Annotated in this window: 63 protein-coding genes (1 of these 63 cut by a window edge); 51 read left to right on the top strand and 12 right to left on the bottom strand. The window is 43.3% G+C overall.

Annotated elements, in window-relative coordinates:
• On the bottom strand, positions 1 to 248 hold the 5' portion of the coding sequence (locus tag ACPD8L_RS08380; protein ID WP_293302256.1) for a cupin domain-containing protein. Its footprint begins 64 nt before the window's first position; only the first 248 of its 312 coding nucleotides appear in the window; its start codon is at positions 246 to 248; its stop codon lies off the left edge, out of view.
• A 96-nt stretch (positions 249 to 344) separates the two neighbouring features.
• On the opposite strand from ACPD8L_RS08380, the gene ACPD8L_RS08375 reads away from it, so the two are divergent.
• Positions 345 to 1,256: a Mur ligase domain-containing protein gene (locus ACPD8L_RS08375; protein WP_423942894.1), complete on the top strand. Its 912-nt coding sequence runs from the start codon at positions 345 to 347 to the stop codon at positions 1,254 to 1,256.
• Between the two features lie 4 nt (positions 1,257 to 1,260).
• Here ACPD8L_RS08375 and ACPD8L_RS08370 read toward each other — a convergent pair whose 3' ends face one another.
• Positions 1,261 to 1,710: a DUF1569 domain-containing protein gene (locus ACPD8L_RS08370; RefSeq protein ID WP_421810029.1), complete on the bottom strand. Its 450-nt coding sequence runs from the start codon at positions 1,708 to 1,710 to the stop codon at positions 1,261 to 1,263.
• Positions 1,711 to 1,763: 53 nt separating this feature from the next.
• On the opposite strand from ACPD8L_RS08370, the gene radC reads away from it, so the two are divergent.
• From radC to ACPD8L_RS08340, 6 genes are read left to right on the top strand one after another with little or no spacing between them, the layout of a single operon-like run.
• On the top strand, positions 1,764 to 2,462 hold the full coding sequence (radC, locus tag ACPD8L_RS08365) for a RadC family protein (protein ID WP_116218610.1): 699 nt from the start codon (positions 1,764 to 1,766) through the stop codon (positions 2,460 to 2,462).
• 12 nt (positions 2,463 to 2,474) lie between these two features.
• A complete protein-coding gene (locus tag ACPD8L_RS08360) occupies positions 2,475 to 3,770 on the top strand; it encodes a polysaccharide deacetylase family protein (RefSeq protein WP_116218609.1) in 1,296 nt (431 codons plus the stop codon).
• On the top strand, positions 3,763 to 4,452 hold the full coding sequence (locus ACPD8L_RS08355; RefSeq protein ID WP_421810027.1) for a YjjG family noncanonical pyrimidine nucleotidase: 690 nt from the start codon (positions 3,763 to 3,765) through the stop codon (positions 4,450 to 4,452). Before ACPD8L_RS08360 ends, ACPD8L_RS08355 begins: the two co-directional genes overlap by 8 nt.
• A 56-nt stretch (positions 4,453 to 4,508) precedes the next feature.
• Entirely contained in the window at positions 4,509 to 5,063 is a 555-nt protein-coding gene (locus ACPD8L_RS08350; protein WP_116218607.1) for a hypothetical protein, read from the top strand.
• A complete protein-coding gene (locus ACPD8L_RS08345) occupies positions 5,060 to 6,520 on the top strand; it encodes a DUF5723 family protein (protein ID WP_423942891.1) in 1,461 nt (486 codons plus the stop codon). The genes ACPD8L_RS08350 and ACPD8L_RS08345 overlap by 4 nt, the downstream gene beginning before the upstream one ends.
• A 13-nt stretch (positions 6,521 to 6,533) precedes the next feature.
• Entirely contained in the window at positions 6,534 to 7,382 is an 849-nt protein-coding gene (locus ACPD8L_RS08340) for a hypothetical protein (protein WP_423942890.1), read from the top strand.
• Here ACPD8L_RS08340 and ACPD8L_RS08335 read toward each other — a convergent pair.
• On the bottom strand, positions 7,379 to 8,656 hold the full coding sequence (locus ACPD8L_RS08335) for a replication-associated recombination protein A (RefSeq protein ID WP_423942889.1): 1,278 nt from the start codon (positions 8,654 to 8,656) through the stop codon (positions 7,379 to 7,381). The genes ACPD8L_RS08340 and ACPD8L_RS08335 overlap by 4 nt on opposite strands.
• 122 nt (positions 8,657 to 8,778) lie before the next feature.
• Here ACPD8L_RS08335 and ACPD8L_RS08330 point away from each other — a divergent pair, with 122 nt between their 5' ends.
• Complete coding sequence (locus tag ACPD8L_RS08330) at positions 8,779 to 9,501, top strand: rhomboid family intramembrane serine protease (RefSeq protein ID WP_421810024.1); 723 nt, start codon at positions 8,779 to 8,781, stop codon at positions 9,499 to 9,501.
• 2 nt (positions 9,502 to 9,503) lie between these two features.
• Here the strand turns inward: ACPD8L_RS08330 and rlmB are convergent, their stop codons facing one another.
• The 5 genes from rlmB to ACPD8L_RS08305 form a co-directional block, all read right to left on the bottom strand.
• A complete protein-coding gene (rlmB, locus tag ACPD8L_RS08325; RefSeq protein WP_421810023.1) occupies positions 9,504 to 10,235 on the bottom strand; it encodes a 23S rRNA (guanosine(2251)-2'-O)-methyltransferase RlmB in 732 nt (243 codons plus the stop codon).
• 25 nt (positions 10,236 to 10,260) lie between these two features.
• A complete protein-coding gene (locus ACPD8L_RS08320; protein ID WP_423942887.1) occupies positions 10,261 to 13,590 on the bottom strand; it encodes a VCBS repeat-containing protein in 3,330 nt (1,109 codons plus the stop codon).
• Positions 13,591 to 13,874: 284 nt separating this feature from the next.
• Complete coding sequence (locus ACPD8L_RS08315; RefSeq protein WP_116218600.1) at positions 13,875 to 15,194, bottom strand: hypothetical protein; 1,320 nt, start codon at positions 15,192 to 15,194, stop codon at positions 13,875 to 13,877.
• A gap of 28 nt (positions 15,195 to 15,222) precedes the next feature.
• Positions 15,223 to 16,953 (bottom strand): SusD/RagB family nutrient-binding outer membrane lipoprotein, encoded by a 1,731-nt coding sequence (locus ACPD8L_RS08310; protein ID WP_116218745.1) that lies wholly within the window; start codon positions 16,951 to 16,953, stop codon positions 15,223 to 15,225.
• Between the two features lie 22 nt (positions 16,954 to 16,975).
• A complete protein-coding gene (locus ACPD8L_RS08305; RefSeq protein WP_116218599.1) occupies positions 16,976 to 20,227 on the bottom strand; it encodes a SusC/RagA family TonB-linked outer membrane protein in 3,252 nt (1,083 codons plus the stop codon).
• Positions 20,228 to 20,705: 478 nt separating this feature from the next.
• Here ACPD8L_RS08305 and ACPD8L_RS08300 point away from each other — a divergent pair, with 478 nt between their 5' ends.
• The 39 genes from ACPD8L_RS08300 to ACPD8L_RS08110 all read left to right on the top strand — a co-directional run bounded on the left by ACPD8L_RS08300 (position 20,706) and on the right by ACPD8L_RS08110 (position 46,640).
• Positions 20,706 to 21,521 carry a hypothetical protein gene (locus tag ACPD8L_RS08300; protein WP_116218598.1) on the top strand — a complete coding sequence of 272 codons (816 nt, stop codon included), beginning with the start codon at positions 20,706 to 20,708 and terminating at the stop codon, positions 21,519 to 21,521.
• Positions 21,522 to 21,539: 18 nt separating this feature from the next.
• The gene (locus tag ACPD8L_RS08295) at positions 21,540 to 22,307 is read left to right on the top strand and encodes a hypothetical protein (protein WP_147300866.1); all 768 of its coding nucleotides are present in this window, start codon (positions 21,540 to 21,542) and stop codon (positions 22,305 to 22,307) included.
• 389 nt (positions 22,308 to 22,696) lie between these two features.
• Entirely contained in the window at positions 22,697 to 23,518 is an 822-nt protein-coding gene (locus tag ACPD8L_RS08290) for a hypothetical protein (RefSeq protein ID WP_423942885.1), read from the top strand.
• Positions 23,519 to 23,744: 226 nt separating this feature from the next.
• Positions 23,745 to 24,119, top strand: a complete 375-nt coding sequence (gene rpsL, locus ACPD8L_RS08285) for a 30S ribosomal protein S12 (protein ID WP_013305196.1) — start codon at positions 23,745 to 23,747, stop codon at positions 24,117 to 24,119.
• A gap of 19 nt (positions 24,120 to 24,138) precedes the next feature.
• On the top strand, positions 24,139 to 24,615 hold the full coding sequence (rpsG, locus tag ACPD8L_RS08280; protein WP_116218595.1) for a 30S ribosomal protein S7: 477 nt from the start codon (positions 24,139 to 24,141) through the stop codon (positions 24,613 to 24,615).
• A gap of 8 nt (positions 24,616 to 24,623) precedes the next feature.
• Positions 24,624 to 26,753: an elongation factor G gene (gene fusA, locus ACPD8L_RS08275; protein WP_116218594.1), complete on the top strand. Its 2,130-nt coding sequence runs from the start codon at positions 24,624 to 24,626 to the stop codon at positions 26,751 to 26,753.
• Positions 26,754 to 26,763: 10 nt separating this feature from the next.
• Positions 26,764 to 27,069 carry a 30S ribosomal protein S10 gene (gene rpsJ, locus ACPD8L_RS08270; protein WP_007094989.1) on the top strand — a complete coding sequence of 102 codons (306 nt, stop codon included), beginning with the start codon at positions 26,764 to 26,766 and terminating at the stop codon, positions 27,067 to 27,069.
• A 225-nt stretch (positions 27,070 to 27,294) separates the two neighbouring features.
• Positions 27,295 to 27,912 (top strand): 50S ribosomal protein L3, encoded by a 618-nt coding sequence (gene rplC / locus ACPD8L_RS08265; protein ID WP_116218593.1) that lies wholly within the window; start codon positions 27,295 to 27,297, stop codon positions 27,910 to 27,912.
• On the top strand, positions 27,912 to 28,541 hold the full coding sequence (rplD, locus tag ACPD8L_RS08260) for a 50S ribosomal protein L4 (protein ID WP_116218592.1): 630 nt from the start codon (positions 27,912 to 27,914) through the stop codon (positions 28,539 to 28,541). The genes rplC and rplD overlap by 1 nt, the downstream gene beginning before the upstream one ends.
• Before the next feature lie 7 nt (positions 28,542 to 28,548).
• Entirely contained in the window at positions 28,549 to 28,839 is a 291-nt protein-coding gene (gene rplW, locus ACPD8L_RS08255) for a 50S ribosomal protein L23 (RefSeq protein ID WP_116218591.1), read from the top strand.
• Between the two features lie 9 nt (positions 28,840 to 28,848).
• The gene (gene rplB, locus ACPD8L_RS08250) at positions 28,849 to 29,673 is read left to right on the top strand and encodes a 50S ribosomal protein L2 (RefSeq protein ID WP_293302204.1); all 825 of its coding nucleotides are present in this window, start codon (positions 28,849 to 28,851) and stop codon (positions 29,671 to 29,673) included.
• Positions 29,674 to 29,685: 12 nt separating this feature from the next.
• Complete coding sequence (gene rpsS / locus ACPD8L_RS08245; RefSeq protein WP_116218589.1) at positions 29,686 to 29,964, top strand: 30S ribosomal protein S19; 279 nt, start codon at positions 29,686 to 29,688, stop codon at positions 29,962 to 29,964.
• Between the two features lie 7 nt (positions 29,965 to 29,971).
• A complete protein-coding gene (gene rplV / locus ACPD8L_RS08240; protein WP_129653241.1) occupies positions 29,972 to 30,379 on the top strand; it encodes a 50S ribosomal protein L22 in 408 nt (135 codons plus the stop codon).
• 10 nt (positions 30,380 to 30,389) lie between these two features.
• Positions 30,390 to 31,109 (top strand): 30S ribosomal protein S3, encoded by a 720-nt coding sequence (rpsC, locus tag ACPD8L_RS08235; RefSeq protein ID WP_116218587.1) that lies wholly within the window; start codon positions 30,390 to 30,392, stop codon positions 31,107 to 31,109.
• 19 nt (positions 31,110 to 31,128) lie between these two features.
• Positions 31,129 to 31,548: a 50S ribosomal protein L16 gene (gene rplP / locus ACPD8L_RS08230; protein WP_116218586.1), complete on the top strand. Its 420-nt coding sequence runs from the start codon at positions 31,129 to 31,131 to the stop codon at positions 31,546 to 31,548.
• Positions 31,549 to 31,567: 19 nt separating this feature from the next.
• On the top strand, positions 31,568 to 31,759 hold the full coding sequence (gene rpmC, locus ACPD8L_RS08225; protein ID WP_116218585.1) for a 50S ribosomal protein L29: 192 nt from the start codon (positions 31,568 to 31,570) through the stop codon (positions 31,757 to 31,759).
• A gap of 13 nt (positions 31,760 to 31,772) precedes the next feature.
• The gene (gene rpsQ / locus ACPD8L_RS08220; protein WP_014032003.1) at positions 31,773 to 32,030 is read left to right on the top strand and encodes a 30S ribosomal protein S17; all 258 of its coding nucleotides are present in this window, start codon (positions 31,773 to 31,775) and stop codon (positions 32,028 to 32,030) included.
• Between the two features lie 2 nt (positions 32,031 to 32,032).
• Positions 32,033 to 32,401, top strand: a complete 369-nt coding sequence (gene rplN, locus ACPD8L_RS08215) for a 50S ribosomal protein L14 (protein ID WP_106145060.1) — start codon at positions 32,033 to 32,035, stop codon at positions 32,399 to 32,401.
• Between the two features lie 14 nt (positions 32,402 to 32,415).
• On the top strand, positions 32,416 to 32,727 hold the full coding sequence (gene rplX, locus ACPD8L_RS08210) for a 50S ribosomal protein L24 (protein ID WP_116218584.1): 312 nt from the start codon (positions 32,416 to 32,418) through the stop codon (positions 32,725 to 32,727).
• Positions 32,728 to 32,729: 2 nt separating this feature from the next.
• Positions 32,730 to 33,281, top strand: coding sequence for a 50S ribosomal protein L5 (gene rplE / locus ACPD8L_RS08205; protein ID WP_116218583.1), 552 nt, complete (start codon positions 32,730 to 32,732; stop codon positions 33,279 to 33,281).
• A 1-nt stretch (position 33,282) separates the two neighbouring features.
• Positions 33,283 to 33,552 (top strand): 30S ribosomal protein S14, encoded by a 270-nt coding sequence (gene rpsN, locus ACPD8L_RS08200; RefSeq protein WP_116218582.1) that lies wholly within the window; start codon positions 33,283 to 33,285, stop codon positions 33,550 to 33,552.
• Positions 33,553 to 33,570: 18 nt separating this feature from the next.
• Positions 33,571 to 33,969: a 30S ribosomal protein S8 gene (rpsH, locus tag ACPD8L_RS08195; protein ID WP_116218581.1), complete on the top strand. Its 399-nt coding sequence runs from the start codon at positions 33,571 to 33,573 to the stop codon at positions 33,967 to 33,969.
• Between the two features lie 18 nt (positions 33,970 to 33,987).
• Entirely contained in the window at positions 33,988 to 34,530 is a 543-nt protein-coding gene (gene rplF / locus ACPD8L_RS08190; RefSeq protein ID WP_116218580.1) for a 50S ribosomal protein L6, read from the top strand.
• 11 nt (positions 34,531 to 34,541) lie between these two features.
• On the top strand, positions 34,542 to 34,895 hold the full coding sequence (gene rplR, locus ACPD8L_RS08185; RefSeq protein ID WP_129653237.1) for a 50S ribosomal protein L18: 354 nt from the start codon (positions 34,542 to 34,544) through the stop codon (positions 34,893 to 34,895).
• Positions 34,896 to 34,902: 7 nt separating this feature from the next.
• Positions 34,903 to 35,427, top strand: a complete 525-nt coding sequence (rpsE, locus tag ACPD8L_RS08180) for a 30S ribosomal protein S5 (RefSeq protein WP_116218578.1) — start codon at positions 34,903 to 34,905, stop codon at positions 35,425 to 35,427.
• A gap of 13 nt (positions 35,428 to 35,440) precedes the next feature.
• Entirely contained in the window at positions 35,441 to 35,620 is a 180-nt protein-coding gene (gene rpmD, locus ACPD8L_RS08175; RefSeq protein ID WP_116218577.1) for a 50S ribosomal protein L30, read from the top strand.
• Positions 35,621 to 35,633: 13 nt separating this feature from the next.
• Positions 35,634 to 36,086, top strand: coding sequence for a 50S ribosomal protein L15 (rplO, locus tag ACPD8L_RS08170; protein ID WP_116218576.1), 453 nt, complete (start codon positions 35,634 to 35,636; stop codon positions 36,084 to 36,086).
• Positions 36,087 to 36,100: 14 nt separating this feature from the next.
• On the top strand, positions 36,101 to 37,444 hold the full coding sequence (secY, locus tag ACPD8L_RS08165; protein WP_116218575.1) for a preprotein translocase subunit SecY: 1,344 nt from the start codon (positions 36,101 to 36,103) through the stop codon (positions 37,442 to 37,444).
• A 3-nt stretch (positions 37,445 to 37,447) separates the two neighbouring features.
• Positions 37,448 to 37,663, top strand: a complete 216-nt coding sequence (infA, locus tag ACPD8L_RS08160) for a translation initiation factor IF-1 (protein WP_008613577.1) — start codon at positions 37,448 to 37,450, stop codon at positions 37,661 to 37,663.
• 5 nt (positions 37,664 to 37,668) lie between these two features.
• Entirely contained in the window at positions 37,669 to 37,785 is a 117-nt protein-coding gene (gene ykgO / locus ACPD8L_RS08155) for a type B 50S ribosomal protein L36 (RefSeq protein WP_013621733.1), read from the top strand.
• Positions 37,786 to 37,787: 2 nt separating this feature from the next.
• The gene (gene rpsM / locus ACPD8L_RS08150; protein ID WP_116218574.1) at positions 37,788 to 38,162 is read left to right on the top strand and encodes a 30S ribosomal protein S13; all 375 of its coding nucleotides are present in this window, start codon (positions 37,788 to 37,790) and stop codon (positions 38,160 to 38,162) included.
• Positions 38,163 to 38,269: 107 nt separating this feature from the next.
• Positions 38,270 to 38,662 (top strand): 30S ribosomal protein S11, encoded by a 393-nt coding sequence (gene rpsK / locus ACPD8L_RS08145; RefSeq protein ID WP_116218573.1) that lies wholly within the window; start codon positions 38,270 to 38,272, stop codon positions 38,660 to 38,662.
• A gap of 108 nt (positions 38,663 to 38,770) precedes the next feature.
• Positions 38,771 to 39,376, top strand: a complete 606-nt coding sequence (gene rpsD, locus ACPD8L_RS08140; RefSeq protein ID WP_116218572.1) for a 30S ribosomal protein S4 — start codon at positions 38,771 to 38,773, stop codon at positions 39,374 to 39,376.
• Between the two features lie 21 nt (positions 39,377 to 39,397).
• Complete coding sequence (locus ACPD8L_RS08135) at positions 39,398 to 40,390, top strand: DNA-directed RNA polymerase subunit alpha (RefSeq protein WP_116218571.1); 993 nt, start codon at positions 39,398 to 39,400, stop codon at positions 40,388 to 40,390.
• A 61-nt stretch (positions 40,391 to 40,451) separates the two neighbouring features.
• Positions 40,452 to 40,952, top strand: coding sequence for a 50S ribosomal protein L17 (gene rplQ, locus ACPD8L_RS08130; protein ID WP_116218570.1), 501 nt, complete (start codon positions 40,452 to 40,454; stop codon positions 40,950 to 40,952).
• 98 nt (positions 40,953 to 41,050) lie between these two features.
• Positions 41,051 to 42,163 carry a glutamine-hydrolyzing carbamoyl-phosphate synthase small subunit gene (gene carA, locus ACPD8L_RS08125; RefSeq protein ID WP_423942874.1) on the top strand — a complete coding sequence of 371 codons (1,113 nt, stop codon included), beginning with the start codon at positions 41,051 to 41,053 and terminating at the stop codon, positions 42,161 to 42,163.
• A gap of 118 nt (positions 42,164 to 42,281) precedes the next feature.
• A complete protein-coding gene (eno, locus tag ACPD8L_RS08120) occupies positions 42,282 to 43,574 on the top strand; it encodes a phosphopyruvate hydratase (protein ID WP_116218568.1) in 1,293 nt (430 codons plus the stop codon).
• Between the two features lie 118 nt (positions 43,575 to 43,692).
• Complete coding sequence (locus ACPD8L_RS08115; RefSeq protein ID WP_116218567.1) at positions 43,693 to 45,234, top strand: glycogen synthase; 1,542 nt, start codon at positions 43,693 to 43,695, stop codon at positions 45,232 to 45,234.
• 122 nt (positions 45,235 to 45,356) lie between these two features.
• The gene (locus ACPD8L_RS08110) at positions 45,357 to 46,640 is read left to right on the top strand and encodes a citrate synthase (protein ID WP_116218566.1); all 1,284 of its coding nucleotides are present in this window, start codon (positions 45,357 to 45,359) and stop codon (positions 46,638 to 46,640) included.
• A 52-nt stretch (positions 46,641 to 46,692) separates the two neighbouring features.
• Here ACPD8L_RS08110 and ACPD8L_RS08105 read toward each other — a convergent pair whose 3' ends face one another.
• Positions 46,693 to 47,154 (bottom strand): hypothetical protein, encoded by a 462-nt coding sequence (locus tag ACPD8L_RS08105; RefSeq protein ID WP_116218565.1) that lies wholly within the window; start codon positions 47,152 to 47,154, stop codon positions 46,693 to 46,695.
• 282 nt (positions 47,155 to 47,436) lie between these two features.
• Here ACPD8L_RS08105 and ACPD8L_RS08100 point away from each other — a divergent pair, with 282 nt between their 5' ends.
• Complete coding sequence (locus tag ACPD8L_RS08100; protein ID WP_293302152.1) at positions 47,437 to 48,351, top strand: dimethylarginine dimethylaminohydrolase family protein; 915 nt, start codon at positions 47,437 to 47,439, stop codon at positions 48,349 to 48,351.
• Positions 48,352 to 48,418: 67 nt separating this feature from the next.
• Positions 48,419 to 49,324 carry a citrulline utilization hydrolase CtlX gene (ctlX, locus tag ACPD8L_RS08095; protein WP_423942982.1) on the top strand — a complete coding sequence of 302 codons (906 nt, stop codon included), beginning with the start codon at positions 48,419 to 48,421 and terminating at the stop codon, positions 49,322 to 49,324.
• 485 nt (positions 49,325 to 49,809) lie between these two features.
• On the opposite strand, the gene ACPD8L_RS08090 is transcribed toward ctlX, so the two are convergent.
• Positions 49,810 to 51,267, bottom strand: a complete 1,458-nt coding sequence (locus ACPD8L_RS08090) for a BCCT family transporter (protein WP_421810016.1) — start codon at positions 51,265 to 51,267, stop codon at positions 49,810 to 49,812.
• An 842-nt stretch (positions 51,268 to 52,109) separates the two neighbouring features.
• On the opposite strand from ACPD8L_RS08090, the gene ACPD8L_RS08085 reads away from it, so the two are divergent.
• Both ACPD8L_RS08085 and ACPD8L_RS08080 read left to right on the top strand, forming a co-directional pair.
• Complete coding sequence (locus tag ACPD8L_RS08085; RefSeq protein ID WP_423942870.1) at positions 52,110 to 52,703, top strand: hypothetical protein; 594 nt, start codon at positions 52,110 to 52,112, stop codon at positions 52,701 to 52,703.
• 223 nt (positions 52,704 to 52,926) lie between these two features.
• Positions 52,927 to 53,916 carry a hypothetical protein gene (locus ACPD8L_RS08080; RefSeq protein ID WP_423942869.1) on the top strand — a complete coding sequence of 330 codons (990 nt, stop codon included), beginning with the start codon at positions 52,927 to 52,929 and terminating at the stop codon, positions 53,914 to 53,916.
• A 56-nt stretch (positions 53,917 to 53,972) separates the two neighbouring features.
• Here the strand turns inward: ACPD8L_RS08080 and ACPD8L_RS08075 are convergent, their stop codons facing one another.
• Together ACPD8L_RS08075 and ACPD8L_RS08070 are read right to left on the bottom strand one after the other, a co-directional pair.
• On the bottom strand, positions 53,973 to 54,155 hold the full coding sequence (locus ACPD8L_RS08075; RefSeq protein WP_423942868.1) for a hypothetical protein: 183 nt from the start codon (positions 54,153 to 54,155) through the stop codon (positions 53,973 to 53,975).
• 135 nt (positions 54,156 to 54,290) lie between these two features.
• On the bottom strand, positions 54,291 to 55,847 hold the full coding sequence (locus ACPD8L_RS08070; protein ID WP_423942866.1) for a peptidase associated/transthyretin-like domain-containing protein: 1,557 nt from the start codon (positions 55,845 to 55,847) through the stop codon (positions 54,291 to 54,293).
• Between the last annotated feature and the right edge of the window lie 43 nt (positions 55,848 to 55,890).

The raw sequence follows: 55,890 nt of genomic DNA, 5'->3' as shown, positions 1-55,890 counted from the left end.
CCACTATGAGGGGTGTTGGAGGGAATTACGACCACATCTCCGGGATGGTAGATGGCCGTATTCCCATCAAGGGTAAATTCAAAATCCCCTTCCACCACGTGCATGATCTGTTCATGGTGATGGGAATGTTCCGGTACCTCGGCATCTTGTTTCACACTCCAAAAGGCCCAGGAGATGGTATCTCCATGCACCAATTTCCCATGATAACCCGGCATAATTTCCTTGGATTGAATTTGTGATAGATTCATCGTGTTCAATTTTTTCTCAAGATAGAAATTAATAAGATTGGGTGTTTGTTTGGATTGGTTTTGTCAATACCTATTTTTGAAAGATAAATCAATTTGATGCAAGTACACTTTATAGGTATAGGGGAAGCTATCCTGAGTGATTTGGCCCTGACGCTTCGCAACAAAGGGCACATCGTTACTGGCAGCGATAGCGGTGCGGAAGAATCCTTGAAAAATAGATTGGAGCCTCTTGGACTTCTTCCTGAAACCATGGGATGGAATCCTGAAACAGTCCACGATCAATTGGATGCTGTAATTTTAGGAGCCAATATACCATTGGATAACCCGGAACTGTGTAAAGCGCAGGAATTGGGATTGCAGATTTTTTCGTATCCGGCATTCGTGTTTGAGCAATCCAAATACAAGACCCGGGTGGTGGTGGCAGGGCATGGAAAAGCCGATATAATCCCCATGATCTTACACGTATTGCACTATCATAATGTTGAGGTGGATTATATGATGGAAACCCCTCTGGAAGGATTTGAACGTCGCGTGCACCTGACCGAGGAGAATGACTTTGTAATATTGGAGGGGGACGAGCACTTTTCTTCTGTAATGGACCCAAGGCCTAAATTTCATGTGTATCAGCCTAACATTGCCTTATTGGGTGGGATAGCAGATGAAACTCCAACTTTGGAAAACCAGGTGGGGCAGTTCCGGATTTTTGTGGATGGTATTATCAAGGGAGGTAGCATTACCTATAATGAAGAAGACCCTGAAGTGAAGAAAGTGGTTGAGGCCACAGAAAACCCTATCCGAAAATTTGCATACCAATCGCCGGATTACCAAATTGAAAACGGTATGGTTCTTTTGGATACCCCTGAAGGTGAAATGCCCTTGGAAATTTCAGAAAACAGGGCCTTGGACAATTTGATCGGGGCCAAATGGATTTGCCAACAAATGGGGGTGGATGAAGATGATTTCTATGAGGCCGTAGCCTCTTTCACAATGCCAGCCCAGCTACCATAATGGGTTAAACCCCAAATTGCCGTAAATGATGGTCCAAATGCTTGTACTGTATTTGTCCCCACTGATCATAAGTGAGGTCCCCAAAAGCAGGGTGGGGTCCCCGGTCTTTAATATGCCTCTCCCCATGAAAATCATTGATAAGGGTAACCAAGGCTTGTTTTTCCTTTGGAAAATCTTTCCTGTCCTTGACCCGAAACCCCGGTGCAGTGGGTAAATTGTGTTTCCAAGGGTTGTCATTATACATGCTCTTTTTAAAAACTTTGAACATGAGCTTCATAAAAGGATTGGGTTTTTTTATTGTAAGTTTGCCCAAAGCCACCTTTAGGGGAAACTGACAATGGTACAGCATTTGTCCAACCTCCATTTTGCCCCATTGCCTCTGGGTGGATTCCGAAAGTTTATCGATTCGGGAAAGGATTTCAGCATGGGCCTCAGTGTTGAACAATGATTTCATAGGATAAGATTTACATTGAAAATTACATAAATTTAATCTCCTATCTTTAGAGGATGCAAGAAAAATTGGTTTCCTTTTCGATCAAAAATTGGGCGGATGACGACAAGCCTAGGGAAAAACTGCGCCATAAAGGTAGTTTTGTCCTGTCCGATGCGGAATTGATCGCCATTCTCATTGGTTCAGGGAACCGGGACGAGAGTGCCGTGGAACTGTCCAAGCGGATTTTGGCCTCGGTGGGCCACAATTTAAGTGAGATGGGGAAACTTTCGGTAAACCAATTGATGAAGTTCAAGGGAATTGGGGAGGCCAAGGCCGTTACCATTGCTGCCGCGTTGGAGGTGGGAAGGCGAAGACGAATGCAAGATACCGGAAAGATTACCAAGATATCCGGCAGCAGGGATGCTTTTGAACTTTTGTACCCGATTATGGGAGAGTTGCAACATGAGGAATTCTGGATTGTATATCTCAACAATTCCAATAAAGTCATCCATAAGTCCCAATTGAGCAAAGGAGGTATTACGGGAACCCTGGTAGATGTAAGACTGGTTTTAAAAGAGGCCCTTGAGCTTGGTGCCGTGGGGATTATCCTGGCCCATAACCACCCTTCCGGAACATTGAAACCCAGTGCCTCGGACAAGCATATTACCGAGAAGCTGAAAAATGCTTCAGAGGCGTTGGACATAAAAGTATTGGACCATTTGATTTTGACACGACACCATTATTTGAGTTTTGCCGATCAAGGCATGTTATGATTATCGCCATTTATGCTATTGATATTTACCCATAAGATCACCAATCGACTCACGTACACCGCCCGTCAGCTTTTCGAGAAGATATTGGGTGTGGAAATTTCGTTCACCACAAGGGTAGAGGACTTTATCAAACATTCAGGTCCCAAAATGACCTATTCCAAGCAGCCCTTACAGAACGAATTTTTTATTAGGAGCAACGACCTTTTGTTTGAACAGGGTATCAACGACCTGGAAATTAAAGTGGGTGATTGGGACGGTATCCCCTGTTTTTTTATGAGCGGAGAGAAAAGCTCCATCCCTTATGATATTTTTTCGGCAAGCTTTTTCCTTTTGAGTAGGTATGAAGAATATCTCCCCCATGTGAAGGATAGCGTAGGAAGGTTTCCGGTAAAGGAAAGCTTGGCATACCAGAACAATTTTCTGCAACTCCCCGTAGTGGATATATGGGCTTATAAACTTCTGGATGCCCTTAAGGAACGATTTCCGGATATGGAAGTTGGGCAGAGGGAGTACAGTTTTACATCGATTATAAACGTGACCGCCTCGCACTGTTATGCCATGCGGGGCTTTATGAGAAGTCTGGGAGGTTTTTTGATTGACTTGGGCAATTTTAAGTTAAGGGATATCGCAAAGCGGTTTTCGGTTTTGTTGGGCTTCAGCAAAGATCCCTATGACAATTTTTACGAGTTGGTGGAAATCCATAAAAAAATGCCCATTAAGACCATGTTCTTTTTTCAGTTTGCCAAGCATTCGGCCCATGATAAGAACATATCCCCCAACAACAATAAGTTTCGATATCTTATAAAATCGGTGGCGGATTATAGTACGGTCTCTTTGAGTACTTCGTTTTTATCCTCCACGGACAAGTCGGTCTTGAAAGAGGAGAAAAAACAATTGGGCAATCTCATTAATAGGCCCATCAATTATGCAAGACTTCGGTATAACAGGGTAAGTGTGCCCACTACGTATCGGAATTTGGTGGAGACGGAATTTACGGATGATTTCTCCATGGGATATACCCATCAAATAGGGTTCAGGGCTGGTACATGCACCCCTTTCCATTTTTATGATATCAACATGGAGGTGCGACAACCCTTAAAGGTGCACCCTTTTACGGTGCATGATTATGCGTTGACAAATTACAGGAATAAAGAGGAGATATTCGAAAAAATGGACAGCGTATATAGATGGATAAAGCAAGTAAATGGGAATATGACCATTGTTTTCTCCAATGAACTTTTGGGGAGTGGTCATATGGTTGATTGGATGGAGCTATATCAATCGTTTCTGAAGAGATATTATGTTTGAGCACAGGATCACCGATATTTTTTTTGACTTGGACCACACGCTGTGGGATTTTGAAAGGAATTCTGCCCTTACTTTTGAGAAGATTTTCAAAGCGAACGGGGTTTCTGTTGTGTTGGAAGACTTTTTGAGGATATATGCCCCCATCAATCTTGAATATTGGAAACTCTACAGGGAAAATAGGATTGATAAGTCAGAACTGCGTTTTCAAAGATTAAGGCGTACGTTTGACGCTATGGAGGCTGCGGTGCCAGATAAACTAATCCATGAACTGGCCCATGAATACATAGCGTATCTGTCTTCTTTTACCCATCTGATGCCCAATGCCCTGAAGGTGTTGGAGTATCTTGAGCCCAAGTATAGGTTGCATATCATTACCAATGGTTTTCACGAGGTGCAGGAAAAAAAGCTCAAAGGAAGTAACATCCATCATTTTTTTGATCATGTGGTCAATTCTGAAATGGCTGGGGTAAAAAAACCAGACCCCTACATTTTTAAGTTGGCATTGACCAAGGCCAAAGTAGAAGCTAAAAACACCCTGATGATCGGCGATAGCCTTGAAGCGGACATCATTGGCGCCAAAACGGTTAAGATGCAGGCACTTCACTTTAATTCCAACAAAGAACCTGGGCACGATCATTGCAAAACAATTAACGATCTCATTGAAATAAAAAACATTTTATAGAGTTAACATAGGGTACGGCATGCCCCATTGTTTCACTTGAAAATGAATTTTAATCTATGAAAGGATCACGTTGCCGTTTGCTAGTGGTACTCATATTTTTCCCGTTCCTGTTCAATTCATGTTCCGAAAAGCAGGATTTTGATCAGTTTGAAGACCTTTCCATAACTCCTACCTTGGCTTCGGGTATTTTTTATCTGGAATCGGACGAAGCAACTATTAACGCTGCGGGTGATGTTGGAGTTTTTTATGTACAGACGATAAATTTTGATGCCTTCAATGAAGAGTTTGTTGCCGAACGACTTTTGGAAGGGACCATCCAGTATGAGCTTGAGAATACCACCACTAAACGAATAGGGATTGCCATTGAGTTTTTGGATGAAAATGGAGATGTATTGGATGTTGAGTCCTTTATCGTGGAACCCAATATGCCTGAAGTTTTTACCCGGGATGTATTTTATGGGCCAGGTGGGAGAAGCATAGATATATTGACAACAACTTCAAGTCTTCGGATAGCTGTGGGGAATTTAAGCGACAGTACCAGTGTTTCTACAACATCAGACCCTAAGATAAAGCTAAGCTCTGGAGCTGAATTTTTATTCCGATTGAAATGAGGAAAGGGATTAAGCTCATTTTTGTCATTTGGTTTGGAATGCATGCGCTCTACGCGCAAAACAAACAGTTGCTGTACGATTTTAATGAGATTCCACAGTCACTTATGCTAAACCCAGGGGTAAAGACTTCAGAAAAGTGGCATGTGGGAATACCTGTATTGTCGGGCCTCTCTTTTCAGGCAGGTACAAGCGGTGTTACCGTGAACGATTTGTTTGCAGATGACGGAATTGACTTCACCACGAAGGTTCGGGAACGCGTATTGGATGCAATGACACGTAAAGACGATTTTAGCACCACCAACCAGATAGAAGGATTTTATGTTGGATTTAGGGGGAGAAACAGACCTGACGACTATTATTCCTTTGGAATGTACGGAGAGATGGACATCATTGTCTATTGGCCTAAAGATTTGGCGTTACTTGCTTTTGAAGGGAACGGAGGCGCCAATATCGGGAGGAGCTTTGACCTTGGTGATCTTAATCTAAGAGGGGAAATGTTGAACGTCTTCCATTTCGGTGTCAACAGGAAACTAAGCAACGACCTTACCGTAGGGGCACGGGCCAAACTGTATTCCAGTATTTTTCAATTTCAATCCATACACAACTCGGGTTCTTTTAGGACCAGCCCGGGGCAGAACAATGTCTATGTGAGTAGTATTGTTGCCGATATGCAATTGCAAACTGCCGGGGTCAAGGGCTTTTATGATATTTTGGACGAAGATACGTCCACCACTACCAAAGACTTGACCAGTCTTTTTACCAAAAGGGTTTTATTGGGAGGCAATCTGGGTTTAGGCTTCGATGCCGGTATCAGCTATAACCTAAATCCCCAAACCACCATTACTGCGAGTATCCTTGATGTTGGGTTCATCTACAATTCGAAAGACATCCAGAACTATACGCTTCGCGGAAACGCCAGCACAGAAGGAATTACAGTATTCTTGCCCGAGGATATCAATGATGTCAACAATGATCTTTGGCAGGAATTGGTGGACGATATAGAAGAAACCTTGCCTTATGAAGAAAACAATTCCGGGTATATATCCCTGAGACCCGTAAAGGTTTATGGGTCCATTCGTTATGACTTTGGTGAAGCTAATGGACGTTCCATGGAAAACTGTGGTTGCGGGGTCAATATGGAAAGGGGAGGAGGAAAGTCCGGTATCTATAGAAACAGTGTAGGAGGGCAGCTGTTCTTAATGAAAAGGCCGAGGGGTATTCAACCTGCCTTGACCGGGTTTTATCAAAAAAGATTGGGAAGAACCTTGTCTTTGAAGACCACCTATACCGTTGACAAATATTCATGGACCAATGTAGGGTTGGGGCTCAACCTTCAGGCTGGCCCGGTAAACTTTTATATATTGGGAGACAATCTCTTGAGCTATAGGAATGTTGCCGATAGCCACTATGCTTCTTTACAGTTCGGATTTAATATCATATCTTGGAACGATAATTGAGCATACACACTATATGAAATCTAAACTATTGTACATATTGGTGTTTGTCCTTGGGGCAAGCAACTTGGTGAACGGACAATTGAACGACTATAAATACATTATAGTTCCAAAGAGATTTGAAGGATTTAAGTCCGAGAATCAGTACCAGACCAGTACCATTGTAAAATATCTTTTCACGAAAAAAGGATTTACTGCGGTATATGATGATGCACTGCCGGAAGATTTGGCCAACAATAGATGTCTGGGACTAACGGCCAGCTTGGTGGATGAATCTCCCATGTTTTCCACCAAAGTAAGTATAGCTTTGATAGATTGCCAGTCCAAGGAAGTCTACAGGACCATGCAAGGCGTAAGCAGGATCAAGGAATACCAGCCAGCTTATAGGGAGGCATTGGAAAAGGCCTTTGTTTCATTTGATGGGATGGACTATAAGTATGTTCCCAAAAAAGAAGCCCCAAAGGAGCAGGTGCAAGAAAAGCCTATTACGGTAAGTTATAGGAACGATGTTCAAACTTTGGATGAACCCGCTCAATCCAAAGTAGTTCAGCAAGAAGCCACGCCAGACAACCAGAGCTATAAAAGTTTGGAGCCTAAACCCTCGGGTATGGTAAAGGCAGAGGAAAAAGTAAAGGGGCAACCACTCACCTTTGAGATGTTGTATGCCCAACCCACTGGTAATGGGTATCAACTGGTGGACAGCACCCCAAAAGTGGTATTAAAACTTGAAGAAACATCTATTGAGAATGTCTTTTTAACCGATTATGCCGGGAATGCCGTGGTCTTTCAAAAGGACGGAAAATGGTTTTTGGAATACTCGGAAAATGGGGAAAAGAAACTAAAAGAACTCAATATCAAGTTTTAAAACCCGTATTTGTCCTTCCAGCGTTTTTTTAAAAACTCCCTCATGGCATTTTCCCTTGGATTGTTGCCGGGTTGGTAGAAGGGAGTTCCCTTGATTTCGTCGGGTAGAAACTCATGGTCCACAAAGTTGTTTTCATGATTGTGGGCATAATCGTATCCCTTTCCGTATCCTAGATCCTTCATCAGTTTGGTAGGGGCGTTCCGTATGGCCATGGGAACAGACAGGTCGCCGGTCTCCCGCACTTTTTGTTGTGCAAGGTTGATGGCCATATAGCTGGAGTTGCTCTTTGGGGAACTGGCCAGATAAGTGGCACACTGGCTCAAGATGATTCGAGCTTCTGGATGCCCAATGGTGTTTACCGCCTGAAAAGTGGTATTGGCCATAACAAGGGCGGTAGGATTGGCATTTCCGATATCTTCCGAAGCTAAAATGACCATCCTTCGGGCAATGAACTTTACATCCTCGCCCCCCTCGATCATACGGGCCAACCAATAAACTGCAGCATTGGGGTCGCTCCCCCGGATAGACTTGATGAATGCGGAAATGATATCGTAATGCTGTTCCCCGGTTTTATCGTAAAGAACCGTGTTCTTTTGGACCTTGTTCAATACAGATTCGTTGGTAATGGTCACTTCCTTTCCCATTTCCGAATTGACGATCAGCTCAAAAATGTTCAAAAGTTTTCTGCCATCACCTCCTGAAAGCCGTAATAGGGCCTCCGTCTCTTTCAGTTGTATTTTTTTGTTTTTTAGAGAGGTGTCGGTTTTTATGGCACGCTCCAAAAGAGCTTCCAAATCTTCTTTGCCAAAAGGGTTCAATACATAGACCTGACACCGGGACAAAAGGGCGGGGATTACTTCAAAACTTGGGTTTTCCGTTGTGGCGCCAATCAGGGTGACCCAACCCTTTTCAACGGCACCCAACAAGGAATCCTGTTGCGATTTGCTAAAGCGATGGATTTCATCAATGAACAAAATGGGGTTTTTGGAAGTGAACAATCCACCACTTTGTTTGGCTTTTTCAATGACTTCCCGTACATCCTTGACACCACTGCTTATCGCACTCAGGGTGTAAAAAGGTCTTTGGCTTTCATGGGCAATGATATTGGCTAGCGTGGTCTTTCCCGTTCCCGGAGGACCCCAAAAAATCAATGAGGGGATAACACCGTTCTTGATTTGGTTGGTCAATGAGCCATGGGGACCTATCAAATGCTGTTGACTGATATAGTCCTCTAGGGTTTTTGGACGTATGCGTTCTGCCAAGGGTTCGTTCATAAGGGTAAAAATAAAACAAATTTGGAGGGAAGCGAAGCTTCTTTGAGGTAGTACTTTTTTTGGAAACATGACAATTTGTGTAATTTCAATGATATGGTCAGAAATTTGATTTTAGCATTTGCATGAAAACAAGCGAACATTTCAGGTTTTCGGATGGGGTCCTGTTGGCTCCATTGGTGGCAGTGCTCTCCATTTGGATCGTTTTTTGGGTTGAAGTCCAATACGGGGTCAATTTTAATGGCTATGGCATATACCCTAGAAAACTGGAAGGGTTAAGGGGAGTTTTGTTCAGTCCCTTTATCCATGGTTCGGTGGAACATCTCTATAACAACACCTTGCCTTTGGCCATCTTAACGGCATTTCTCTTTTATTTTTACAATAGGGCCGCTTTGAAGGTACTGGTATTGGGAACCCTTACCTCAGGATTGCTGACGTGGGTCATGGCAAGGCCGTCGTACCATATTGGGGCAAGTGGGGTCATCTATGTTTTGGCAAGTTTTATCTTCTTCAAGGGGATTTTTGCCAAACATTTTAGACTGGTGGCACTTTCCTTGGTGGTGGTTTTTATTTATGGGAGTATGATCTGGTATATTTTTCCGGTCAAGGACAACATTTCTTGGGAAGGGCACTTGGCAGGATTTCTAACAGGACTTTTGTTGGCATTGACCATACGGGTAAAGGTTCCCCTTGAAAAAAAATACGATTGGGAAAGGGAAGATTATCGTGAAGAGAACGACCCGTTCCTACAGCATTTTGATGAAGACGGGAATTTCATCGAACAGAAGGAGGAAACCGATGAGCCCATCAAAATAAAATATCACTACAAAAAAGATGGGGAGGCATAAGGTTATGACCTTCTTTGCCTGACCACTTCGTACAAAAACACCCCGCAGGCCACGGAAACATTCAAGGAACCAATGTTCCCCAAAAGAGGCAGTTTTGCCTTATGGTCCACCATGCTAAGGATGGAGGAGGAAATACCCTTGTCCTCGGAGCCCATAATGATGGCGGTGGGTTGGTCAAAATCCACAGCGTAGATTTCGTCCTCGGTCTTCTCTGTAGCGGCCACTACCTGTATGTTGGAAGATTGCAGATAGAACAAAGCATCCTTTAAATGGTCCACTTTGGCAATGGGTACCGTAAAAGCAGCTCCGGCCGAAGTTTTTACCGTATCGTCCGTAATGGGTGCCGCTCCATTTTTGGGTACAATAATACCATGTACCCCACAGCATTCCGCGGTCCGGATGATGGCCCCAAAATTTCGCACATCGGAGACTTGGTCCAAAAGGAGGAAAAAAGGTTTTTCTTCTTGGGCAAGGATATTTTCGACCAAGGTTTCAAATACATGGAACTTGACCGGGGAAATCTGGGCGACCACTCCCTGGTGATTGTTCCGGGTAAGGCGGTTGAGTTTCTCAATAGGAACATAGGAGGTGCTGATGCCATTTTTTCGAATGGTTGTCTCCAATTCCTTGAAAAGTTCACCCTTAAGTCCTTTCTGGAGAAATATCTTGTTTATGGGCTGTTCGGCGCCTATGGCTTCCAGAACTGCCCTTATGCCGTAAATTTGGTCACTCATGTTATTGTCTCAAAGTGCAAATATATCAAGAAGAGACCTTGTGAATGCCCATGGGACCATTATTTGTTGTGTTCAATAGGAAAGTTCCCTGGTTTGTGCCGATCCATTCAATACTTTTTACATTACCGTTCATGAAAAGTCCGGAATTTTGATAGGGAACACTGATGTATCCATCTTTGCCATTTGAAAGGAGGATTACCCCGGAGAGGGCATCCAGTCTAGGGGTTTCAACCTCGGTCTCATAAATGTTGCCTGCGGCAATGATGTCCTCAAAACCGTCATGGTTTACATCGGCCACCACGGCATCCAATATGGGAAAGGTCTGTGAGGCCACAGGTAAGGCATGTTTTTCAAATACGAGGTCACCTTTATTGATCAGCACCATGGACCTAAGTTCGGTGACGCTGTTTTCATAGGAAGTTTTTAGCTTATCACCGTAAATGTCGACTAAGCTGGCGTTGGCAAACTCGGAATAGGTTTCAAACTTTTCCTTGATAAAGGGCATTTGCTGCGAAGAACATTCCCTTCCCCGCACAGGGACGTATGTGCCGTGGTATTTTTTGCTGAGAACAATATCGTTGGTACCGTTCTCATCAAAATCCGTGGCATACACTTTAAAGGGCTTCTCTTCCGATGCCTTGAACTTGATGTTCAACCCTACATTTCCCAAAATATAGTCCTTGAGTCCATCATGGTTTACATCGGTTTCGGTCACTGAGAACCACCATCCTTTTTCGCCCAAGATGGCATCTTCTTTTCCAATGTTCTTGAAAGTTCCTTTTTGATTCACGAATACCCCGATTCCAGTCCATTCACCCACGGCGATGAAATCTGGCCAGCCATCATTGTTGATGTCCGTAGTCTGTAAATCGTTGACAATGCCAAAATCCAAAAACTCGGGAGCCACTTTTTCGGTAACGTCAACAAGTTCACCACCTATATTTTCATAAAGTACAGAGGTTTGGGGTTTGGGGTATTGTTTGGGAACCACACGGTTCCCTACCAAAATATCATTGTCCCCATCCTTGTCAAAATCTATGATGGCAACCGATTTGCCATTTTTGGGAAGCTTGGACAGTACATCGCTTTGCGACCGGGAAAATTGACCCTGACCATTGTTAAGGTAGATACGGTCTGTATGGTACGAAGAGTTTTCAGCAAATTCGTTGCCTCCGCTCACCACATAAAGGTCCAAGTCCCCATCGCCATCAAAATCAAAGAAAACGGACTCCATATCCTCAAATTGGGCATCGTTGGCGAGGGCAGGGGAGCTGATTTTGGAAAATCCACCGTTGGATTGCACATACAACTGCCCAGATTGCCCAGAAGCGCCCCCTATGTGGATATCCATCAGTCCATCACCATTGATATCACCTTTTGCGATAAAGGGGCCCATATTGGATTGTTTGTAAGGCAATAGGATTTCTTCCTCAAAATCGTCGTAAACATTTTCTTGGTGCACGAAATCCAGTCCCCTGATTTGACTTGGGGCAAAATATTTTATTTTTCCTTTCGCCGGTTGGATGCGTTGCGTGGCATCTGCTTTGGTGAAGGTTAGTGTGGTATTGGCCGGGACATTGAGTTTTTGTTCCATCATGCCCGATTTCCAGTATATGGTAACGGTGTCCACCGTTTGATTCTGGCCCAGACCAAAGAGTGCACTGTTCTCTTGGGCCGAACGGTACCCACGCACCCTCTTTATTTCTATTATTTGGGACTGGTTGCCCACGTTGATTTTTACCTTGGCAAATTCCTCGGAAGTATCCCCTTTGGTGATTACCTTTAAAAAATTGCCCAATTCTTTTTCCACGGAGAGATTTTGATATACAAAGGCTTCTTGATCCATATTGTTGATGATGATATCCAGGTCACCATCATTGTCCAAGTCTCCGGAGGCTGCCCCGTTACTGAAAGAGAAATCGGCCAAGCCCCAATCTTTGGCCACATCGTCATAAATGAGTTCCGAGGTTTTTTTGTACATGATATTGGGCAGTTTTTCGGAAGGCATGGACTCATAGAGTTGCTGTTTGACTTCCAAGGGCACATTTTGCCCGTATTTTTGTCGAGCTTCAAAGACTTTCATTTGTAGGTCATTGTCCAATGCATAACGCCGATAGCCATTGGTAACGTGGATTTCCTTGTTTCCGTCAAGGTCAAAATCGTTCATGAGCACGGACCAGCTCCAATCCGTGTTGGCCACTCCGGATAGTTGCGAAATATTGCTGAACTTGTTTTGGCCCATGTTCTTTTGTAAAGAGTTGTACATGTATTGATAGTGGTACCCCGCCTTGTTGACCAAATAATCAAACCGTTTGGTGTTCATGGATGCCATCAATGTTTTGGAACGGACATGGTCGTTGGCGGCCATATCCAACACAAAAATGTCTTGCAGGTCGTCATTGTCCAGGTCGGCAATATCTATTCCCATACCGTAAAAGGAAATCTGGTCGGTTGCTTCCTTTATTTGATCGGAAAAGGTGCCGTCATGATTGTTAATGTATAGTGCGTCAGGTAAATAATAGTCGCTTGCCATATAGATGTCCATCCACCCATCTTCATTGATATCGGTAACGGCAAGGCCCAATCCAAAGATGGGTTTGTCCAGTCCTGCGGCTTTGGTGATGTCGGAAAAAATTCCGTCATCGTTTCTATACAGGTGTGAGGAGTTAAAATAGGCGGTCTCCTCATTTGAATTGACATATTGGTTAAAAGAAATGGGGTCCATGCCATAAAGCTCGTTCTCGTTCATGACAAGGCAATCAAGGTCACCATCTTTATCCAGGTCAAAAAAAACAGATTGGGTACTGATACCCATATCTGCGAGGCCATATTCTTCCGCTTTTTCTTGGAAGGTCCCGTTTTGTTGGTTGATGAACAGCAGATTTTTGCGTTTGTCCCTTGTGTTTGGTCCACCTTGGGACACATAAATATCCATCCATCCATCAGTATTTATATCAACGAAGGTTACTCCGTTTGACCATACTTTCCCTGCATTGATGTTTGCGGGTTCCGAGACATCTTTGAACGTTAGGTCGCCTTGATTTAGGTACAGCGTATTGTTGACTTGGTTTCCGGAAAAGAATATGTCCAGAAGACCATCATTATTTAAATCTTCCACACCAACACCGGCACCATTGTAGAAGTAATCGTAGTCAAAAAGATTGCTTAGACTGCCCACATCATGGGTAATGTTGTTGGCAAATGAAATGTGACTGGTATTGGGGTCGACTTTTTGAAATATGGCAATACTTTCTTCTGAGGTATCCTTGGTCGATGATGTGGAATCATCTTTTTTTTGATTGTTGCAAGCAATCATTAGAATACTCAGAAGGGCAGGTATTAAGGCTCTATTCATTTTAAGAAAATTTTAAGGTAATATATCATAAAATTCTCTTAAAAGCCAATGTTGTTCCTTTGGATTGCTCACTAATATGATATGAGTGAAAATTATGGAAGTTGTTTTTGTACCTCCTAAAAGAACAACTATCATTTTACGCTTTTAAAAATGGGTAATCTGCCAAGTGGAATAGAATAACAGCTACGAAGAACCATTGTGGTATAACAGAGTAGTATCTCAATTAAAATAAAAAAGGGCATCGTTAGATGCCCTTTTACATATGATAATGAATGTGCTATAAATTATTCACAAACCAATAGTTCAATTGGTGTGTCTGCCACTGCACTTTCAACAGCGACACTAGCAGCTGGTTTATCATTTGGATCATAGATAGTGAAACCACATTCTATGTCATAATCACCACCTCTAAAGAATAGTTCCAAAGTAGTAGTTCCTTCAGGAACAGTGAAATTGGCTAGTCCTTCTTCACCATTTTCAAGGGTGTAGTTTTGAGGCTCACCACCATCAATGATCACTTCAATTGACGCTCCATTCCATCCATCTCCCCAATCATCGATAAAGGCAATGGTGTACTCGCCTGGATAAGGCTCATCGGCATTCAATTGGATACATTCAAATACATCGTAAGTGAAATAGTATTCAGTATCTGCTTCTGTAGTTGTAATGATACGTCCATCCGTGGTCATGATTTCATAACGCAGACGGAACTGGTCATTGGGCAACAAATCTTCGAATGCAAGATCTGGACCATACAGTTCAGATTGTGTAAAACCATACTCCATGGTCAAAACACCTTCTGTATCGGTGAAATCGGTTAAAACAAATTCATCAAAAACAGTTTCTTCTTCTGACATATCTTCTTCACCTTCCAAAATGTTTCTGTCCGAAAATGAACGATATACGGTAACAGACTCTAGATAATCAGCTTCAGCAAAGGCTGGGTCGCTCATATCTATACTAATAGTGAACAAGAAGTCATCGTTAGTGGCGCCTTCGGTAACATCAACTATGTTTCTGTTTTCGTCGGCTACTTCAAATTCAATACCGTCATCCAAAGACTCTGAATACTGGAACGGCGAAGTAAAGAATGAACCACCGGATACGGTACCATTGGCATCGTTGGTGAATACTCTACCGTCGGTCAATTCAGCTTCCACTCTGTAAAAGAAGGTATCCCCGGGTAGCACATCGGCAACAGTGATCCCTGCAGTGGACAATGCCTCTGCATACGACAAGGAAAGTACTCCGGTTGGCAATCCAAACTCACCTGGTGTTGAAAAGTGTGAAGCAGGGTAGGTTGCCACCAAAGCCTCTGTTGAAGTATCATCAGAAGGTTCATCATTGTTGTCAATGAAGGTAAAATACAATCTAACTTCAGATAGTGTGGATCCATTTTCCTTATCCTGTATTTCAACTTCCATGTCCCAAGTGGGTGAAGTATCAAAAATGTCAAATGAAATGGTATCTGGATCGGTCAACGTTCTGACCACAATACCAGATGTGGTATCGTTGTAGATCTTGTCTATAAGTTTTTCTTCGCTACACGAAAAGGCAATGCAAACGAAAAAAAGCAATGTGATATGTTTTTTTAATTTTTTCATGATTTAATTTTTTTACGTTCTGTGCCTATTAGTTAGAGAAAGGGAATCCACTTGCTGGATTGGTATCCCAGAACACAGGTACTGTCTGATCGGACTTCTGTGTAATGTTCGGATTACTGGTAACAGCTTGGTTAGGGTAGTACATGGAACGGATGTATGCTCCGGGTTCTGGTTCCCTATTAGGCTGCATGGTACTTGGATACCCTGTTCTTCTATAGAAATTGTATGTCTCAATACCATTGCCATAGTGGCTCACCATATACTGTTCTCCAAATACATCCCATTTCTCACTTCCGGTTGCATCGTTGAATGCGGTAATGGTAGCAAGAACGAAATCATTGATCTGTCCTGTTGTTGGTTCAAAAGATAGGTCTGCATTTCCATCGTTGGCCACATAGGATTGAACCTTGGCGATTTGCTTTACAAGGGCATTCTCAAAATGAGTGGCCGCTACTCCTGGGTTATTGGCTGCCAAAGCCATTTCGGCTCTCCAGAAATCAACCATGTAGGCATCCAAAATAGGAGTGATTCCTTTTCCTCCAGCTCCAAATGAAGCAGGATTGATTGCTTGTGCAATGGCTTGGAAGCTATCATCATCGAAACGTCCACCGGCAGGATATACACCAAAAGTGGTTTTCAACAAACCGTCTGGTGGGCCACCTTCGTCATCACCATGGTCTCTACCCCAGTATCCGTTAGGCAAGGCGCAGAAAGTAAATCCTCCTGTAACATAGTGTGCTGGTGCGGTTTGCAATGAACAGGTCAAAAGTTCCTCGTTTGCAGGGAACCCTGACTGTCCTGGTACATTGATGGTCTGACGATAGAAGTAGTACCGTAACCTTGGATCATCTGAGGTGTCCATTATATTGGCCAACCAGTTGGATATGTAATGCGCGGCACCGGCCGAAGCGTAGTTGATACCATAGTTAGGGTGTCTTGTGTCTGGTTGGGAAGCACTAGTTCCAGGCCAATTCCAATCGAAATCCTCAGAAGTGTCCGTAATGTAGTTTCCTGAAGCAATGATAGCATTGAAGCTAGCTGCTGCAGAAGCATCCACTAAACGGGTCTGAACATAAATCTTCAATTTCAAAGTATTGGCTGCCTTTACCCACATTTCGAAGTCACCTCCATAAAAGTAATCGGTTGTTGGGGGAGAAGCCGTTTCATTGGTGAAATTTACAATGGCTTGATCTAATAGGGACAATGCCGCTGCGTAAACAGATTCACCGCTATCCAAATTAGGATTCACGATTTCTGGAGCTTGCAAAGCCTCGGAGTAAGGTACATCCCCGAAGAAATCCACCAAGGTTACCAAAGTATAAGCTTCAAAGAATTGGGCCATTCCCAAATGTCTGGATAAACCAGCTTCTTCGGCAAGGGGGGTCATGGAGCGAATGTCGAACAATATTCCTCGATAGGCATTGTCCCACTCATCGTCTGTATCAATATCTTGATAACCACCTCTATAATCCCGTGAACCGAAAGGCATCAAACGGGTCAATTCGCTTCCCAAGATGGAGAATCCATCACCGGTTACGTTACCACCTGTGGTAAAGTTGTCGTTGGGATCACCAGTGGCCTCCCCATCAATCTGTCTTGCGAAATCCTCCTGAATGGAATTCAGAAAGAAATCGGGGCTTGCCTGTTCAGGAGTCAGAAAGTTAGGGTCCTGAGTAAGATCCAGCTCGGTGGATTCACAGGATACCATCAATGACCCAACAAACAAGACCGATGCTATATATGTGCTTATGTTTTTCATTTTTATAACTATTTTTTTCATCTTAGAATGTTGCTTTAACACTAAATCCATATCTCCTGGAGCTAGGTCCGTTCAAGAAATCAAATCCGAATCCGTTACCAACACCAGTACCAGATGTGTTAGGATCAAAGTTGGCACCGTCTGGAGTGTTTATGGCATCATACCATAGGTTGAATCCAGAAACTGTGAAAGAAAGACTTCCAAATGGAGTTTTGTCCAAGAACTTCTTAGGTACTGAGTAACCCAAGGAAACTTCCTGAAGTCTTAGCAAGGTTGCATCGTAAACTTGCAGTTCACTAGGACCGAAAAGAACGTTTGTGAAGTAGTAGTCAGAGTTGTTTATCTGCACATCGTTCACCCGTCCATCGCTCTGTTGAACACCAGGAAGAATGAATGTATTTTCCCTATCAACAGTTTCTTCGATCAAACCTCTACCCAACAAAGTTGCGATTGTACCGGAGTAGATGTCACCACCTTGCGTCCAGTTGAACTGGAACCCAAAGTTGAAATTCTTGTATGAGAACTGGTTGTTAAAGTTCATCACGAAATCCGGGTTGGGATCACCAATGATACCATCTTGGGAATCGAACACGTAGTCACCAGCAGAGTTAACCACAAGGTTTCCTGCGTCATCCCTTAATACCCGGCTACTGTAGATTACCCCAAGAGGCTCACCTTCGATAGCTGCGTTACCCAAGTTTGAATAACCGGAGTATACGATCAAATCGGTATCGGCACCTAAATCTTCAACTGTAGTTTCGGTGGCACTGAAGTTTATGTTGGAGTTCCAGTTAAACCCATCGCTATCGCTACGTATTAGATTCAGACCCAAGTCAACCTCTACTCCTTCACCTTTAATTTCACCCACGTTGGTGGTGGTTCTATAATATCCGGATGATGGATCCAATGGTTGTGTTACAATAAGGTCTGTAGTGGTCCTTTGATAGATGGAAGCATCCAAAGTAACTCTTCCGTCCCACCATCTGGATTCGACCCCTAGTTCAATTTCTGAAACCTGCTCAGGTTTAAGTTCAGGGTTACCCAAGTTTAGAGGGGTTGTATTGGTCACGATGTTTCTTCCGGTATTATCTTGGAAATCCTGTGTATCCAAAACCAATCTACTGGCTACAGGGTAAGAATCAGAGTTTTGATCAGGGAAACCGGCGGAGGTTCCGTAACCAGCTCTAATTTTCAAATAGTTCAACACATCGCCTTTCAATCCGTCAAAAGCGGTTGTTGGAACGAATGACAAACTCGCACTGGGATAGAACAAAGAGCGGTTGGCTTTATCCAAGTTGGATACCCAGTCGTTTCTTCCTGCCAAAGTGACGAAGACGAAATTATCATAATCAAATTCCACCTGTCCATACAGACCGATTACATTACGTTCTGAGGTTTGTTGGATTTCATTATTGTTCAAGAAGTTGAAGTGGCGAAGTACACCAAACACTTGCTGACCATCACTGGAAACACCGGTTTGGTTAAATACTTCCCTTCTACCATTGAAACCTAGGTTGAAAGTACTTCCAACGGTTTCGGTCAAATCAAAATCACCGTTGAACGCCAAGTTGTGGTCCCAAATGGTATTGGTGTTGTTCCAAGTTTCGTAGACACCGCTCTGAAGTCTAATGTCATTACTGTTACTGTTTACACCACCTTTGTTCTGGTAGTTAACGTTGTTCTCGCTATAGTTGTCAATACCAACACGGTAAGAAAGGTTTAGGTTCTCACTTAGGTCATATTGTATGGCCATATTACCGAACACCCTGTTGGTCTGTTGTTGTGTACCAGAGTTGTTTACGGTCCACAATGGGTGCTGGATGGAGTTGTTTTGACGATAGTAAACACTTCCTCCGGTAATGGGGTCTTGGTAAGGTAATCCAAGAACGTCAACCGAACGAGGTGTAAAGTAAAGGTCTCCAAATACTGAGGAACCGCTACCCGTGGCACCGTTACCCAAACTCAAGGCAACTGGTGGGGAGATAAACTTGGTCCTTGCGTAGTTTAAAGTACCTGAAACCGTGAACTTGTTGCTCAATACGGCTCTACCACCTACACCAAAGTTGTTCCTGTTAAGGCTGTTCCCGGGGGTGAACCCTTGGTCTTTCAAATAACCGTAGTTAACATTATAGGAAATCTTTCCATCTGAAGAGGCTCCCGCAACATTGATGGAAGTATTGGTAACCGTACCGGTCTTAAAGAAGTTTTCAAAACTTTTATATGGTCTCCACACATATCTGGCACCTTGATACTCCGGAAAGGCTGCCTGAATGGCATCAGTGGAAGTTGAATAAGGGTGAGGTAGTGTTCCGTTGGCATCAAAAGCGGAGCTGTTACCCCAGCCAGAAAGACCTTCCCTTCTAAAGCTTGGCCCCCAGTTACTGAAGAACCAACCAAAGGCTTGGTCAAAACCGTTACCGTATTCGTTTTGGTATTTTGGTGTAGAGGCTATTTCATTGAAGAACATGGAGGATGTGACCGTAATCTCGGTCTTTTTGGCTCCTTCCCCTCCAGATCCAGCTTTGGTGGTGATCAAGATCACACCGTTTCTACCTAGGGACCCGTATAGGGTGGAGGCAGCAAGACCTTTCAATACGTTCACGCTTTCAATACTGTTTGGATCCAAATCCAAGAACCTACTGGAACCGTTGTTACCGTTGATGAAATCGTTACGGCTACCTTGTCTACCAGATGGGTTGGTGTCACCGTTGAACGGCACACCATCCACAATGAACAAGGGTTGGTTACTTTGGCTAAAGGAGTTGAAACCCCGTATAATGATGTTGGTACCAGATCCGGAAAGACCACTCTGTTGGGTAATGTTAACCCCGGAGGCCTTACCCATAAGTACACGTCCCAAATCACCTTCGGCTTTTTCCTCCAGTTGTTCGGAACTTACTTCGGCAACCGCATATCCCAAGGCTTGTTTCTCCCTCTTGATACCAAGGGCTGTAACAATTACCTCTTCAAGGGCTTGGGTGTCCTCTTCCATCTGAACGTTGACCACGCTTCCTGCACCAACAACCCTACTTGTGGCTCTTTGCCCTATATAAGTGAAAAGTAGTGTTTGACCTTGACTTGCACTGATTGAATAGTTTCCATCAAAATCCGTTTGGGTACCGGTGGTGGTCCCTTCGACGACAATGTTGACCCCAGGTAGCGGAAGCCCATCGGCATCCGTGACAGTACCTGTAATCGTCTTGTCTTGTGCAAAGGATAGATGCACAACAAACGCCAATAACAGCGTTAACAATCCATTAAGTTTTGTTCTCATTTTTAAATTATTTGAATTAGCTAGGCGCTAAAATCATAATTTCATGTTAATAATCCAAACTAATTTTATTAAATTTTTAAGATGATGTTAGCAAATGCGTTAACAATAAAATGAGTGTGTGTATTTAAAAAACTTGTTAATTTTAACCTATAAAAATTAGATGTTGTTAAAAAAACATCCATTTAGTGTATTGAATAGGGTGTTTTGCAACAACATCCTTAATTCTGTTCCTGAAAATGGAGTTTAACATTTTATTAGTATACCTTAATATATATGTACTGCCAATAGTTTCTTTGGAACGGGCTGAGCTAATCCAAGGTTTGGCTTAAAATGGCGTTAGGGAAGGATGATGGCTTTTGGTTTTTTGGTACGTAAATAGATTGGGTTTGGGGTTGCCTTTTAAATAGATCTAAGGATTCCTATGTTTAACTCCTTAATTTTTATATATTTAACTTGAATCAAAAACCATAGAAGTAAGATGAAAACTTGTTATGCCAAGAAAGTCCGCACCTTTTTCTTTGCGCTATTTGCATTGATGGCTTCATTTGCAAGTGCCCAAGGAAACATCCATGCTCCTGGTGAGGGTGGTGTATTTACCCAAAATAGGTTGGCCTTGATGAAAACTTATGCCGAAGAAGCGGATATTGGCAACAATCCTTGGATGATGGACCTCTATAATGATATGCGGACCAAAATGGGCCGTTTGGGAGAGGATGTCAACCTTACCTTGGAAGATATAGACGGAACCATATATCTTGATGAATCCTTTCAGCTTGGAGGGCTTTATCAAAATGGGGTTGCCTTTAAGAGAATGTATATGCGTTTTGATGCGTATAATGATGAGGTGGAATTAAGGGAAAGTCCTGATTCCGAGGTCACCAGGTCCATGGTCAAGAACGAGGAATATTCCTGTTCCATCAATGGGGATGAATTTTTATATATGCAATATACGGATGATAAAGGCGCTACTGCCAAGGGGTATCTTTCTCCCTTGGTAAAAGGAGGTGGGGAGTATGTGCTCTATGAGAAACGTATAAAAGTCTTCAAGGAAGGTAAGCCAGCGAAAACCTCCTTGGATAAAGGATTTCCCCATAGGTTCTTGGATAAAGTGGAGTACTATGTATCTGTAAACGGAGGTGTGCCAGTATACATGAGGGCCAAAAAGTCTGAAGTGCTTGAAGTGTTTTCCGACGAGGATCAAAAAAAGGTCAAACAGTTCATAAAGGATAGGCATATCAATTTGGGGGATAACATGGGTCTTATGAACTTGTTTGCTTACGCGAATACGCTCTAAACAACTAAAGAAGCGATTATGGGAAAGATATTTGTCACTGCAGGATGTATTTTGTTTGTAGCAATGGCTGCTGTGGGTCAGGTCAAGGTCCAGTCCTATAGTGTCATATCCGGAGTTACCTGGAATAAGGAACAGTCGTTCGGGAACAATCCTTCCATGGAAAACCTGTACAATGATATGCGGGTTAAATTTGGGAGAATGGGGGAAGAGGTCAACCTTACTCTTGAGGATATCGATGGGACCATCTATCTCAATGAAAACTTCACCTTGGGTACGCTTTATGATGAAGGTGTGGCCTTCAAAAAACTCTACATGCGCTATGATGCCTACAATGATGAAGTGGAGTTGAAGGAAAGCTTGGGTGCTGATGTGGTTAGGTCCATGTTAAAGCATCCGGTATATTCCTGTTCCATGAATGGCAATGACTATTATTATACCATATACACTGATGAGGATGGGAACTCCCAAAAAGGATATCTGACGCCCGTGGTGACCGGAGAGGGGTACAATCTTTTTGTGAAGCATAAAAAAGTGTTCAAAGAAGGTAAGGAGGCCAGAAACTCCTTGGAGAAATCATTTCCACATCGATTTTTGGACCGGACGGAGTACTATGTTTCCCGTACAGGTGAGGTGCCAGTTTTTATGAAGACCAAAAAATCCGATGTACTTTCCATATTCTCAGAAGGGGATCAAAAGGCTATCAAGGGCTATATGAAAGAAAAGCGTCCCAATGTGAACGATAGTGCTGATCTGCAGAATCTGTTCACGTATGCCAATACCTTATAGTGGAAAATCAATAAACATCATTCAAGATCGGTGTCCATCGGTTTTGGACAAAGCTGAATATTACGTAAAACCGAATCCTCCCCTTTTTTCTTGAAGACCAAAAAATCCGTGGTCATTTCCATATTCCCCGAACCACACTGAAGTACGGTTAAAGATGTATCAATGAAAAGTTTATGAGTGTAGGGCCCCCATGACAGGTTGCTTGATCTATTCCGCAAATGGGAATCTATTACAATGGGGATTGTATTTACATATAAATCAGTATGTTATATTGAAATTTTATGTAAATTGGAAGGGAATAAGAATTGTGATATTTGGCAATGGCCGGATGCGAACGTTTCATGGAAATTGAAACGTGGATTTTTTTAGTGAACATAAAATAAAGAAGAATGAAAAAGCAACTGATTTCTTGTGTTCTTTTCATGTTTGGGATGTCGGTTTTTGGTCAATACCAATTGATGAACCCTGCCTTTGCTCCAGGAGGCGATAAGGCAGGCAGGGCCGGACTGGGTCTCTGTTGTACATCCCAGGCCTCAATGGGAAACAACCCTACGGTGATGAACTTCTTCTCTGACTTGAAGAACAAGTTTGGTGATGTTAGTTTTACTAAGGCGGATGGTTATGCCAAGGTGCAGGGAAGTGCATATTATGTAAAGGAGTTTAAAAAGGCCGCCATTTATGACAATGGGGAGGAAGTGGCAGAATTTTATGTGCGATATGATGCTTTTAATGATGACTTGGAGGTAAAGCGCAACAAGTACAGTATTACTACGGAATCACTTATTCGGGATGAGGATGTCTCTTGTGTGGTGGATGGACGGGAATATAAATATATCTCCTTTAAGGACGATAAAAACAATATAAGGAGGGGTTATGTGGTCTCTATCTATACCGGAAATACATATACCGTCTATGAGAGATTGCGCAAAACCTATCGCGATGGGAAATATGCAAAGACATCCCACGGGACTGATTTTCCGCCACGCTTTTCGGACAAGACGGAGTACTATGTTGCAGTTTCCAATGATACGCCCATGTTTGTTAAGCTAAACAAGAAAAAAGTATTGGATTTTTTTAATGACCCTTCTAAAAAGGAGTTGGCCAGGTATATCAAGAAAAAAGGCATAGACTTTAAAAGTGGGGGAGACTTAGTTTCTGTTTTTAGAAAAGCGGACTTGATGGGAAGTCTTGTTGCTGTGGCCAGTAATTAAAAGGATTAAGTTATTGGGAAAAGCACCTTAAAGGGTGCTTTTTTTATGCCTAAAATGTCTGCTTACGCCATTTTTTGAGCATCGGTAAATGTTTTAAATGGTGTAAAATCCAATGAACAATAAAAAATATTTGAAATTAATCTATAAGGGATTTGATTACTAATGAAATATCACTACATTTGCAGCCCTCAAAATGGGGGTTATTTAGTTTTTAATAGGAATTTTAATGCCAACAATTTCACAATTAGTACGAAAAGGAAGGGCCACAATTACCAAGAAGAGTAAATCGGCTGCTTTGGATTCGTGTCCTCAAAGAAGAGGGGTTTGTACGCGGGTTTACACCACTACGCCAAAGAAACCAAACTCTGCAATGCGTAAAGTTGCAAGGGTAAGGTTGACCAACGGTAAAGAGGTGAACGCATACATCCCTGGAGAAGGTCACAACCTCCAAGAGCACTCGATAGTATTGGTTAGAGGCGGAAGAGTAAAGGATTTGCCTGGTGTGCGATACCACATCGTTCGCGGGGCGTTGGATACTGCCGGTGTGGCGGGAAGAACGCAGCGAAGATCAAAGTATGGTGCTAAGCGTCCCAAAAAGTAATCAACTTTAAGAAGAAGCAATGAGAAAAAAGCAGGCAAAGAAAAGACCACTTTTACCAGACCCAAGATTTAACGATCAGCTTGTTACGCGTTTCGTGAACATGATGATGTGGGATGGTAAAAAGTCAATTGCATTCAAGATTTTCTACGATGCAATTGATATCGTTGATGAAAAGAACACGGACGAGGAAAAAACCGCTTTGGAGCTATGGAAAGACGCGCTTTCCAATGTTATGCCACACGTTGAAGTAAGAAGTAGAAGAGTGGGTGGTGCAACATTTCAGATTCCAATGCAGATTCGTCCAGATAGAAAGATATCCACTGCCATGAAGTGGTTGATTCTTTACGCAAGAAAGCGTAACGAGAAATCCATGGCGCAAAAACTGGCCTCTGAGATTTTGGCAGCTGCCAAGGAAGAAGGTGCGGCAGTGAAGAAAAGAGTAGATACACACAAAATGGCCGAGGCCAATAAAGCATTCTCACACTTTAGATTCTAATCATTACAATGGGAAGAGATTTAAAATATACAAGGAATATAGGTATTGCAGCTCACATTGATGCTGGTAAAACAACTACTACAGAGCGTATTCTTTTTTATACAGGTGTGAGTCACAAGATTGGTGAGGTGCATGACGGTGCAGCTACCATGGACTGGATGGAGCAGGAGCAGGAGCGTGGTATTACCATTACTTCCGCTGCTACCACTTGTACATGGAAGTTCCCTATGGAGAATGCGCAGCCATTGCCTGATACCAAAGATTACCACTTCAATATTATTGACACTCCCGGACACGTGGATTTTACCGTTGAGGTAAACCGTTCGTTGCGTGTTTTGGATGGTTTGGTGTTCTTGTTCAGTGCGGTGGATGGTGTTGAGCCACAATCCGAAACCAACTGGAGATTGGCCGATAACTATAAAGTGCCTAGAATTGGATTCGTGAACAAAATGGACCGTCAAGGTTCCAACTTCTTGAACGTGTGTAAGCAAGTTCGTGAGATGTTGGGCTCCAATGCGGTGCCAATTGTATTGCCAATAGGTGAAGAGGCAGACTTTAAAGGGATTGTTGATTTGGCCAAGAACAGGGCAATCGTATGGCACGATGATAACTTCGGGTCTACATTTGATGTTGTGGATATTCCTGCTGATATGTTGGATGAGGTGAAGGAGTACAGAGCTGCCTTGATCGAAGCTGTTGCGGAATATGATGAAAATTTGATGGAGAAATTCTTCGAGGATGAAGATTCCATCACAGAAGAAGAAGTGCATGCTGCATTGCGTGCTGCGGTAATGGATAGGGCCATCATTCCTATGGTTTGTGGTTCTTCCTTTAAGAACAAAGGGGTTCAGTTCCTTTTGGATGCCGTTTGTCGCTACTTGCCTTCTCCTTTGGATAAAGATGATATTGTAGGAACCAATCCTGATACTGGTGAAGAAGTTACCAGAAAGCCAGACCCCAAAGAGCCCTTTGCGGCACTTGCCTTTAAAATTGCTACCGATCCTTTCGTAGGTCGTTTGGCTTTCTTTAGAGCGTACTCTGGTCGTTTGGATGCAGGTTCTTACATCTTGAACAACCGTTCAGGTAAAAAAGAGCGTATCTCCCGAATCTATCAGATGCACTCCAATAAACAAAACGCCATCGATTATATTGAGGCTGGTGATATTGGTGCAGCTGTAGGATTTAAAGATATCAAGACTGGTGATACCATGTCTGCTGAAAATGCGCCTATCGTATTGGAAAGTATGAACTTCCCCGACCCCGTTATTGGTATCGCGGTTGAGCCAAAAACCAAGGCGGATGTGGATAAATTGGGTATGGCTTTGGCCAAATTGGCCGAAGAGGATCCAACGTTCCAGGTAAAAACAGACGAAGCTTCAGGACAGACCATTATTTCTGGTATGGGTGAGCTTCACTTGGATATCATCGTGGACCGTTTAAGGCGTGAGTTTAAGGTAGAGGTAAACCAAGGTCAGCCACAGGTTGAGTACAAGGAAGCCCTTACTGCTACAGCGGATCACAGAGAAACATATAAGAAACAAACCGGTGGTCGTGGTAAATTTGCGGATATCGTATTTACGATGCAACCTGCAAGTGACGAGACCAAGGCCGGATTGGAATTTGTCAACGAAATTAAAGGTGGTAACATTCCAAAGGAATATATCCCATCTGTAGAAAAAGGTTTCAAGGAAGCTATGAAAAACGGGCCATTGGCTGGTTTTGAAATGGATAGTATGAAAATTACCCTTAAGGATGGATCTTTCCACCCTGTGGATTCTGATTCCTTGTCCTTTGAGTTGGCTGCGAAGCTTGGTTACAAAGTAGCTGCCAAGAAAGCCCGTGCCGTTCTAATGGAGCCCATCATGAAATTGGAGGTGCTTACACCAGAAGAGAACATGGGTGATATTGTAGGTGATTTGAACCGAAGAAGAGGTCAGGTGAACAACATGGATGATAGGGCTGGTGCCAAAGTGGTAAAAGCAGAGGTTCCACTATCGGAAATGTTCGGGTATGTAACTTCCTTGAGGACATTGTCTTCAGGTAGGGCTACTTCCACCATGGAATTTTCACACTATGCCGAAACTCCTTCCAATATTGCGGAAGAGGTGATTAAAGCAGCTAAAGGAGTAACCGCTTAATTTCAGCAAGATGAGTCAAAAAATTAGAATAAAATTGAAATCTTACGATCACAATTTGGTGGACAAATCTGCTGAGAAGATCGTGAAAACAGTAAAAACGACCGGTGCTGTGGTAACTGGACCCATTCCATTGCCTACGCACAAGAAGATATTCACGGTTTTGCGTTCACCCCACGTGAACAAAAAATCAAGGGAGCAGTTCCAATTGAGCTCTTACAAGAGACTTTTGGACATTTACAGCTCTTCTTCAAAAACCATCGATGCCCTTATGAAGCTTGAGCTTCCCAGTGGTGTTGAGGTTGAGATCAAGGTCTGATAAAAGTGATAGGTGTTGAGTTGAAAGTTTTGAATTTCGTTATAGGTCATTTATAACTTTCAACTTAGCACTTAAGACTAAAAAGTACATGTCTCGAACGATGGTTCGGGAAAAACGGTGAAAGAAAAAAATCTGGGTCAGAGCAGAATGTTTTTCTTGACCCAATTTTTTTGCCAAGAAATTGGCGTAAATAAAGAAAAGTAAACAATTAATAATTAGTTAAATATGTCTGGGTTAATAGGAAGAAAAATCGGTATGACCAGCATCTTCGACGAGAATGGAAAGAACGTTCCATGTACCGTCATCGAAGCTGGACCATGCGTGGTTACCCAAGTCAGAACCGAAGAGGTTGACGGGTACAGTGCCCTTCAACTTGGTTTCGATGACAAGGCAGAAAAACGTGCTAACAAGGCCGAAACAGGTCACTTTAAGAAAGCAGGTACTTCTCCAAAGAAACAAGTCGTTGAATTCCAAGATTTTGAAGGTGAATACAAATTAGGGGACGTCGTAGGTGCGGACCTATTTGTGGAAGGTGAATTTGTTGATGTAATTGGTACATCAAAAGGAAAAGGATTCCAAGGGGTTGTTAAGCGTCATGGTTTTGGTGGAGTTGGTCAAGCGACCCACGGTCAGCACAACCGATTGAGAGCTCCTGGTTCCATTGGTGCTGCATCATATCCTGCCCGAGTTTTCAAAGGAATGAAAATGGCCGGTAGAATGGGTGGCGAGAGAGTAACAGTCCAAAACTTGAGAGTATTGAAAGTGGTTCCTGAGAAAAACCTTATCGTAGTGAAAGGATGTGTTCCAGGACACAAGAATGCTTACGTAACAATTGAGAAGTAATGAAGGTTGCAGTTTTAGATATCAAAGGAAAAGAGACCGGAAGAAAGGTAGACCTTTCTGACGATGTTTTCGCCATAGAGCCCAATGAGCATGCCATCTATTTGGATGTAAAGCAGTATTTGGCGCATCAAAGACAAGGGACCCACAAAGCTAAAGAGAGAGCTGAGATTGCCGGGAGTACCCGTAAGATCAAAAAGCAAAAGGGAACTGGTACCGCAAGGGCCGGTAGTATTAAATCCCCTGTTTTTAGAGGTGGAGGTAGAATCTTCGGTCCAAGACCAAAGGACTATACCCAAAAATTGAACAAAAACGTAAAGCGATTGGCCCGTAGGTCGGCCTTGAGCCTTAAAACCAAGGAGAAATCCGTAGTGGTTGTGGAAGATTTCAATTTTGAAACTCCAAAGACCAAGGATTTTGTGGCTTTCCTAACCTCTTTGGGTCTGGAAAATAAAAAGTCCCTTATAGTGTTGGGCGATACAAATAATAACGTATATTTGTCGTCGCGTAATTTGGAACGCTCCGAAGTTGTAACTGGCTCAGAATTAAATACTTACAAAATAGTTAACGCTAATAGTTTAGTATTGACCGAAAGCGCTTTGGAAGGAATTGAATCGAACCTAAAGAAATAAAAGTATCATGAGTGTGTTGATAAGACCGATAATTACGGAAAAGATGACCGCTGACAGCGAGCTTTTCAACCGTTATGGTTTCTACGTTCAGCCTGGGGCTAACAAGTTGGAAATCAAAGAGGCGGTAGAGGCTACTTATGGTGTTTCTGTGGAAAAGGTGAGAACCATGAACTATGGTCCAACGCGTAAGAGTCGTTATACAAAAACCGGAATCCAGCACGGAAAGACAAATGCCATGAAGAAGGCAATTGTTGATGTGGCTGAAGGTGATATTATTGATTTTTACAGTAATCTATAAAGACGAGAAATGTCAGTTAGAAAATTAAAACCGATAACCCCTGGACAGCGTTTTAGAGTAGTAAACGGATTTGACGCGATTACTACTGATAAGCCGGAAAAAAGCTTGCTTGCTCCGTTAAAAAAGTCGGGTGGTAGGAACAGTCAAGGAAAAATGACCATGCGCCATAGAGGTGGGGGTCATAAGAGAAGATATCGAATCATCGATTTCAAAAGGGATAAACAAGGAGTTGAGGCCACTGTGGTTTCAATCCAATACGATCCCAACAGAACTGCATTTATCGCCTTGGTAGAGTACAAGGATGGTGAAAAAAGATATGTGGTTGCCCAAAATGGTTTGCAGGTAGGACAAAAAATCCAATCCGGAACAGGTTCTGCCCCTGAAATTGGAAATGCGCTTCCGTTGAGCGAGGTTCCATTGGGTACCATTATCTCTTGCATAGAATTGAGACCTGGTCAAGGAGCGATCATGGCGAGAAGTGCCGGTACATTTGCCCAGTTGATGGCAAAGGACGGTAAGTTCGTTACCATTAAGTTGCCTTCTGGTGAGACCCGTATGATATTGGCCACTTGTTTGGCTACCATCGGTGCGGTTTCCAACTCCGATCACCAATTGTTGGTGTCCGGTAAAGCTGGTAGAAGCAGATGGTTGGGTAGAAGGCCAAGAACTAGGCCAGTAGCCATGAACCCTGTTGATCACCCAATGGGTGGTGGTGAAGGAAGGGCTTCCGGAGGTCACCCAAGATCTAAGAACGGTATTCCTGCAAAAGGATTCAGAACCCGTTCCAAGACCAAGGATACCAATAGATACATCATAGAACGTAGAAAGAAATAAAAGAAAAAGTAAATGGCACGTTCGTTAAAAAAAGGACCATTCGTTCATCATAGTCTGGAGAAGAAAGTCCAAACCAATATAGAATCAGGAAAGAAAACGGTTATCAAAACATGGTCTAGAGCCTCAATGATAACGCCGGATTTCGTAGGACAGACCATCGCGGTCCACAACGGTAAGCAATTTGTTCCCGTTTATGTTACCGAGAACATGGTAGGTCACAAACTTGGAGAATTTTCACCTACACGATCTTTTAGGGGTCATGCAGGAGCCAAAAACAAAGGTAAAAAGTAAGTAAGCTATGGGAGTTCGTAAAAGACAAATGGCCGAAAGGTTAAAGGAAGAGAAAAAGCAACTTGCTATTGCAAAGCTTAACAACTGCCCAACATCTCCAAGAAAGATGCGTTTGGTGGCAGATTTGGTAAGGGGAAAACAAATCGAAATGGCTTTGGCCATCTTGAGGTTCAACTCAAAGGAAGCTTCCAGAAAAATGGAGAAACTATTGCTTTCTGCCATTGCCAACTGGGAGGCCAAGAATGAAGATGCCAGCATTGAGGATGCGGATCTTTATATCAAGGAAATCCGTGTTGATGGTGGAACCATGTTGAAACGTTTGCGTCCCGCTCCTCAAGGAAGGGCTCACAGAATCAGAAAGCGTTCCAACCATGTGACCATGATTTTGGAATCCAATAACAACGTTCAAAGCTAGAAAATAGAATATGGGACAGAAGACCAATCCAATAGGAAATCGCTTGGGAATTATCAGAGGATGGGAATCCAACTGGTACGGAGGAAACGATTACGGCGATAAGCTGGCTGAGGATGATAAAATTAGAAAGTACGTGCATGCACGTTTGGCCAAGGCCAGTGTATCACGTGTTATCATAGAGAGAACCTTGAAATTGATCACCATCACCATTACCACGGCAAGACCTGGTATCATCATTGGTAAGGGAGGTCAGGAAGTTGATAAACTTAAGGAAGAGCTTAAGAAGATTACCAACAAAGAGGTTCAGATCAATATTCACGAAATCAAGAGACCTGAGCTTGATGCCAATTTGGTCGCTGCCAGTGTGGCAAGACAGATTGAGAGCAGAATTTCATACAGAAGAGCCATTAAAATGGCCATTGCCGCGGCAATCCGTATGAATGCCGAAGGAATCAAGATCCAGATTTCTGGACGTTTGAACGGAGCTGAAATGGCGCGTTCTGAATCTTACAAGGAAGGAAGAATTCCATTGTCCACTTTCCGTGCCGATGTAGATTATGCATTGCACGAAGCTCACACTACCTATGGTAGATTGGGTATCAAAGTTTGGATCATGAAGGGTGAGGTCTATGGAAAAAGAGAGCTTTCCCCATTGGTAGGATTGAGCAAGAGTCAAGGAGGAAAAGGCGGTAAACAAGATGGTGGTAAAAAACCACGCCGTAGAAAGTAATAAGATAAAGTAAGGTAAGATGTTACAGCCAAAAAGAACAAAATTTCGTAAGGCCCAGAAGGGGCGTATGAAGGGTAACTCACAAAGAGGACACCAACTTTCCAATGGAATGTTCGGTATCAAGTCCATGGATTCCCACTTCATTACTTCCCGTCAGATCGAGGCTGCGCGTATTGCTGCGACAAGGTACATGAAAAGACAAGGCCAGTTGTGGATCAAAATATTTCCGGACAAACCCATCACCAAAAAACCTCTTGAGGTACGTATGGGTAAAGGTAAGGGTGCTCCAGAATATTGGGTAGCTGTTGTGAAGCCTGGAAGAATCATGTTCGAAATTGCTGGGGTGCCAATGGATGTGGCCAAAGAGGCCCTTAGGTTAGCCGCCCAGAAATTGCCGGTCAAAACCAAGTTTATCGTAGCTAGGGATTATTCCGCTTAATTTTTAATTGAGAAGAAAGATGAGACAATCAGAAGTAAAAGAACTTTCAATTGAAGAGCTAAAGGAGAAGTTGGCCGAGTTCAAGAAACAACATGCCGACTTGAAAATGGCTCATGCCGTTACTCCTTTGGAAAATCCTTTACAGATCAGAAAGGCAAGAAGGACGGTAGCTAGACTTGCAACAGAATTAACTAAAAGGGAATTACAATAATTGGTTCTGCCTTATGGAAAACAGAAATTTAAGAAAAGAAAGAATAGGCGTTGTTACCAGCAACAAAATGGAGAAATCAATTGTGGTTTCTGAGGTAAAGCGAGTAAAACACCCTATGTACGGTAAATTCGTTTTGAAGACCAAGAAGTATGTTGCCCACGACGAAAAGAACGATTGCAACGAAGGTGATACCGTTAAGATAATGGAAACCAGGCCCTTGAGTAAGACCAAGTGCTGGAGGTTGGTAGAAATCCTTGAAAGAGCTAAATAATTATGGTACAGCAAGAATCACGATTAAAGGTTGCGGACAATACTGGTGCAAAAGAAGTTTTGACCATCCGCGTACTTGGAGGAACAAAGAGAAGGTATGCTTCATTGGGTGACAAGATTGTTGTCACGGTTAAGGAAGCTACTCCTAACGGTACTGTAAAGAAAGGTTCTGTTTCCACTGCAGTGGTTGTTCGAACCAAAAAAGAGGTCAGAAGACCCGACGGTTCTTACATCCGTTTTGATGACAATGCCTGCGTATTGTTGAACCCTACTGGTGAAATGAGAGGAACCCGTGTCTTTGGACCGGTTGCAAGGGAGCTTAGGGACAAGCAGTTTATGAAGATTGTTTCATTGGCACCCGAAGTGCTGTAAAAGAATACAGAGAGATGAAGTTGAAAATAAAAACAGGGGATACAGTAAGAGTCATTGCGGGAGACCACAAAGGCAGTGAAGGTAAAGTGCTTCGCGTATTCCGTGAAAAGAACAAAGCTATCGTAGAGGGTGTCAATGAGGTATCCAAGCACGAAAAGCCTAGCGCACAGAACCCTCAGGGAGGTATAACCAAAAAGGAGGCGCCAATACATGTTTCCAATCTTTCCTTGATCGATCCAAAATCTGGTGATGCAACCCGAGTTGGGTACGAAGAAAGAGATGGAAAAAAAGTAAGGGTTTCCAAAAAATCCAATGAAGTAATTTAGTCATGAGTTATATACCAAGATTAAAGCAGGAATATAAAGAGCGTGTAATAAAGGCGCTTACCGAAGAATTCGGTTACAGTAACGTAATGCAGGTTCCCAAGTTGGAAAAGATTGTGGTAAGCCGTGGTGTTGGAGCAGCAGTTTCCGACAAGAAGCTTATTGATCATGCAGTGGACGAGTTGACCAACATTACAGGTCAGAAAGCAGTTGCCACTCTTTCCAAAAAGGACGTTGCTACCTTTAAATTGAGAAAGGGAATGCCCATCGGAGCCAAAGTTACCTTGAGAGGTGAGCGTATGTACGAATTCTTGGATAGATTGATCACATCTGCCTTACCAAGGGTAAGGGATTTCCAAGGAGTTAAAGCTACTGGTTTTGACGGTAGGGGTAACTACAACTTGGGTATCACTGAGCAGATCATCTTCCCAGAGATCAATATAGACAGGATCAATAGGATCAACGGGATGGACATCACGTTTGTTACATCGGCACAAACCGATAAAGAAGCAAAATCATTGTTAACCGAAATGGGAGTACCCTTTAAAAAGAACTAGTATGGCCAAGGAATCAATGAAAGCCCGTGAGAGAAAAAGGGCAAAAATGGTTGCAAAATATGCCGAGAAAAGAAAGGCGCTAAAGGAGGCTGGAGATTACGAAGCTCTTCAGAAGTTGCCTAAGAATGCATCTCCGGTACGTATGCGTAACCGTTGTAAATTGACAGGAAGACCAAGAGGTTATATGAGAACTTTTGGAATATCAAGGGTTACTTTCAGGGAGATGGCCAATCAAGGTTTGATACCAGGAGTTAAAAAGGCAAGTTGGTAATTTAGATAAAGAAAAGAAATGCTTACAGATCCAATTTCAGATTATTTGACCAGAATCAGAAATGCCAACATGGCAGGTCATAGGGTAGTGGACGTTCCCGCTTCCAATCTAAAGAAACAAATTACCAAAATATTGTTTGATCAAGGCTATATTTTGAGTTACAAGTTCGAGGATGACGGTGCACAAGGGAACATTAAAATAGCCCTTAAGTACGATAAGTTTTCCAAAGAGCCCATTATAAAGAAACTGCAACGGGTAAGTAAGCCTGGTCTGCGCAAGTATTCAAACTCTAACGATTTGCCTAGAGTATTGAACGGTTTGGGAATAGCCATTGTGTCTACATCCCACGGTGTTATGACCAGCAAGCAAGCCAAGCAGGAGAATGTAGGTGGTGAAGTATTGTGCTACGTATATTAATCGAGAAAAGAGAAGAAAATGTCAAGAATAGGTAACAGTCCAGTTGCAATTCCAGAAGGGGTCACCGTAGAGGTGAAAGATACCTTGGTTACCGTAAAAGGTAAAATGGGAGAGCTTTCCCAAGAATTCTCTGGAGTTGATGTAAAGGTTGAGGATGGGAACGTATTGGTGGAAAGACCCTCTGATTCCAAAGAACACAAAGCAAAGCATGGGTTATATCGTGCCCTTTTTGCCAATATGGTAAAAGGAGTCTCTCAAGGATGGAGCAAGGAATTGGAGCTTGTGGGTGTTGGATACAGAGCCAGCAACCAAGGTCAGAAATTGGACTTGGCCCTAGGATTCTCTCATAACATCGTTATGGACATTGCTCCAGAAGTGAAAGTTGAGACCGTCTCCGAAAAAGGGAAGAACCCTATCATAAAACTAACATCCCACGATAAGCAATTGGTAGGTCAGGTGGCCGCCAAGATACGATCCTTCCGTAAGCCAGAGCCTTACAAAGGAAAAGGTATCAAGTTTGTGGGTGAACAATTGAGAAGAAAAGCAGGTAAATCAGCTTAATAATTAAGACTATGGGATTATCTAAGACTGAAAGAAAATTACGCATCCGAAGAAGAATACGAAAGGTATCCTTCGGAACTGAGGCAAGACCAAGATTGTCTGTCTTCAGAAGCAATAAGGAAATATATGCCCAGTTGATCGACGACAACAAGGGAGTAACTTTGGCGGCAGCCTCATCAAGAGATAAGGATGTGGAAGCCAAAGGAACCAAGAGTGAGGTCGCAACCAATGTGGGTAAGGCCATAGCGGAAAAAGCGCTTAAGCTAGGGGTTGAGACCGTGTCTTTTGATCGAGGTGGAAACCTTTATCACGGAAGAGTTAAATCATTGGCTGAAGGAGCTAGGGAAGCAGGACTAAAATTCTAATAAGACTATGTACCAGAATTACAAGAACGTAGAAATAGTAAAGCCAGGAGGACTTGAGTTGAAAGACCGTTTGGTTGGTGTACAACGGGTTACCAAAGTAACCAAGGGTGGTAGAGCTTTTGGTTTTTCAGCCATAGTTGTTGTTGGTGATGAAAACGGTGTTGTTGGACATGGTTTGGGAAAATCAAAGGAAGTAGCCACTGCAATTGCAAAAGCTATCGAGGATGCCAAAAAGAATTTGGTTCGTATTCCTTTGACCAAAGCTACACTTCCCCACGAACAAAAAGGTAAATATGGCGGTGCAAGGGTTTTCATTAAGCCTGCATCACATGGTACCGGGGTAATCGCCGGTGGAGCTGTAAGGGCCGTATTGGAAGCTGTTGGGGTACAAGACGTATTGTCCAAGTCCCAAGGTTCATCCAACCCACACAACGTGGTAAAAGCTACCTTTGATGCCTTGTTGCAGTTAAGGAGTGCCGATACCGTGGCCAAGCAGAGAGGAGTTTCTTTGGAAAAAGTCTTTAAAGGATAAACACGAGGATATTATGTCAAAGATTAAGGTTACACAAGTAAGGAGCGCTATCAAAAGGACACAAGACCAAAAAAGGACTTTGGAAGCCCTTGGACTGCGCAAGATCGGGCATGTTGTTGAGCATGAAGCAACACCTAGTATCCTTGGAATGGTAAATAAGGTAAAACACTTGGTTTCCACAGAGGAAGCTTAAAATATAACGGAACATGGATTTACACAATCTTAAACCAGCGGAAGGCGCTGTTCACAAAGAGGGAAAACGCTTAGGTAGAGGAGAAGGCTCCGGTAAGGGAGGTACTGCCGCCCGTGGACACAAAGGTGCCAAGTCCAGATCAGGATATTCCAAAAAGATTGGTTTTGAAGGAGGTCAAATGCCTTTGCAAAGACGTGTCCCCAAGTTTGGGTTCAAAAACATCAACAGAAAGGAATACAGAGGAATCAATCTTGGTAAACTACAAGAATTGGTGGACAATGGAACTGTGAAAAAAGAAGTTACTTTGGACACTCTTGTGGAAAACGGATTGGCCCACAAAAATGACTTGGTTAAGATTTTGGGCGACGGTGAATTGAAAGCCGGCCTAAAAGTATCTGTACATAAATTTACGGCTTCCGCCAAAGCTGCCATTGAAGCTGCAGGAGGCGAAGCAATAAGTTTATAAGGAATTCGTATAGCATGAAGAAATTTATAGATACCATATCAAATATCTGGAAGATTGAGGAACTGAGACAACGTATCATCCTTACCCTAGGGTTGTTGTTGGTATACCGTTTTGGTACCCGAATTGTCCTTCCTGGTATTGATACTACGCAATTGACCCAATTGAATACGGCCGCCGAGGATGGTATTTTGGGATTGCTTAATGCGTTCACCGGAGGAGCTTTTGCCAATGCATCAGTATTTGCACTGGGAATTATGCCTTATATCTCCGCATCCATTGTGGTACAGTTGATGGGAATTGCCATTCCTTATCTGCAAAAATTGCAGAAAGAAGGGGAAAGTGGTAGAAAGACCATCAATCAGATTACACGATGGTTGACCATTGGTATCTGTATTGTTCAAGCTCCTGCATATTTGTATGGACTTGGAGCATTGGGAGTTCCAGATAGTGCCTTTGTATTGGGCAAAGGGTTGGACTTTATTGTTCCAGCAGTGATTATTTTGGTGACCGGATGTGTTTTTGCCATGTGGTTGGGTGAAAAAATCACGGATAAAGGTATCGGAAACGGTATCTCCCTATTGATCATGATCGGTATTATTGCCACCATGCCACAGTCCTTTGTTCAGGAATTTGTTTCAAGGACTACCAACAACACAGGAGGTATCATGTTTATGTTGATTGAGGTCATTGTATGGTTCTTGGTCATCTTGGCCAGTGTACTTTTGGTGATGGCCGTAAGACAGATTCCGGTACAATACGCCAGAAGAACAGCTTCAGGTGGATACGAAAAGAACGTAATGGGAGCACGCCAGTACATTCCCTTAAAATTGAATGCCTCTGGGGTAATGCCTATCATTTTCGCACAAGCTATTATGTTTGCACCAAGTTTATTGGGAAGAACATTCAACAATACAGCGGTAGGACAATGGATGGAAGTTCAGTTTGCCGATATATTCGGATTGGCCTACAACATCTTGTTTGGAGTATTGATCATCATTTTCACATACTTCTATACAGCCATCACCGTGCCTACCAATAAAATGGCCGATGATTTGAAGAGAAGTGGAGGTTTTATTCCTGGTATCAGACCTGGAAAGGAAACTGGTGATTATTTGGACAAGATCATGTCATTGATCACCCTTCCCGGTTCCGTGTTCTTGGCACTATTGGCCGTTTTGCCGGCCATTGTGGTAAAGTTGATGGATGTACAGGCCGGATGGGCACTGTTCTACGGAGGAACATCATTGTTGATCATGGTTGGTGTGGCAATAGATACCGTACAACAAGTGAACTCGTATTTGTTGAACAGACATTACGACGGTTTGATGAAAACCGGAAAGAATAGAAAAGTAGCATAATTTATGGCAAAGCAGCCAGCAATAGAACAAGACGGATCTATCATTGAAGCATTGTCCAATGCAATGTTCAGGGTAGAATTGGAAAACGGACACGTGGTAACGGCACACATCTCCGGAAAAATGAGGATGCACTACATCAAGTTGCTCCCCGGGGATAAGGTAAAGTTGGAAATGAGTCCATACGATTTAACGAAAGCAAGAATTACTTATAGATACTAATTACGATGAAAGTAAGAGCATCAATAAAGAAGAGGAGTGCCGAATGCAAAATAGTTCGCAGAAAAGGCAGATTGTACGTAATCAACAAAAAGAATCCTAGATTTAAACAAAGACAAGGGTAATTATGGCAAGAATTGCAGGTGTAGATATACCTAAACAAAAGCGTGGCGTTATTGCACTTACCTACATCTTCGGAGTAGGTAAAAGTAGGGCGCAAGAGATTTTGAAGACCGCCCAAGTAAGTGAGGATACAAAAGTTTCTGAATGGAACGATGATGAGATCGGTCGTATCAGGGAAGCTGTTTCCGCTTATACCATTGAAGGTGAACTTCGCTCAGAGACCCAATTGAACATCAAACGATTGATGGATATCGGTTGTTACCGTGGAATTCGCCACAGAGCAGGATTGCCGCTTAGGGGTCAGCGTACCAAGAACAACTCTAGGACCAGAAAAGGAAAAAGAAAGACAGTTGCCAACAAGAAAAAAGCAACTAAATAATAAGCAGTAACAGTCATTAGTTAGTATTTAGACGTTAGAAGAATCTGTTTGAAATGTAAAAGTCTAGGATTCCAATAACTAAGAGCTAACACTAGAAACTAAAAAATATGGCAAAGGCAAATACCAAGACAACGAAAAAACGTAAAGTGATCGTCGAATCTACTGGCGAGGCACACGTTGTTGCATCTTTTAATAACATCATCATATCGCTTACCAACAAAAAAGGTGATGTGATTTCATGGTCTTCCGCAGGAAAAATGGGATTCCGTGGTTCCAAGAAAAATACCCCTTATGCGGCTCAGATAGCAGCAGAGGATTGTGCAAAAATTGCCCACGAAGCAGGTTTGCGCAAAGTTAAGGTATACGTAAAAGGACCAGGAAACGGTAGGGAATCTGCCATCCGTTCCATCCACAATTCAGGTATTGAAGTTACCGAGATTGTAGATGTAACACCACTTCCACACAACGGTTGTAGACCACCCAAAAGAAGAAGAGTTTAATTTTAGTATATTCAACGGCCCATTAAATAGGGTCTTCACCGAAGGTGCAGTTAGATTATCGAAGGATAAGCCTTAATTCATAATCGCACTTTCCAATTTTTAAAGAAGATGGCAAGATACACAGGACCAAAAACTAAGATCGCTAGAAAGTTTGGAGAAGCGATTTTCGGGGACGACAAGTCTTTTGAAAAGAAAAATTATCCTCCAGGACAACACGGTAACAACAGACGCCGTGGTAAAAAATCAGAATACGCCGTTCAGTTGGCCGAAAAACAAAAAGCAAAGTATACCTATGGTATTTTGGAGCGTCAGTTCCGTAACCTTTTTGCCGAAGCCAAAAGAAAAGAAGGAGTAACCGGTGAGGTGTTGCTTCAATTGTGCGAATCCCGTTTGGACAATGTGGTCTACAGAATGGGAATTTCTCCTTCTAGAAGGGGAGCGCGCCAGTTAGTATCGCACCGTCACATTACCGTTAACGGTGATGTAGTGAACATTCCTTCCTATAAATTGAAGCCTGGTGATGTAGTAGGTGTTAGGGAAAAATCCAAATCCGTTCAAGCTATCGAAGATTCATTGGCAAACAATAGTAGTGTTTACGAATGGATTACTTGGAACTCGGCTACAAAAGAAGGAACTTTTGTGACTGTTCCAGAAAGACTTCAGATTCCTGAAAACATCAAGGAACAACTGATTGTCGAATTGTACTCTAAATAAGAATTCAACATTAATCCAATTATGGCATTACTTAATTTTCAGAAGCCCGATAAAGTTATAATGATAGATTCAACAGATTTCGAAGGGAAATTTGAATTTCGCCCTTTGGAACCTGGCTATGGATTAACAGTTGGGAATGCGTTGAGAAGGGTATTGCTTTCCTCTTTGGAAGGTTTTGCCATCACTTCTGTGCGCATAGATGGAGTTGAACATGAGTTTTCTGTTATCCCAGGCGTTGTTGAAGACGTAACTGAGATCATTTTGAACCTAAAGCAGGTTCGTTTTAAAAGACAGATTGATGATGTTGAGAGCGAGACTGTTTCCATTTCCGTTAGTGGAAAGGAACAGTTGACCGCCGGTGATTTCCAAAAATTTATCTCAGGATACCAAGTGCTCAACCCAGAGTTGGTGATCTGTAACATGGATCCCAAAGTGAGCATCAACCTTGAGATCGTTATAGAAAAAGGACGTGGATACGTTCCTGCCGAGGAAAACAAAAAATCCAATGCACCTTTGGGAAGCATTGCCGTGGATTCCGTTTACACTCCGGTGAAAAACGTAAAATACAGCATTGAGAACTTTAGGGTAGAGCAAAAGACCGATTACGAAAAATTGGTTTTCGAAATTCTTACCGATGGTTCCATCCACCCAAAAGATGCGTTGACCGAAGCTGCCAAAGTTTTGATCCATCACTTTATGTTGTTCTCCGATGAACGCATCACCCTTGAGGCTGATGAAATCGCCCAAACAGAGACCTATGATGAGGAATCTTTGCACATGCGTCAGTTGTTGAAGACCAAATTGGTGGACATGGACCTTTCCGTAAGAGCCTTGAACTGCCTTAAGGCTGCCGAAGTGGATACTTTGGGAGACTTGGTTTCCTTCAACAAGAACGATTTGATGAAGTTCAGGAACTTTGGTAAAAAATCCTTGACCGAATTGGAAGAGTTGGTCATCAACAAAGGCCTACAATTTGGTATGGACCTTTCCAAATACAAATTAGATAAAGATTAATAATCATATTTTGCTCTCCCAATAACGTAGGGATTTGGTAGCAAGATGATAAATTGAAACAATGAGACACGGAAAGAAGTTTAATCACTTAGGAAGAAAATCGGCCCACAGAAAGGCAATGTTGGCCAATATGGCATGTTCCCTTATTGAGCATAAGAGAATCAACACCACAGTGGCTAAAGCCAAGGCTTTGAAACAATTTGTGGAGCCCTTGATCACCAAGGCCAAGACAGAGAACAACCAAACTGCCGAAAAAGGCATGCACAACAGAAGGATTGTTTTCAGCAGCCTTAGAAACAAGGAGGCCATTACAGAACTTTTTGGAAGCGTAGCTGAAAAAGTTGCTGATAGACCAGGAGGATATACCCGAATCATTAAGTTGGGTAACCGTCTAGGGGATAACGCCGATATGGCCATGATAGAATTGGTAGACTTCAACGAACTGTACAACGCAGGTCAGCCTAAGAAGAAAACCACAAGAAGAAGTAGAAGGGGAGGAGCTAAGAAAGCTGAGCCGGTTGCGCCAGTGGCCGAAACCAAAACCGACGATTCTGAAGAATAAGAACAATGTTATTAACTATTGTATTAGTGGAAAAAGGATAAGTGAGAACTTATCCTTTTTTTATGTTTTTTTGTCAAAACTGAAATTAGAGCACACAAATGAAGTATCACGCGAAAAAAAGAGCATTACTATTGTTGGCCGATGGAACCATTTTTTATGGTAAGGCCGTGGGAGGAAAAGAAGGCACCGCTGTAGGAGAGGTTTGTTTTAATACCGGGATGACCGGTTATCAGGAAATTTTTACCGACCCCTCTTATTTTGGGCAACTTATGGTGACCACCAATGCCCATATAGGAAACTATGGCACACACGCCGATGAGATTGAGTCGGACTCCGTAAAGATTGCAGGCCTTATCTGTAAAAATTTCAGTTATGAATACTCTAGGCCCAGCGCCAATATGAGCCTGTTGGAGTTCTTGGACAAGAACAATCTGTTGGCCATTTCGGATGTCGATACTAGAGCCTTGGTAAGTTACATCAGGGACCATGGGGCCATGAACGCCTTGATATCTACCCGTGTGGATGAAATAGACGCCCTAAAGGAAAAGTTGAAGAACGTTCCAAGTATGGAAGGTTTGGAGCTTTCCTCCAAAGTGTCCACCAAAGAGCCTTATTACTATGGTGATGAAAATTCAACATACAAAATATCCGCTTTGGATATTGGGATCAAAAAGAACATCCTGCGAAACTTGGCGAAAAGGGGAGCTTACATCAAAGTTTTTCCATACAACGCCTCTTTTGAAGAAATGAAGGAATGGAACCCAGACGGGTATTTCATCTCCAATGGACCTGGTGATCCAGAACCGTTGACGGATGCCATCGCCGCAGCCAAAAAAATGATCAATTCGGACAAACCGCTCTTCGGGATTTGTTTGGGACACCAGGTGTTGGCCTTGGCCAATGGGGTTTCCACCTATAAAATGTACAATGGGCACAGGGGAATCAATCATCCAATCCTCAATTTGGTGACCGGGAAAGGGGAAATCACTTCGCAAAACCACGGTTTTGCCATCAACAGGGAAGAGACCGAGGCCCATCCAGAATTGGAAATCACCCATATGCATTTGAACGATCAAACGGTAGCTGGGATTCGGATGAAGGATAAAGAGGTGTTCTCGGTACAATATCACCCAGAGGCAAGTCCTGGACCACATGATGCCGATTACCTTTTCGACCAGTTTTTTGATGCGATCAAGACTGGGAAAAACTAAAACGTTATAGTTTATTTTTAGGTTATTTAGCACGTTTTATGGGCGGTAAGATGGCGTAAAAAGAGACACCTTTCGTATCTTAGCCCAATTAATAAAAACCACAAACATTTAGTTAAAAATGAGCATTATTATCAACATTCATGCAAGACAGATATTGGATTCAAGAGGTAATCCTACGGTAGAGGTAGATGTAGTTACCGAAAATGGAATTTTGGGAAGGGCTGCCGTACCTTCAGGCGCCTCAACAGGAGAGCATGAAGCTGTTGAACTTAGGGATGGAGGAAATACCTATATGGGTAAAGGTGTCGCCAAGGCTGTGGACAATGTCAATTCTATCATTGCCGAAGAATTGGTGGGTACCTCTGTGTTTGAGCAGAACCTTATAGACCAGACCATGATAGAATTGGACGGAACCGCCAACAAATCCAAACTTGGTGCCAACGCCATTCTTGGGGTTTCCTTGGCTGTGGCCAAAGCTGCCGCCAATGAGTTGGGCATGCCCTTGTATCGTTATGTAGGTGGGGTAAGCGCCAACACGCTTCCTGTGCCCATGATGAATATTATCAATGGTGGGTCACACTCAGATGCACCTATTGCATTCCAAGAGTTTATGGTAATGCCGGTCAAGGCCAAAAACTTCACCCATGCCATGCAAATGGGTACCGAGATTTTCCACAACCTGAAAAAAGTATTGCACGACCGTGGTTTGAGTACCGCTGTTGGTGATGAAGGTGGTTTTGCCCCTACTTTGGAAGGTGGTACCGAAGATGCTTTGGACACCATTGCAAAAGCGGTTGAAAAGGCTGGATACAAATTGGGTGATGATGTCATGATCGCTTTGGACTGTGCTTCTGCGGAGTTTTATGTGGATGGAAAGTACGACTACACCAAGTTTGAAGGTGATAAAGGAATGGTAAGGACTTCTGAAGAGCAAGCCCAATACTTGGCCGATCTTTGTGAAAAATATCCAATCATCTCCATCGAGGACGGAATGGATGAAAACGACTGGGATGGCTGGAAAATGCTTACCGATAAGGTAGGTGACAAGGTGCAGTTGGTTGGGGACGATTTGTTCGTGACCAATGTAGAGCGTTTGTCCAGAGGTATCGAAAACGGTATTGCCAATTCCATCTTGATCAAGGTAAACCAAATAGGTACGCTTACAGAGACCATTGCTGCCGTGAACATGGCCAAAAATGCCGGGTATACTTCAGTAATGTCGCACCGCTCCGGGGAGACCGAGGACAATACCATTGCCGATTTGGCCGTGGCCTTGAACACTGGTCAGATCAAGACCGGTTCAGCCTCAAGGAGTGACCGTATGGCAAAGTACAACCAATTACTCCGCATAGAGGAGGAGTTGGGAAGCGTAGCCTACTACCCTAAGGAAAAAGCCTTCAAGGTAAAATAAATCATAATGTTTTTTTAGCATAGGAAAGCCTTTCTCAACAGAGAAAGGCTTTTTATTTGTAACCGTGGCAAACTTTATATAAATTAATGTTTGTAACTGAACAAACTGAAACGTACCTATGAACAATTTCCTTTTTGTTGCTGCGGAAAATGATGGATTGGCCAATTGCAAGGCCGGAGGAATGGGTGATGTGGTCCGGGATGTGCCCCGGATGATTTCCGAACGTGGAGACAAGGTACACGTTGTAGTACCTTCCTACGGAAGGTTACATCATGGAGAGCTACTCAGGACCAACCTGAATTTTAGCCTAAGGGGTCTGGGATACATGGCGGAACTTTATGAAGTGAAACCCAAAAAGGAGTACCCAAATATTGTACACTATGTGTTGCACCACCCAGAGATTGAGTCTGGGGATATCGCCCATATTTACCATAATGACCCCGAAGAACCTTTTTATACCGATGCCATTAAGTATTTCATTTTCTGTACCGCAGTGGCCGAGGCGATTAAAAAAGGAGCTTTTGGGGATTTGGATGTGGTCCATTTGCACGATTGGCATTCCAGTCTCTTACTGTTTTTAAGGCAATATCATCCCGAATACAAAAACCTAAAGGATCTTCGGTTTGTATATAGTATCCATAATCTGGCAATTCAGGGGATACGACCCTTTGATGACAACTATTCATCCGTGAAAAATTGGTTTCCCAATGTGCCCATTGATTATAAGGCACTCATGGATTACAGATATAAGGACTGCATCAACCTTATGGCCGTGGGAATCCGTTTTGCCGATGCGGTACACACCGTTTCGCCTTCTTATAAGGAAGATATTTTGTTGCCCAGCTCACCTCCTGAATTTATAGGGGGAGAGGGACTGGAAAGAGATTTACAAAAGGCCGATGAGGAAGGAAGGCTCTTCGGGATACTCAACGGCTGTAATTACAAGAATATCAATAAAGAGTCAAAGGGATTCATTTATAGGAATACGGTCAAAGCCCTCTTTAGATGGCTGCAAGAAGAATCCAAAAAATACAAGGCAGATTTTCTGGCCCATACGGGTGAGAAGATTATGGAATTTGTGGATAATAGGCCTAAGTTCATTGCCTCCAGTGTGGCCCGGTTAACGGAGCAAAAGTTCTATTTTTTTATGCGTTCCCCGGAAGCCTTTGTGGAAATCCTGAAGAAGCTTGAAAAAGTGGACGGTATTTTTATGCTGTTGGGTACCGGTGCCCCGGAATATGAGGAGCTCTTCCGAAAGTTGAGCTACGAGCACAAAAACTTCATTTTTACCAACGGGCAATCAGAGAATTTAATAGACTCCATTTATCTGGAATCCGACCTCTATTTTATGCCCAGCCTTTTTGAGCCTTGTGGCATTAGCCAGATGTTGGCCATGCGCAATGGAAACCCTTGTTTGGTGCACAATACAGGTGGACTGAAAGATACCGTGAAACACATGAAGACCGGTTTCAGTTTTGACGGCGAGAACTATGAGGAAAAGATAAAGAACATGTTGGAAACCCTGGATGAAGCGTTGGATGTGTATCAAAACGATAAACCCACTTGGAAGAAAATCCAGACAGCGGCCAAGCGCATGCGCTTTACCTGGAAGAAGTCGGTGGATGAGTATTACAAGGTCCTATACCGATTAGAATCATAACAATTTTTTTGCAATTGGTATTTTACTGTTAATACCAACACAAATAGCGATTGTAAATTGTTAATGGTTCTGCTTTTTCGTATTTTTCCGCCTCTATTTTTACTAATCTATTAAAACATAAAATGTCGGATACAGCTATACTCGAATATGGAGGGAAACGGTATGAATTTCCCGTGGTGAAAGGTACTGAAGATGAATTGGCAATTGATATAAAAAGCTTGAGGGCGGAAAGTGGGATAGTGACCTTAGATCCAGGGTACAAGAACACCGGTTCTTGCGAAAGTGCCATTACCTTTTTGGACGGCGAAAAGGGGATTTTACGGTATCGAGGGTACTCCATTGAAGAGCTTGCAGAGAAAGCCGACTTTTTGGAAGTGGCATATTTGCTGATTTTTGGCGAATTGCCCAATAAAGAACAATTGGAAAAATTCCACAGCGATATTAAAGAGGAGTCGCAAGTGGATGAAGAGATGAAGAAAATCTTGGACGGTTTTCCAAAGTCGGCACACCCCATGGGTGTCCTATCGTCTTTGACGAGTGCCTTGGTGGCTTTTAACCCAAGTTCTGTGGATGTTTCTTCGGAAAGTGCCATGTACAATTCCATTGTACGCATTTTGGCCAAGTTTCCAGTTTTAGTGGCTTGGACACAGCGCAAGAAAAAGGGGTTGCCACTGGATTATGGTGATGATAGTTTGGGCTATGTGGAGAATATCCACAAAATGATGTTCAAAAGGCCTAACCAAGAATACAAGAAAGACCCTATTGCCATCAATGCATTGGACAAACTATTGATTTTGCATGCAGACCATGAGCAAAACTGTTCCACATCAACCGTACGTATTGTGGGCTCATCCCATGCAGGGTTGTTCGCTTCGCTATCGGCGGGAATCTCTGCGCTATGGGGACCATTGCACGGTGGGGCCAACCAAGCGGTTTTGGAAATGTTGGAAGCCATACAGGAAGATGGCGGCGATACCAAAAAATATATGGCCAAGGCCAAGGATAAGAACGATCCTTTTAGATTGATGGGCTTTGGACACCGCGTGTACAAAAACTTTGACCCAAGGGCAAGGATCATTAAAAAAGCTGCTGACGAAGTATTGGGCAACTTGGGGATAGAGGACCCTATTCTGGATATCGCCAAAGGTTTGGAAAAAGAAGCTTTGGAAGATAAGTACTTTGTAGATCGTAAATTATATCCCAACGTGGATTTCTATTCCGGAATCATTTATAGGGCGTTGGGCATCCCAACCGAAATGTTCACCGTGATGTTTGCTTTGGGTAGATTGCCCGGGTGGATTGCACAATGGAGAGAGATGCGCTTGCGTAAAGAACCTATCGGAAGACCACGTCAGGTCTATATTGGCGAAAACTTGAGGTCTTTTGTTCCCTTGGAGAAAAGATAGTCAACAAAATAAAAAGGCGATTGAATTTTCAATCGCCTTTTTTATTGGACCTTTAATGGAAATTACCTGAATCAAGATTTAGGAGCCGGTCATGGTCATAGCATATCCGCATGATTTCGCGGTGGTAGTATTCTTGTGTTTTGGAGATATCATCATGATTCAATATAAACGCTTCGGATTGTTGAAACCGTGTGTGTAAAAATTCGTGCGCGTCTATATAGCTCAAGTTTTTTAAAGTAGAGTCAAGAGAAACCTTGAATTTTTTAAGGGAAGCTTGGACCATCTCCATATCCCTGCCACTTTCTTCAAAAGCAGCTTCATATTTTGAGGGTTTCTTTTTGGGGAAATCCTTGATATCGATACATTCCTTGAATTTTGCAGAATACACCACAGGCTCTTTATGTTCAGCCTTGGTGTCGTCTGAAAAGAGACCTCCGTAATGCTTGGCATTGATTTGACCAAGGATGGCAACCAGCCCTACAACCAATATGGAAGAAAAAAACACTTTTTTCATTTGTAAGAAAAATCTTAGTACAAATGTAATGATTAAAAAAGTAGTCTTCACATTTATAGGGTAAAAAAACGCATGAAGTGGTTGTTTTTAATGACATGATAATCAAAATATTAAGATTTTGTCCAATTGCTAATTTCAACTAAGGGAAACCCGTAAAAAGACTATGGTTTTTTCTTTTCCTACAAATGGAAAATAGATGGTAAAACACTAGATTTGCCTTAAAATTTTATGGGAAACCCCATGTATCTTGATGCTCATGTATCAATAATAGCATAACCCGGTATGATGCAATTGAATATTGTGGATGAAACCAGCCCCTTGAAGGCTGTAATTTTGGGTACGGCCAAAAGCTGTGGTCCCATACCCAGTCCTGATGAAGCCTATGATCCCAAATCCTTGGAACATATTTTGGCGGGAACCTACCCCAAGGAAGCCGATATGATCTTGGAAATGGATGCCTTTGCCCAAGTGTTCCAGAAACATGGAGTGGAGGTATATCGCCCAGAAGTGTTGCATGACTGCAATCAGATTTTTGCCCGTGATATTGCTTTTGTGATTGAGGACAAGCTTTTTCACGCCAACATTCTCCCGGATCGCGAACGGGAGTTCGTGGCCATTCGTGAGGTGTTGGACAAAATAGACCCCAACAAGATCATTCGACCTCCGGAAGAAGTTCATATTGAGGGCGGGGACGTAATGCCCTGGAACGACCATATCTTTATCGGAACCTATACCGGCCCGGATTACCCGGATTATATCACGGCCCGTACCAATAAGGAAGCCGTGGAGTACATCCGACAGATGTTTCCCCACAAAACCGTAAAGTCTTTTGAACTACGTAAATCCAACACAGACCCCAAGGAAAATGCCCTGCATTTGGACTGTTGTTTTCAACCTGTGGGGAAGGATAAGGCCATTTTGCACAGAAATGGATTTCTGTTGGAAGAGGAATACCAATGGTTGGTGGACTATTTTGGAAAAGACAATGTTTTTGAGATCAACAAAGACGAAATGTATCAAATGTTCAGCAACGTATTTTCAATTTCCCCTGACGTGGTGGTGTCCGAAAAAGGATTTACCCGACTCAATAACTGGTTACGGGAACAAGGTTTTACCGTAGAGGAAATCCCCTATGCCGAAATTGCCAAACAGGAGGGATTACTTCGGTGCAGTACCATGCCCTTGATTCGGGAATAATACTCACCTTTGTCTAGAAAACTTAACAAAACAAACATTGAGGACACAGATTACCAATACCATTCTCATGATTCGTCCGGTGGCTTTCCGGATGAACGAACAAACAGCCGTCAACAATTATTTTCAGGAAGACCTTGACCTAAAGAACACGGAGATCAACCAGAAGGCACAACAGGAGTTTGACGCTTTTGTGCAGGAGCTTCGGAATCACGGGGTCCAAGTGGTCGTGGTGGACGATATCAAGGAACAGGACACCCCGGATTCCATTTTTCCGAACAACTGGGTCTCCTTTCATGAAGATGGGACGGTATGCGTATATCCGATGTTCGCGGAAAACCGAAGAAAGGAACGCCGGGAAGATATTTTGGACATTCTGGAGCAGCAAGGTTTTGCCATCAACAATGTCATGGACTATACCGAAGCTGAGGAAGAAGGCGTGTTTTTGGAGGGAACGGGAAGCATTCTTTTGGACCGTGTCCATCAAAAGGCGTATTGTGCGCTGTCCGAACGGGCCCATGAGGAACTTTTCATTGAGTTCTGTGAGGATTTCGACTGTTTCCCCGTCATTTTTACGGCCAACCAGACCGTGGACGGGCAGCGTTTGCCCATTTACCACACCAATGTGATGATGGCCATGGCCGAGACCTTTGCGGTGATTTGTTTGGCCACTATTGATGATAAGAAAGAACGCAAGAATGTAGTGGACCATCTTAAGATGGATGGTAAGGAAATCATCGACATTACCGAGGAGCAGATGTACCACTTTGCTGGGAACATGCTCCAAGTAATCGGGGCCAACGACCAACGTTTTATGGTGATGAGTTCAGCCGCATACAACAGTCTCAGAAATGATCAGATCAAGGCTATTGAGAAACATTGCACCATCATCCACAGCCCGTTGGATACCATTGAGACCTGTGGGGGTGGCAGTGCCCGTTGTATGATGGCGGAAGTTTTCCTCCCAAAGGCTTAATACCAAGTCATTTCGAACCTTGTCCTGAGCATAAGGCGAAGGAGCTGTGAGAAATCTATGGGCGGGTTGGGATTTCTCAATCGATGCTTTGCATCTCATATCGAAATGATGTTTTGCTTTTTTGTCACATCGAGCGCAGTCGAGAAATCTCATTTTGGTTGGACACTAATTCCACAAATTATCACGAATGCTCTAGGTCATTTCGAACGAATGTGAGAAATCTCTTTTTTGTTGCACACAAATGGCACCAATTTCTTCGAATGCTTTATGTCATTCCTGCGAAAGCAGGAATCCATTTTGTTTTGGGGTGGTGGATACCCGCCTGTGCGGGAATGATATTGATTGTTCTAGGTCATTTAGAACCCTGTCCTGAGAATGGCCGAAGGAGCTGTGAGAAATCTGTTGATTGAGATTTCTCAATCGATGCTTTACATCTCATGTCGAAATGACAAGATAGGCATTGGTCATTGCCCATTGTTAATTGATTATTGAGTATTGCCTTTGAATCCACTTAAGAACACCGCGGCCATAAATACCATAAAAAAAGCGAAGGGCAGGGAAGTGATGATGAGCAATTTCTGAACGGCGGTGAGCACATCCATGTTCGGTTTGGCATTGCCCAACAGAATGAGCGCCAAAGTGGCCAGCAAAATAAAGATGGACCAAATCAATCGATGTTTACGTTGTGGGTTGGGATTACCCTTGTCCGTAAACATGCTCAGGACAAATACGGCAGAATCCACCGAAGTGACCAAAAAACTTGCCAAAAGCAAAATGGTGATGCCGTTGAGCAGTCCCGAAAGCGGATATTCCCCAAAAAAGATAAAAATGGAGGAAAACACACTGCCAAACTCATTGTTGTAACTGCCCCAACTTTCAATAATTTCAAAGGCCGAAGTGCCAAAGACCGAAAACCAAAAGAAGGTCCCCAGCGAAGGGATGATCAATACCCCCAACAGCATTTGCCGCAAGGTGCGACCTCGTGAAATCCGGGCGATGAAAATACCGGTAAAGGGAGCCCAAGCCAACCAGAAGGCCCAGTAGTAAAACGTCCAATCAGTGAGGAAGTCGATGCCGGGGTTGTAGCGCCCCACTGCGATGCTCATCGGAACAAAATCCATGAGGTAGTGCCAAGAGGCCTTTCCGAAGGAAAGCAGGATATCCCCCATATTGCTATTGACGAACACAAAGGCCAACAACAGCAGTGTCACCAAAATATTGAATTTGGAAATCTGTTTGATACCCTTGTCCACCCCCAACCACACCGAGACAAACGCAATGGCGGAAATCAACAGCGCCAATAGCAGGGTAACCGTCACCCCCAACTCGGATTGGAACACATGGTTGAGCCCTCCCGTAATCTGGGCGGTGCCCAGGCCTATGGCGGCGATCAACCCGAAAACAGTGGTGATGATGGCTAAAATATCCACCGCATTGGCGCGTTTGGTGCCTTTGAATTTTTGAGGGATGGAACTGCTTACCAGTACTTTTTGGTGTTTGGCAAAGAGCGCATGGCCAATGATCAGGGCAAACAGTCCATAAAAGGCCCAAGCGGTAAAGCCCCATTGGTAAAAGGTGAACTCCAGTGCCAAGATTTCTGGGGTGGTATTGGTGGCAAAAGGCGGGTTTTGCTGCATAAAAACAGGCTCCTGCACGGCCCGGAGCAAAATACCGGCTCCCATGCCGGTGCTGTAGAGCATACTGGCCCATGCCCAAGTGGAATGTTCGGGTTTTTCGTTGGGTTTTCCCAGTTTGAGCTTTCCCCAAGGCGATACGGCAATGCCCAAGAGCAGCAATACACAGCCGAGGCCCAGATATAGGTAGAAATACCCAAAGTGGCTCCGCACCCAGAGCGAGAGCACCTCAATGGATTGGTAGCTCCACTCCGTAAACAGGAACACCACTGCCGAAAACAGTAACAGCAGCCCTGTGGAGACCGCCAATAGTGGGTTATGTTTTAAGAAGTTGTAAATGCCGACCTTATTTTGTCATTCCCGCGCAGGCGGGAATCCATTTGTTTTTTCGAAGATAACAGGAAATCTGCACTTGTCATTTCGAGCGCAGTCGAGAAATCAATTTTGATTTGACACGAATTACACGAATTATCTCGAATGCTCTATGTCATTCCTGCGAAAGCAGGAATCTTTTTCTTTTGGGCTGCTGGATTCCCGCGTGCGCGGGAATGACAGTAAGAATGGTTATGGTCCTATCACTTGGCATTCTGAGCCCTGTCCTGAGCGAAGTCGAAGGAGCTGTGAGAAATCTATGGGTGGGTTGGGATTTCTCAATCGTCCCGAGGACTATCGGGACTCATGTCGAAATGACGATTTGCTTGGTTTTATCATTTCGAGCGCAGTCGAGAAATCTCTTTTCGGGGTTGACACGAATGGCACAAATTTACTCGAATGCCTTATGTCATTCCTGCAAAAGCAGGAATCTTTTTCTTTTGGGCAGGTGGATTCCCGCGTGCGCGGGAATGACAAGATGGCCATTGTTCATTGAATAGTGTTTATTGCGATTTGTCAATGGGTATAAGCTTTCTCGCTATACCTTGTAAGATAATTTGGCGAAAAATATTATATTGGTCTAACTTTTAACAACTTCCCCCAAAACCTTTTTTTGAAATGCCGTCCTAGGAATGGGACATGGCCAAGGATGTTCTACCGCCCCAAACCGGAGACTGGAAATACCCATGCATAATGGCAAGCTTTTTTTTTGACGTTCTGTTCCAAAAGGAACAGAACATAGCGTAGAAAAATAGAGTAACGTTTTAAAGCATTGAAGTATGAAACCAAAACCAAAACGCGTTGTAGCGGTCTGCACCCTGATTTTTGCTGTGTGTACCTTTGGGCAATCCATTAAAAAGGACTCCATATTGGATTCCGTGCCCCAAGCGGTGCAAGAGGTCTTGCCCTCGGAAGAGCCCAACGAGGTCCCGGAAACCAAAACCACCAATGCCCCAAGCAGCATAAGTTGGTACAACAGCCTTGACGAACCTTTGGACACAACCTTGGCGGCCACAATGGCTGCATTGGCCATTGCCGTGGTAAGTTTTCTTATTTCATTTACACATGCCGAAATGGGTAGGATAAACACCATTCTTACCAATGGAGGTCTTCTCACTGAAGACGACATACATTATGCGAAGACTGTGAAAAGGGGCATAGAGCAGATCATGCTCTCATTTTATTTTTTCTTGGTGTTCTTGGTTGAATCCTTGACGTTGGACGAATGGGAAGAGCCGTATGGCTGGCTTGGCCAATACGATTGGGCCAATGGATTGGACCTGGCCTTGGCGAGTGGAGCCTTTGCTGTTGGATTGGTGCTGTTGACATTGGGCGTGGGAACCATGAAATCCATGGTGGATTATAAGGTATGACGAAAAGACAGCCAAAAGAAAGGGCTAAAGTTTGACCCTTTGTATTTTTTAAAAAGCGTACCTATTGAAACCGCTATAGGCTTTTTCGCTATACTTTGTAAGATATTTTGGTAAAAAATATTATATTGGGTTGATATTTAGAAGTTTCCCTCCCCGAAACATGTTTTTTTCCGACGACTTTTATTCACATTGAATAGGGCTTCATGTTACTAAATATTTTAAAATGGCAACGGTAAATCAAGTACTTAGATCATATGGTGCTGCGGTTCGAAGAGCTGAAAGAGAGCAGCAAAGAAGGGCACGAGAGGCAGCAAAAAGATTTAAGGAGCAGCAAAAGTTTCAATCTATTGAAGATGCAAGACAAGCGGTTTCTGATTATAACTACTATGTGGAAGTGTTACAATCGGTACACAAGAATTGTACTGAAACAGTGAGTTGGGAAATGATAAGAAATGAACCAAAGCCTTCTGAACCAGAAATTTCGGATACTTTTGAGATTGTCGCTAAAAATAAATTAGACTTGTTTAAACCATCATTTATGGATAAGATGTTTGGTTCTTCAAAAAAGAAAATTGAGCGATTAAAGAAGGAAGTTGAGAGGGCAAAGGAAAAAGATAAAAAGAAGAACGACCTGAATTTTGAACAATACAAAACAGAATTGGAAAATTGGGAAGAACTTCAAGAAATATGTAGTGGGGTTGAAGGCAAGGACACGGAAAGCTATAAACAAGCAATAGAGTATTTTGACCCTTTCTCAGATATTGGGGAATTGGGTTCAAAGTTAAACATTTCTTTCTCGGAGCGTTTTATTGATGTAGACATACATGTGAACAGCATAGACATAATTCCTGACTATGTACTGACTCAAACTTCGACAGGTAAACTTTCAAAAAAGAATATGCCGAAATCGAAATTCAATGAGTTATATCAGGATCATATTTGCAGTGCGGTGATTAGAATCGCTAGAGAGGTTTTTGCCTATTTGCCCGTAGAATATGTTAGAGTTAATGCGGTGTCAAATCTCTTGAATTCAAAAACAGGACATTTGGAGAAAACTTCTATTCTTTCTGTCATCATGCCACCTGAAACCATCCAATCGCTAAATCTTGAATCAATAGACCCTTCGGATAGTATGCAAAACTTTGTTCACAATATGAAATTCACTAAAACAGGTGGGTTTAAGGGCGTGGACAAGGTAGTCTTAGAAAAGTAATTAGAATTAAATTTTTTAAAAATGAAGACTTCTTGTGAATCAGTATGACATTAAACTTACTGCAACTTCAACACAATCCCCTTCATCGCTTCCACTACATCTTGCACCTCCCTTCGGGAGAAGGTGTCTTCTTCCAAAAAGAACAGCATAAAAATCCCCAACTCTAAAATTTGGGCCAATTTTTCAGGAGAGCCGTAGCCGTCTACAATCCATTCTTTAAAAGTCTCGTCTTTTTCCATAATAGAAGCAAGAAAGACGTTTTTCGGCAACGGGTACATGTCATATATGACAAGAGGGGTAAAAGGTGTTGGGTGAAGGGTAAAAGACTTTAGCGGGAAATTAAAAACTCAACACTAAAAACTCAACCCTTACAACTATTCTTCCACAGTAAACTCCCGTATGGCTTGGTTGGGCTCCATAATGGTATGGCCTTGCCAAAACCCGGGGTCGTAGGTGGGCATATAGGTGGCGCGTACGGTCTTGTCCTCTTTAAAGTTGGTAAACCGGTCTTCGGGCACCACTTCTTGGTCAAACACCACCAGTTCCCATTTTTGGGTGGGGCTCATCCTAAAATCTATGTTCAGCGAGAGTTCGTTCTGCTTGCGGCGGCCCTTTACGTGCTTGTTCTTTTCAATCACCTTTAGGGGGCGGTCCACGGCAAAGTAGCGGCCAAAGGTAAAGTCCATAAAGCGGAGGTCGTACTTGCCATTGGGCAGTTGGGCAAAGCGCATGGTGCCCTTGTAGAGCACTTCGCGGTAGGTAATGCCCAGCAGCCTAAAATTGCGCAGGCGCTCGGTGTTCTGTACATCCAGCCGCATAATGGCAAAGTCGGAGATGTTGATGTAGAGGCGGCCCTTGAACTCGGCACTGCCCCGCTTGGGCTCGTAGTCGATCACGTAGACCCCGGCATCGTCCATTTCGGCATAGCCGGCCAGGGTAAAGGCGTATTTTCGGGTCTTTCGGGTAAGGTCCAGTTTGCTGTCCTCTTGGTAGTAGAGTTCGTTCAGCAGTTCCTTGAACGCGCTTCGCTGGGCATCCACCAGACCGGAGATGGTGTCCTTTTCCACTTCGTCCTGTAGGTTTTGGGCCTCTTCCTCTGCCATTTCGCTGAGGATGGAATCTACCTGCACCTTTTGGCTAAAGATACCCGATTTGATCTTCAGGTAGGAGTCCGGTTTTATGTTCTGGGTAAAAATGGTCTGCATGCGCTCACCCAGTTCCTCAAAGGAACCCACTTGGTTCTTATCGTACAGGTCGGCGGCCTTGATGATGTCCAGTTTGTATTTGCCGTTGTGTTTGTAGAGGTCGCCCAGACTTTCGGTATAGGTTTTGGCATTTTTGGGGATGCTCGCCGCAATACTGTCCATAAGCCCCTTATTGAGCTCCGCAATGCTGGATTCCTCAAACCCGAAGTCCACCTTGGTGATGGTGGCCAACTCGGACTGCCGTAAAAAGAAGCGCTGTTTCACGGGTTCCTTGTTGATGTTCTGCGGAAGGCGCTCCACCATTTTCTCGATGATCTCGTCCACGGTAAGCTCCTTGTCGAACACGTACACGCCGCTGAGTTCTATGGCCTTGGGTTGGAGAAGCACCACACTGTCCTGCAATTGGGCAAAGGCAAAACCCTGTTTGGCGTACCCCATGGAGGAGATATGGATGGAGTCGGGTGCCGAGGTGGCTTCCAAAGTAAAGCTGAAACGGCCTTCATCATTGGTGATTACGCCCTTGTGCTCGCCATACTGTACTGTGGCATACGGAATGCCTTTTTTGGTCTTTGCATCCACTAATTTGGAGCTGATGGTCTGGGCGGTCATGGGCAGGGCCATGAGCATAAGTAGAAGAATGAAGATCTTGGTGTTGGACAAGGTCATCTGTTCGTTTTTTTGATGTGTTTTGTATAAAGACAGGGCAACTGCTAAAAGGTTGCACATGGGTTAGACGATTTAAGAGGGGATTTGTAACAGGGTATTTGGG

It is taken from the genome of Flagellimonas algicida (assembly GCF_049629585.1).
In the GTDB taxonomy this organism is placed as follows: domain Bacteria; phylum Bacteroidota; class Bacteroidia; order Flavobacteriales; family Flavobacteriaceae; genus Flagellimonas.
Note: the sequence above shows the minus strand (reverse complement) of the source record. Positions and strands in the feature narration are given on the sequence as shown.

Bases quoted from the DNA above. Each gene is read 5' to 3' on its own strand.
- ACPD8L_RS08375 (WP_423942894.1), top strand. From the start codon at position 345: ATGCAAGTACACTTTATAGGTATAGGGGAAGCTATCCTGAGTGATTTG.
- ACPD8L_RS08370 (WP_421810029.1), bottom strand. From the start codon at position 1,710: ATGAAATCATTGTTCAACACTGAGGCCCATGCTGAAATCCTTTCCCGA.
- radC (WP_116218610.1), top strand. From the start codon at position 1,764: ATGCAAGAAAAATTGGTTTCCTTTTCGATCAAAAATTGGGCGGATGAC.
- ACPD8L_RS08360 (WP_116218609.1), top strand. From the start codon at position 2,475: ATGCTATTGATATTTACCCATAAGATCACCAATCGACTCACGTACACC.
- ACPD8L_RS08355 (WP_421810027.1), top strand. From the start codon at position 3,763: ATGTTTGAGCACAGGATCACCGATATTTTTTTTGACTTGGACCACACG.
- ACPD8L_RS08350 (WP_116218607.1), top strand. From the start codon at position 4,509: ATGAAAGGATCACGTTGCCGTTTGCTAGTGGTACTCATATTTTTCCCG.
- ACPD8L_RS08345 (WP_423942891.1), top strand. From the start codon at position 5,060: ATGAGGAAAGGGATTAAGCTCATTTTTGTCATTTGGTTTGGAATGCAT.
- ACPD8L_RS08340 (WP_423942890.1), top strand. From the start codon at position 6,534: ATGAAATCTAAACTATTGTACATATTGGTGTTTGTCCTTGGGGCAAGC.
- ACPD8L_RS08335 (WP_423942889.1), bottom strand. From the start codon at position 8,656: ATGAACGAACCCTTGGCAGAACGCATACGTCCAAAAACCCTAGAGGAC.
- ACPD8L_RS08330 (WP_421810024.1), top strand. From the start codon at position 8,779: ATGAAAACAAGCGAACATTTCAGGTTTTCGGATGGGGTCCTGTTGGCT.
- rlmB (WP_421810023.1), bottom strand. From the start codon at position 10,235: ATGAGTGACCAAATTTACGGCATAAGGGCAGTTCTGGAAGCCATAGGC.
- ACPD8L_RS08320 (WP_423942887.1), bottom strand. From the start codon at position 13,590: ATGAATAGAGCCTTAATACCTGCCCTTCTGAGTATTCTAATGATTGCT.
- ACPD8L_RS08315 (WP_116218600.1), bottom strand. From the start codon at position 15,194: ATGAAAAAATTAAAAAAACATATCACATTGCTTTTTTTCGTTTGCATT.
- ACPD8L_RS08310 (WP_116218745.1), bottom strand. From the start codon at position 16,953: ATGAAAAACATAAGCACATATATAGCATCGGTCTTGTTTGTTGGGTCA.
- ACPD8L_RS08305 (WP_116218599.1), bottom strand. From the start codon at position 20,227: ATGAGAACAAAACTTAATGGATTGTTAACGCTGTTATTGGCGTTTGTT.
- ACPD8L_RS08300 (WP_116218598.1), top strand. From the start codon at position 20,706: ATGAAAACTTGTTATGCCAAGAAAGTCCGCACCTTTTTCTTTGCGCTA.
- ACPD8L_RS08295 (WP_147300866.1), top strand. From the start codon at position 21,540: ATGGGAAAGATATTTGTCACTGCAGGATGTATTTTGTTTGTAGCAATG.
- ACPD8L_RS08290 (WP_423942885.1), top strand. From the start codon at position 22,697: ATGAAAAAGCAACTGATTTCTTGTGTTCTTTTCATGTTTGGGATGTCG.
- rpsL (WP_013305196.1), top strand. From the start codon at position 23,745: ATGCCAACAATTTCACAATTAGTACGAAAAGGAAGGGCCACAATTACC.
- rpsG (WP_116218595.1), top strand. From the start codon at position 24,139: ATGAGAAAAAAGCAGGCAAAGAAAAGACCACTTTTACCAGACCCAAGA.
- fusA (WP_116218594.1), top strand. From the start codon at position 24,624: ATGGGAAGAGATTTAAAATATACAAGGAATATAGGTATTGCAGCTCAC.
- rpsJ (WP_007094989.1), top strand. From the start codon at position 26,764: ATGAGTCAAAAAATTAGAATAAAATTGAAATCTTACGATCACAATTTG.
- rplC (WP_116218593.1), top strand. From the start codon at position 27,295: ATGTCTGGGTTAATAGGAAGAAAAATCGGTATGACCAGCATCTTCGAC.
- rplD (WP_116218592.1), top strand. From the start codon at position 27,912: ATGAAGGTTGCAGTTTTAGATATCAAAGGAAAAGAGACCGGAAGAAAG.
- rplW (WP_116218591.1), top strand. From the start codon at position 28,549: ATGAGTGTGTTGATAAGACCGATAATTACGGAAAAGATGACCGCTGAC.
- rplB (WP_293302204.1), top strand. From the start codon at position 28,849: ATGTCAGTTAGAAAATTAAAACCGATAACCCCTGGACAGCGTTTTAGA.
- rpsS (WP_116218589.1), top strand. From the start codon at position 29,686: ATGGCACGTTCGTTAAAAAAAGGACCATTCGTTCATCATAGTCTGGAG.
- rplV (WP_129653241.1), top strand. From the start codon at position 29,972: ATGGGAGTTCGTAAAAGACAAATGGCCGAAAGGTTAAAGGAAGAGAAA.
- rpsC (WP_116218587.1), top strand. From the start codon at position 30,390: ATGGGACAGAAGACCAATCCAATAGGAAATCGCTTGGGAATTATCAGA.
- rplP (WP_116218586.1), top strand. From the start codon at position 31,129: ATGTTACAGCCAAAAAGAACAAAATTTCGTAAGGCCCAGAAGGGGCGT.
- rpmC (WP_116218585.1), top strand. From the start codon at position 31,568: ATGAGACAATCAGAAGTAAAAGAACTTTCAATTGAAGAGCTAAAGGAG.
- rpsQ (WP_014032003.1), top strand. From the start codon at position 31,773: ATGGAAAACAGAAATTTAAGAAAAGAAAGAATAGGCGTTGTTACCAGC.
- rplN (WP_106145060.1), top strand. From the start codon at position 32,033: ATGGTACAGCAAGAATCACGATTAAAGGTTGCGGACAATACTGGTGCA.
- rplX (WP_116218584.1), top strand. From the start codon at position 32,416: ATGAAGTTGAAAATAAAAACAGGGGATACAGTAAGAGTCATTGCGGGA.
- rplE (WP_116218583.1), top strand. From the start codon at position 32,730: ATGAGTTATATACCAAGATTAAAGCAGGAATATAAAGAGCGTGTAATA.
- rpsN (WP_116218582.1), top strand. From the start codon at position 33,283: ATGGCCAAGGAATCAATGAAAGCCCGTGAGAGAAAAAGGGCAAAAATG.
- rpsH (WP_116218581.1), top strand. From the start codon at position 33,571: ATGCTTACAGATCCAATTTCAGATTATTTGACCAGAATCAGAAATGCC.
- rplF (WP_116218580.1), top strand. From the start codon at position 33,988: ATGTCAAGAATAGGTAACAGTCCAGTTGCAATTCCAGAAGGGGTCACC.
- rplR (WP_129653237.1), top strand. From the start codon at position 34,542: ATGGGATTATCTAAGACTGAAAGAAAATTACGCATCCGAAGAAGAATA.
- rpsE (WP_116218578.1), top strand. From the start codon at position 34,903: ATGTACCAGAATTACAAGAACGTAGAAATAGTAAAGCCAGGAGGACTT.
- rpmD (WP_116218577.1), top strand. From the start codon at position 35,441: ATGTCAAAGATTAAGGTTACACAAGTAAGGAGCGCTATCAAAAGGACA.
- rplO (WP_116218576.1), top strand. From the start codon at position 35,634: ATGGATTTACACAATCTTAAACCAGCGGAAGGCGCTGTTCACAAAGAG.
- secY (WP_116218575.1), top strand. From the start codon at position 36,101: ATGAAGAAATTTATAGATACCATATCAAATATCTGGAAGATTGAGGAA.
- infA (WP_008613577.1), top strand. From the start codon at position 37,448: ATGGCAAAGCAGCCAGCAATAGAACAAGACGGATCTATCATTGAAGCA.
- ykgO (WP_013621733.1), top strand. From the start codon at position 37,669: ATGAAAGTAAGAGCATCAATAAAGAAGAGGAGTGCCGAATGCAAAATA.
- rpsM (WP_116218574.1), top strand. From the start codon at position 37,788: ATGGCAAGAATTGCAGGTGTAGATATACCTAAACAAAAGCGTGGCGTT.
- rpsK (WP_116218573.1), top strand. From the start codon at position 38,270: ATGGCAAAGGCAAATACCAAGACAACGAAAAAACGTAAAGTGATCGTC.
- rpsD (WP_116218572.1), top strand. From the start codon at position 38,771: ATGGCAAGATACACAGGACCAAAAACTAAGATCGCTAGAAAGTTTGGA.
- ACPD8L_RS08135 (WP_116218571.1), top strand. From the start codon at position 39,398: ATGGCATTACTTAATTTTCAGAAGCCCGATAAAGTTATAATGATAGAT.
- rplQ (WP_116218570.1), top strand. From the start codon at position 40,452: ATGAGACACGGAAAGAAGTTTAATCACTTAGGAAGAAAATCGGCCCAC.
- carA (WP_423942874.1), top strand. From the start codon at position 41,051: ATGAAGTATCACGCGAAAAAAAGAGCATTACTATTGTTGGCCGATGGA.
- eno (WP_116218568.1), top strand. From the start codon at position 42,282: ATGAGCATTATTATCAACATTCATGCAAGACAGATATTGGATTCAAGA.
- ACPD8L_RS08115 (WP_116218567.1), top strand. From the start codon at position 43,693: ATGAACAATTTCCTTTTTGTTGCTGCGGAAAATGATGGATTGGCCAAT.
- ACPD8L_RS08110 (WP_116218566.1), top strand. From the start codon at position 45,357: ATGTCGGATACAGCTATACTCGAATATGGAGGGAAACGGTATGAATTT.
- ACPD8L_RS08105 (WP_116218565.1), bottom strand. From the start codon at position 47,154: ATGAAAAAAGTGTTTTTTTCTTCCATATTGGTTGTAGGGCTGGTTGCC.
- ACPD8L_RS08100 (WP_293302152.1), top strand. From the start codon at position 47,437: ATGATGCAATTGAATATTGTGGATGAAACCAGCCCCTTGAAGGCTGTA.
- ctlX (WP_423942982.1), top strand. From the start codon at position 48,419: ATGATTCGTCCGGTGGCTTTCCGGATGAACGAACAAACAGCCGTCAAC.
- ACPD8L_RS08085 (WP_423942870.1), top strand. From the start codon at position 52,110: ATGAAACCAAAACCAAAACGCGTTGTAGCGGTCTGCACCCTGATTTTT.
- ACPD8L_RS08080 (WP_423942869.1), top strand. From the start codon at position 52,927: ATGGCAACGGTAAATCAAGTACTTAGATCATATGGTGCTGCGGTTCGA.
- ACPD8L_RS08075 (WP_423942868.1), bottom strand. From the start codon at position 54,155: ATGGAAAAAGACGAGACTTTTAAAGAATGGATTGTAGACGGCTACGGC.
- ACPD8L_RS08070 (WP_423942866.1), bottom strand. From the start codon at position 55,847: ATGTGCAACCTTTTAGCAGTTGCCCTGTCTTTATACAAAACACATCAA.